At 69.6% G+C, this 55869-nt stretch carries 35 protein-coding genes and 1 riboswitch; of the genes, 24 read left to right on the top strand and 11 right to left on the bottom strand.

The genetic code is table 11. From position 1 onward, the window contains the following. The 8 genes from A5711_RS02915 to A5711_RS02880 form a co-directional block, all read left to right on the top strand. On the top strand, window positions 1-394 hold a 394-nt coding region (locus A5711_RS02915; protein WP_156744747.1), incomplete at its 5' end, for an MMPL family transporter. 4 nt (window positions 395-398) lie between these two features. Further along, window positions 399-920, top strand: a complete 522-nt coding sequence (locus tag A5711_RS02910; RefSeq protein WP_067943900.1) for a GNAT family N-acetyltransferase — start codon at window positions 399-401, stop codon at window positions 918-920. Between the two features lie 324 nt (window positions 921-1244). Next, a complete protein-coding gene (locus tag A5711_RS02905; protein WP_067943898.1) occupies window positions 1245-2288 on the top strand; it encodes an FtsX-like permease family protein in 1044 nt (347 codons plus the stop codon). A gap of 2 nt (window positions 2289-2290) precedes the next feature. Further along, window positions 2291-3382: an ATP-binding cassette domain-containing protein gene (locus A5711_RS02900; protein WP_082975634.1), complete on the top strand. Its 1092-nt coding sequence runs from the start codon at window positions 2291-2293 to the stop codon at window positions 3380-3382. Continuing rightward, entirely contained in the window at window positions 3379-10224 is a 6846-nt protein-coding gene (locus tag A5711_RS02895) for a type I polyketide synthase (RefSeq protein ID WP_067943896.1), read from the top strand. Before A5711_RS02900 ends, A5711_RS02895 begins: the two co-directional genes overlap by 4 nt. After that, on the top strand, window positions 10217-15547 hold the full coding sequence (locus A5711_RS02890; protein ID WP_067943894.1) for a non-ribosomal peptide synthetase: 5331 nt from the start codon (window positions 10217-10219) through the stop codon (window positions 15545-15547). The genes A5711_RS02895 and A5711_RS02890 overlap by 8 nt, the downstream gene beginning before the upstream one ends. Window positions 15548-15551: 4 nt before the next feature. Next, window positions 15552-16577 (top strand): NAD-dependent epimerase/dehydratase family protein, encoded by a 1026-nt coding sequence (locus tag A5711_RS02885; RefSeq protein WP_067943892.1) that lies wholly within the window; start codon window positions 15552-15554, stop codon window positions 16575-16577. Further along, entirely contained in the window at window positions 16574-17941 is a 1368-nt protein-coding gene (locus A5711_RS02880) for an FAD-binding oxidoreductase (RefSeq protein WP_067943890.1), read from the top strand. Before A5711_RS02885 ends, A5711_RS02880 begins: the two co-directional genes overlap by 4 nt. Here the strand turns inward: A5711_RS02880 and A5711_RS02875 are convergent. The 3 genes from A5711_RS02875 to A5711_RS02865 all read right to left on the bottom strand — a co-directional run bounded on the left by A5711_RS02875 (window position 17938) and on the right by A5711_RS02865 (window position 20516). Then, window positions 17938-18270 (bottom strand): hemophore-related protein, encoded by a 333-nt coding sequence (locus A5711_RS02875; RefSeq protein WP_067943888.1) that lies wholly within the window; start codon window positions 18268-18270, stop codon window positions 17938-17940. The genes A5711_RS02880 and A5711_RS02875 overlap by 4 nt on opposite strands. Window positions 18271-18486: 216 nt before the next feature. Then, window positions 18487-18843 (bottom strand): hemophore-related protein, encoded by a 357-nt coding sequence (locus tag A5711_RS02870; RefSeq protein ID WP_067943885.1) that lies wholly within the window; start codon window positions 18841-18843, stop codon window positions 18487-18489. 230 nt (window positions 18844-19073) lie between these two features. Then, a complete protein-coding gene (locus A5711_RS02865) occupies window positions 19074-20516 on the bottom strand; it encodes an amidase family protein (RefSeq protein ID WP_067943883.1) in 1443 nt (480 codons plus the stop codon). A 256-nt stretch (window positions 20517-20772) separates the two neighbouring features. On the opposite strand from A5711_RS02865, the gene A5711_RS02860 reads away from it, so the two are divergent. The 3 genes from A5711_RS02860 to A5711_RS02850 are packed head-to-tail and all read left to right on the top strand — an operon-like array spanning window position 20773 to window position 35395. Further along, window positions 20773-22476: an acyl-CoA dehydrogenase family protein gene (locus A5711_RS02860; protein ID WP_197520729.1), complete on the top strand. Its 1704-nt coding sequence runs from the start codon at window positions 20773-20775 to the stop codon at window positions 22474-22476. Then, window positions 22473-29864, top strand: coding sequence for a type I polyketide synthase (locus tag A5711_RS02855; protein WP_067943880.1), 7392 nt, complete (start codon window positions 22473-22475; stop codon window positions 29862-29864). Before A5711_RS02860 ends, A5711_RS02855 begins: the two co-directional genes overlap by 4 nt. 14 nt (window positions 29865-29878) lie before the next feature. Continuing rightward, entirely contained in the window at window positions 29879-35395 is a 5517-nt protein-coding gene (locus tag A5711_RS02850; protein ID WP_067943878.1) for a carboxyl transferase domain-containing protein, read from the top strand. Here the strand turns inward: A5711_RS02850 and A5711_RS02845 are convergent. Both A5711_RS02845 and A5711_RS02840 read right to left on the bottom strand, forming a co-directional pair. Then, complete coding sequence (locus A5711_RS02845) at window positions 35384-36139, bottom strand: 4'-phosphopantetheinyl transferase superfamily protein (protein ID WP_067943876.1); 756 nt, start codon at window positions 36137-36139, stop codon at window positions 35384-35386. The two genes, A5711_RS02850 and A5711_RS02845, sit on opposite strands and share 12 nt — an antisense overlap. A gap of 1 nt (window position 36140) precedes the next feature. After that, window positions 36141-36893, bottom strand: a complete 753-nt coding sequence (locus A5711_RS02840; protein WP_067943874.1) for an MBL fold metallo-hydrolase — start codon at window positions 36891-36893, stop codon at window positions 36141-36143. A 44-nt stretch (window positions 36894-36937) separates the two neighbouring features. Here A5711_RS02840 and fgd point away from each other — a divergent pair, with 44 nt between their 5' ends. The 4 genes from fgd (at window position 36938) to A5711_RS02820 (ending at window position 42204) form a co-directional block, all read left to right on the top strand. After that, on the top strand, window positions 36938-37951 hold the full coding sequence (gene fgd, locus A5711_RS02835) for a glucose-6-phosphate dehydrogenase (coenzyme-F420) (protein ID WP_067943872.1): 1014 nt from the start codon (window positions 36938-36940) through the stop codon (window positions 37949-37951). A gap of 14 nt (window positions 37952-37965) precedes the next feature. Beyond that, window positions 37966-40059 (top strand): phosphate acetyltransferase, encoded by a 2094-nt coding sequence (pta, locus tag A5711_RS02830; protein ID WP_067943870.1) that lies wholly within the window; start codon window positions 37966-37968, stop codon window positions 40057-40059. Then, window positions 40052-41209: an acetate kinase gene (locus tag A5711_RS02825; protein ID WP_156744746.1), complete on the top strand. Its 1158-nt coding sequence runs from the start codon at window positions 40052-40054 to the stop codon at window positions 41207-41209. Before pta ends, A5711_RS02825 begins: the two co-directional genes overlap by 8 nt. A gap of 140 nt (window positions 41210-41349) precedes the next feature. After that, entirely contained in the window at window positions 41350-42204 is an 855-nt protein-coding gene (locus A5711_RS02820) for a DUF559 domain-containing protein (RefSeq protein WP_067943868.1), read from the top strand. A 76-nt stretch (window positions 42205-42280) separates the two neighbouring features. Here A5711_RS02820 and A5711_RS02815 read toward each other — a convergent pair whose 3' ends face one another. From A5711_RS02815 to glnX, 3 genes are read right to left on the bottom strand one after another with little or no spacing between them, the layout of a single operon-like run. Next, window positions 42281-44560, bottom strand: a complete 2280-nt coding sequence (locus A5711_RS02815) for a serine/threonine-protein kinase PknG (RefSeq protein ID WP_067943866.1) — start codon at window positions 44558-44560, stop codon at window positions 42281-42283. Then, complete coding sequence (locus A5711_RS02810) at window positions 44560-45540, bottom strand: glutamate ABC transporter substrate-binding protein (protein WP_067943864.1); 981 nt, start codon at window positions 45538-45540, stop codon at window positions 44560-44562. The genes A5711_RS02815 and A5711_RS02810 overlap by 1 nt, the downstream gene beginning before the upstream one ends. Further along, window positions 45537-46856: a protein kinase G-activating protein GlnX gene (gene glnX, locus A5711_RS02805; protein WP_067943862.1), complete on the bottom strand. Its 1320-nt coding sequence runs from the start codon at window positions 46854-46856 to the stop codon at window positions 45537-45539. The genes A5711_RS02810 and glnX overlap by 4 nt, the downstream gene beginning before the upstream one ends. Before the next feature lie 134 nt (window positions 46857-46990). Between glnX and A5711_RS02800 the strand changes: the two genes are divergently transcribed. Next, window positions 46991-47623 carry an NUDIX hydrolase gene (locus A5711_RS02800; protein WP_067943860.1) on the top strand — a complete coding sequence of 211 codons (633 nt, stop codon included), beginning with the start codon at window positions 46991-46993 and terminating at the stop codon, window positions 47621-47623. Here A5711_RS02800 and thiE read toward each other — a convergent pair. Then, entirely contained in the window at window positions 47595-48266 is a 672-nt protein-coding gene (thiE, locus tag A5711_RS02795; protein WP_067943858.1) for a thiamine phosphate synthase, read from the bottom strand. The genes A5711_RS02800 and thiE overlap by 29 nt on opposite strands. Before the next feature lie 36 nt (window positions 48267-48302). Next, window positions 48303-48434, top strand: a riboswitch (TPP riboswitch). Between thiE and thiO the strand changes: the two genes are divergently transcribed. The 4 genes from thiO (at window position 48426) to A5711_RS02775 (ending at window position 51142) form a co-directional block, all read left to right on the top strand. Further along, window positions 48426-49442 (top strand): glycine oxidase ThiO, encoded by a 1017-nt coding sequence (gene thiO, locus A5711_RS02790; protein ID WP_067943856.1) that lies wholly within the window; start codon window positions 48426-48428, stop codon window positions 49440-49442. Its footprint overlaps the riboswitch before it by 9 nt. Then, window positions 49439-49636, top strand: a complete 198-nt coding sequence (gene thiS, locus A5711_RS02785; protein ID WP_067943854.1) for a sulfur carrier protein ThiS — start codon at window positions 49439-49441, stop codon at window positions 49634-49636. The genes thiO and thiS overlap by 4 nt, the downstream gene beginning before the upstream one ends. Beyond that, the gene (locus tag A5711_RS02780) at window positions 49629-50387 is read left to right on the top strand and encodes a thiazole synthase (RefSeq protein ID WP_067943851.1); all 759 of its coding nucleotides are present in this window, start codon (window positions 49629-49631) and stop codon (window positions 50385-50387) included. The genes thiS and A5711_RS02780 overlap by 8 nt, the downstream gene beginning before the upstream one ends. Then, window positions 50384-51142 (top strand): SGNH/GDSL hydrolase family protein, encoded by a 759-nt coding sequence (locus A5711_RS02775; RefSeq protein WP_067943849.1) that lies wholly within the window; start codon window positions 50384-50386, stop codon window positions 51140-51142. Before A5711_RS02780 ends, A5711_RS02775 begins: the two co-directional genes overlap by 4 nt. A 3-nt stretch (window positions 51143-51145) precedes the next feature. On the opposite strand, the gene A5711_RS02770 is transcribed toward A5711_RS02775, so the two are convergent. After that, on the bottom strand, window positions 51146-51667 hold the full coding sequence (locus A5711_RS02770) for a serine/threonine protein kinase (protein ID WP_067943847.1): 522 nt from the start codon (window positions 51665-51667) through the stop codon (window positions 51146-51148). 65 nt (window positions 51668-51732) lie between these two features. Next, complete coding sequence (locus tag A5711_RS02765) at window positions 51733-52260, bottom strand: serine/threonine protein kinase (RefSeq protein ID WP_067943846.1); 528 nt, start codon at window positions 52258-52260, stop codon at window positions 51733-51735. Window positions 52261-52628: 368 nt separating this feature from the next. Between A5711_RS02765 and A5711_RS02760 the strand changes: the two genes are divergently transcribed. The 4 genes from A5711_RS02760 to A5711_RS02745 all read left to right on the top strand — a co-directional run. Continuing rightward, window positions 52629-52964, top strand: coding sequence for a CD225/dispanin family protein (locus tag A5711_RS02760; protein ID WP_067264203.1), 336 nt, complete (start codon window positions 52629-52631; stop codon window positions 52962-52964). 15 nt (window positions 52965-52979) lie between these two features. After that, window positions 52980-53405: a DUF2752 domain-containing protein gene (locus tag A5711_RS02755; protein WP_067943844.1), complete on the top strand. Its 426-nt coding sequence runs from the start codon at window positions 52980-52982 to the stop codon at window positions 53403-53405. Between the two features lie 53 nt (window positions 53406-53458). Beyond that, window positions 53459-54958 (top strand): M28 family metallopeptidase, encoded by a 1500-nt coding sequence (locus A5711_RS02750; protein WP_067943841.1) that lies wholly within the window; start codon window positions 53459-53461, stop codon window positions 54956-54958. Continuing rightward, the coding region (locus A5711_RS02745) for a M28 family peptidase (protein ID WP_156744744.1) at window positions 54955-55869 on the top strand (915 nt) is incomplete at its 3' end. The genes A5711_RS02750 and A5711_RS02745, both read left to right, overlap by 4 nt.

Genomic DNA, 55869 nt, shown 5'->3' with positions numbered 1-55869 from the left:
CTGCATCGCGTTCGGATTGTCCATGGACTATGAGGTGTTCCTGCTGTCCCGCATCCGCGAGTACTGGCTGGCGTCGAACCGCACGCGAGTCGACAACGACGAGAGCATCGCGCTGGGCGTCGCGCGAACGGGCCGGATCATCACGGCGGCAGCGCTGTTGATGTCGATCTCGTTCGCCGCGCTCACTTCCGCGGAGGTTTCGTTCATGCGGATGTTCGGCGTCGGTCTGACTCTCGCCGTGTTGGTCGACGCAACGTTGGTGCGCGTGCTGCTCGTTCCGGCCTTCATGCACGTCTGCGGCGGCCTGAACTGGTGGGCGCCCGCATCGCTGGCACGGCTCCGCCGGCGGGAGGACGCCCGAAGGGAATGTGTCGCGGTCAGAGGCGTTGGATGATCACGTGGCGTACCAATCAAGCCCGCCGGCCGCGAGTCACCAGCTGCGGTTCGTGTCGGCGACCCACGACGAACCGCTGGCGCGGCCACTGCTGGCCGAGCTGGCCGACGAGTACGCGCAGCGCTACGGCGGCACGCCCAGCACTCACCTGTCCTGGTTGCCCGTGCCCGAGGCCGAGTTGGCCCCGCCAGACGGCGGATTGCTGATCGGCGTGCTGGACGGCGTGCCCGTCACCGGCGGGGCATTCCGGCGCTATGACGCCGAAACCGCCGAGCTGAAGCGGATCTGGACCGACCGCGCCCATCGGCGCCGCGGGTACGCGCGGGTGCTGTTGGCGGCGCTGGAGGCGGAGACGGCCGCGCGCGGGTACCGCAGGCTCTACCTGATCACCGGCAACCGGCAACCCGAGGCCGAGGCGCTGTACGACGCGACCGGGTACACCCGGGTGCCCGCCGACCCGCTGCCGTCCTGGGGGCCGTTCGTCCCGATCGCGTTCGAGAAGTGGCTGGTTCCCGACGGCCAATGAGGTCGTGGATATCTGTGCGTCCCCACCGTGCCTTATTAGGCGCGCGGCTAATTGCACGCACCGTATTAGGTCATTGCGCTTATAGCCGCATTTCCCCCGATCGCGCGCCGTGCCGAATTGGTGCCTAAGCACCGTCTGACCTGCGGGAACGGCGCGGCGAAGGCGAATCCGGCCTGCCGGAAAAGCGGGGCGTAGGTCCGTCCGATCAAGGCCCTTCGGCTCTACGCGGTGCGCCGGCTCCCGGGCGAAGCTTGCTGGGAAAAGTAGATCGGAGGTCAAGCCGTGTGGGCTATTGATGGCTTGCAAGAGCGGCTGCGGACGCCGATGTTGATTACCGCCATTCGCGACGTGCAATGGCGGCGGCGGCGGTTCATCATCGCGGCCGTCGGCACCGGGATGGTATTCGCGATGACGCTCATCATCACCGGGCTGATGATCGGTACCCGGGTGGAGGCCGAGCGCCTGGTCGACTCGATCGGCATCGACCACTACCTCATCAAGGCGGGCGCGGTCGGACCCTTCATCGGTTCATCGAGGTTCCCGCAGGCGGAAGCCGAAGACGTCGCCCAGCTTCCCGGCGTCCAATCGGCGATCCCGGTGGTCTACGGCAACACGATCCTGCAAGACCGGCGCCTACCGGAAAACCTGAACGTCTACGGCCTGCCCGAGCAGGAGATGCCACCGATAGCGGCGGGGCGGGCACCGTCGAGCCCCGACGAGGTCGCCATGTCGACCACGCTGAAGCGATCCATCGGCGACAACGTCGAGGTGGGATCGCAGGTGCTGCGGATCGTCGGGCTGGTCAACAAGTCCACCACGCTCGCGGGCCAGCCCAATGCGTTTGTGACCGTCGCGACGGCGCAGCGGTTGATGTTTTCCGCCCAGCACGTGATCTCGGCAATCGGCTTGCGCGGCGTGCCCGCACAGGTGCCCGCCGGCTATCGCGTCGTGGATCGCGGCGCCGCGATCGATGACATGATCCGCCCGCTGCACATGGCCCGGCTGGCGATGTCGTACCTGGTGATCCTGCTGTGGGCGGTGGCCGCGTCGATCGTGGGATCGCTGATCTACCTGTCCGCGCTGGAACGCACCCGGGACTTCGCGGTGTTCAAGGCCCTCGGTGTCGCCACCCAGTCGGTGCTCGCCGGGCTCATGCTCCAGGCGGTGCTCGTAGCGGTGGTCGCGGCGATGCTGGGCGGACTGCTGGCCGTGCTGCTCGGCCCGCTGTTTCCGATGCTCGTGGTGGTGACCCCCTCGGCCTTCCTGTCGCTGGTGGGGACCGCGGTGGGGGTCGGCCTGCTGGCGAGCCTGGCGGGATTGCGGCGCGCGGTCGCGATCGACCCGGTAATGGCGTTCGGGGCCGGATAGTCATGGGCGACTTGCGCATCAAGGATCTCGTCGTCGAATACTCCAACGGCGGCGAGCCGAACCGCGTCATCGACGGGCTGAACCTGGAGGTCGCGGCGGGATCACTGGTAATCCTGTTGGGCCCCAGCGGATGCGGGAAGACCACCTTGCTGTCGTGCATCGGCGGCATCCTCAGTCCGACCAGCGGGCGCGTCCAGGTCGGCGACACCGACGTCACCACGCTGGACCGCCGCAGGCTGACCACCTACCGGCGCCGCACCGTGGGCATCGTCTTCCAGTCGTTCAACCTGGTGGCAAGCCTTTCCGCGGTGGAGAACGTTGCGGTGCCACTCTGGGCGGCGGGCTGGTCACGGCGGGCGGCGCGCAAACGCGCCAAGGAATTGCTGGCCCGCGCCGGGCTGCAGGACCGCATGACGCACCGGCCCGCTGACCTCAGCGGCGGCGAGCGCGAACGGGTGGCGGTGGCCCGCGCGATCGCGTTGGACCCCCCGCTGATCTTGGCCGACGAACCCACGGCCCACCTCGACTATGCCCGCGCGGAAGGGGTGCTGCGGCTGCTCAGGGAGTTGGCCAGCGGTGAGCGCATCGTCGTGGTCGCCACCCATGACACCCGGATCCTGCCGTTCGCCGACCGCGTGGTCAGGCTGATGCCGGATGGGCCCACGACCGAATCCGAGCCCGAAATGCTGCGCCTGGCAAGCGGTTCGGTGTTGTTCGAGCAGGGCAGCATGGGTGACCTCATCTACGTCGTCGCCGAGGGCGAACTGGAAGTCGTGCGCGAATCGGGCGACGGGACAAAGGAACTGGTCAAGGTCGCCACCCCCGGCGAGTACGTCGGGGAGCTCGGGCCGTTGTTCCGGATGGCCCGTTCGGCGACGGTACGGGCACGCACCGACGCGGTCGTCACCGGCTACACCGTCGAGCAATTCCGCGTACTGCTCGAGAGCTACACCGAAGGCATCCTGACGCGACCTAAAAGCACCGCGGAACACGGAAATACCAACCACAACCACTCACTCCTCGATGGGGTGACGCACATGTCACGGTTCGGCGAACAAGTCGCCGCTCCGGGGCCGACAGAGGGAACGAGATGAGCACCGCCGACAGGCCCCACGCCGAGCACGCAGAAACACCGGATGACGTGTCGTCGCTCATGGCGCCGACGCTGGTCGGACAACTGCGGCACCGGGCCGAACGCTATGGGGACAAGGTTGCGTTCACCTACTCTCGCGACGGCGAGGAAACCGACGTCACCAAGCTGACCTATCGCGAACTGGACAGCAGGGCAAAGCGGATCGCGGCCAACCTGCAGCGCCAGGGCGCCGCGGGCGAGCGCGTCCTGGTCCTCTGCCCGCCGGGCCTGGATTTCATCGCCGGCTTGTTCGGGTGCCTCTACGCGGGGGCGATCGCCGTTCCGGTGCACCCGCCGGCGCGCGAGCACCTGGTCCCACGCGTCGCCTCCATCGTCGCGGACGCCAAACCGCGCTTCGCTCTGTCGAACTCAGAGATGCAAGCGCGAATCAAGGCGACGGTGGACGGTCTGGTCAAGGGGCAGCCGTTGCGCTGGTTCGTCACCGACACGGGGGGCGACGAGGCGCAGTGGGTTCCGCCCGACATCGACGGCGGCACAATCGCGATGATCCAGTACACCTCGGGTTCCACGGCCGCACCGAAAGGTGTTGTGCTGTCTCACGGCAACCTCGTTCACAACCTGGAGACCATCCGCCAGTCGTGGAAGTCGGGATTCGACCGGGACGCATGCGGTGTCTTCTGGCTGCCGCCCTACCACGACATGGGTCTCATCGGCGGCGTCCTGGAGACCATTTATGTCGGCGGTAACTCGATCCTCATGCCGCCGAACGCGTTCATCAAGCGTCCGATGCGGTGGCTCGAGGCGATATCCCGGCACCGCGCCATGATCACCGCCGCCCCGAACTTCGCCTACGACCTGTGCATCGAACTCAGTACCCCTGAGGAGCGTGCCGCGCTCGATCTGTCCAACTGGGCGACGGCCATGTGCGGCGCCGAGCCGGTGCGTCCGTCGACCATGCAGGGCTTCGCCGAGGCGTTCGCCCCGGCGGGCTTTCGGCCGGAGGCGTTCGAACCGGTCTACGGGCTGGCGGAGGCGACGCTGCTGGTGTCCGGTGGGTCGGACTCCCCGGTCCCGGTGGTTCTGCACATAGACCGCGCGGCGCTGGGCGAGCGGCGGGTCGTCGAGATCGCGACGGAAGAGCCGAGCGCCTTGACGTTGGTCGGCTGCGGCCGGCCCCAGGGTGGCCAGGAGGTCATCATCGTCAACCCCGAGACCCGGCGGCCGTGCGGGCCCGACGAGGTCGGTGAGATCTGGGTGGCCGGACCGGGCGTGGCGCAGGGTTACTGGGGGAAGCCGGAAGAGACGGAAGAGGCACTGCGCGCGCATCTTTCGGACAGCGGCCGGGGCCCGTTCCTTCGCACCGGGGACCTCGGGTTCCTCCGCTCCGGAGAGTTGTTCGTGACAGGTCGCGTCAAGGATCTGATCATCATTCGCGGCACCAATCACTATCCCGAAGACATCGAGCTCACCGTGCAGGCCTGCCACCCTGCGCTGATGCGCGGCCGGGGTGCGGTCTTCTCGGTCGCGGCCGGAGCGGATGCCCCCGAACGGCTCGTCGTCGTGCAGGAGGTGAGCGGCTATCGCCTCGGCGACGCCGAACTGAGCCAGATCGTCGACACCATCCGGACCGCGATCACCGAACAGCATGAGATCCAGGCGGACACCGTTGTTCTGGTGGACCCGTTGCGGATTCCCACCACGTCCAGCGGCAAGATCCAGCGGTCCGCCTGCCGGCAGCAGTTCCTCGACGGCCAGTTCGAGCCGGTCGCCGAATGGCGCGCACCGCGGCCCGACATCCACCCGGTGACCGCCGCGCCGAATTCGGCCGGGCGCACCGTGAAGGAGATCCGGGAATGGTTGATCGCCCAGCTCGCCAGTGAACTCGGCATTCCCCAAACGGACATCGACCCGTCCATGCCGTTCGCCTACTACGGGCTCGATTCGGTCCGTGCCGTCCGGCTGACCGGCGCTCTGGAAACCTGGCTCGGATGCGAACTTTCGCCCACCATCGCCTACGAACACCCGTCGATCGACCTGCTCTCCCGCCATCTGGGCGGCAAGGGCACCGCGGTCGACCGCACCGCCGCAACCGTCGGTGAGAGTGGCCCGCCCGCAGCGGACGAGCCCATCGCCATCATCGGCATCGGGTGCCGTTTTCCGGGCGCCGACGGGCCGGCGGCCTTCTGGCGCGAGCTGTCGGAAGGCGTGGACGCGATCAGCGAGGTCCCGCCGGACCGCTGGGACGCGGATGCCTTCTACAACCCGGATCCGTCCGTCCCGGGCACCTCGGTCACCCGACGCGCCGGATTCCTGCCCGAGGTCGACGAGTTCGACTTCCAGTTCTTCGGCATCTCGCCCCGGGAATCGGCGCAGATGGATCCGCAGCAGCGGCTGATCCTCGAGGTGGCTTGGGAGGCATTGGAAGACGCCGGGCAGGTGCCGGAGCGGCTGGCCGGCAGCGACACCGGTGTGTTCGTCGGCATCGCGACCACCGACTACGCGAACCTGCGCGGCAACCAGATGCAGCTTGTCGACGCCTACACGGGCACCGGAAACGCGTTGAGCATCGCCGCCAACCGGCTGTCCTACTTCTACGACTTCCACGGGCCGAGCATGGCGATCGACACCGCCTGCTCGTCGTCGTTGGTCGCGGTCCACCTGGCGTGCCGCAGCCTGCGCGACGGCGAGTGCTCGGTCGCGCTCGCCGGAGGAGTGAACGTCATCCTGTCGCCTGCGCTGATGATCAACTTCAGCAAGTCCAAGGTGATGGCGCCCGACGGCCGCTGCAAGACGTTCGATGCCGGCGCGGACGGGTACGTGCGCGGTGAAGGCGCCGGGATGGTCGTCCTGAAGCCGCTCAGCCGGGCGCTGGCCGACAACGACCCGATCTACGCGGTGATCCGCGGCACCGCGATCAATCAAGACGGCCGGACCAACGGGCTGATCGCGCCCAACCGGCGAGCGCAGGAAGCCGTGGTGGCCGCGGCCTACCGCCGCGCCGGTATTTCCCCGGGCACCGCCCAATACGTCGAGGCGCACGGCACCGGAACGTTCCTGGGCGACGCGATGGAGGCGAACGCGCTGGGCACGGTGCTGGCGGAGGGCCGTCCGCCGGGCAGCCAATGCCTGGTCGGCTCGGTCAAGACCAACATCGGGCACCTGGAGGCGGCGGCCGGGGTGGCCGGGCTGATCAAGGTGGCATTGGCGTTGCAGCACAAGGAGATTCCGCCGAGCCTGAACTTCGCCGAACCCAACCCGGAGATTCCCTTCGACAGCCTGCCGGTGCGGGTGGCGACAACGCTGACCCCGTGGCCGAAAAACGGTGGGCGCGCGGTTGCGAGCGTCAGCTCGTTCGGCATGGGCGGCACCAACGCGCACGCCGTGCTCACCGAGGCCCCGCAGGCCCGGGCCGCCACGGCCGAGCGCGGCACGGCGCCGGATCGAGCCGAGTTGTTGCCGATATCAGCGCGGTCCCCCGAGGCCCTGGTCGCGCTGGCCGATCGGTACGAGTCGGCGCTGGCGTCCGGGGTGGCGCTCGCCGACCTCTGCTATACGGCCGGCGTGCGTCGCGGCCACTACGACCATCGGTTGTCCGTCGTCGCCGACACGCCGGCCGCGATGTCGGAGACCCTCGACGCCTACCGGCACGGGCAGTCACGGCAGGGGTTCGCCGTCGGGCAGTGCCGTCCCGGCCAGCGACCCAGGGTGGTCTTCGCCTTCCCCGGCCAGGGCTCCCAGTGGCACGGCATGGGGCGGCGACTGCAGGCCGAGGAGCCCGTGTTCCGCGACGCCTTGGCGGCGTGCGACCGCGCGCTCAAGCCCCACCTGGGACATTCCATCGTTCAGCTGATGGCCAAGGACGAGGAAATCACCGACATCAGCCTGATCCAGCCGGCGATCTTCGCCATGCAGGTCGCGCTGGCCGCCCTATGGCGCTCCTGGGGGGTTGAGCCGACCGCGGTGGTCGGGCACAGCATGGGTGAGGTTGCCGCGGCGCACGTCGCCGGTGCGCTGAGCCTCGAAGACGCCGCACGGGTGATCCGGTTCCGCTCACTGATGCTCCGAACCGTGCGCGGCCGCGGAACCATGATGGCCGCGGAACTCAGCCCCGCCGAAGCCCAGGAGCTCATCGCCGGCCAGGAAAGCAAGGTCTCGGTCGCCGCCAGCAACAGCTACCGATCGACGGTGTTGTCCGGGGATCAAAAGGTTTTGGCCAAGCTGATGGAGGTGCTGCAGCAGCGCGACCGGTTCTGCCGATGGGTCGACGTCGACGTGGCCGCCCACAGCCCGCAGATGGACCCGTTGGTTCCCGCTGTGCGCGGCGGGCTCGTCGGACTGCGGCCGACCGCACCGGCGATTCCCATCTACTCGACGGTGACCGGCGACCTGCTCACCGACCGCCTGGCCGACCCGGACTATTGGGCGGAGAACCTTCGCTCGCCCGTGCATTTCTCGCAGGCGCTGCGTCGGCTGCTGGAGGGCGGCCACGACGCGGTCGTCGAGATCAGCCCGCACCCAGTCCTGCTGAACTCGATCCGGGAGGACGCCCAGGACCTCGGGGTCAGTTGCGCCGCGCTGCCGTCGATGCGGCGTGACGACGGGGGGCGGGGGACCGCACTGTCGTCGCTCGGCACCCTCTACACCCTCGGTCAGCCGGTCACCTGGGAGGCGGTGTACCCCCCGGGCAGCCACTACGTGACCGCGCCGACCTACCCGTGGCAGCGGGTCCACTCCTGGTTGGACGTCGGGGCTATCACCCCGAACGGCACCGGCCCGCTACCGCGGGCCGCCGGTGCGACCGAGGGCGCGGGCTTGCGCGACCGGATGTATAAGCTGCGCTGGCAACCCGCCTCCAGTCCGGCGGACCGGGACGGGTCGAGCCGGCCGGACGAAGCCGGCAGCTGGCTCATCTTCAGCGACGGCGCGGCCGCCGCGGACACCCTCCGGAAACACCTCGAATCGCATTCTCAGCGGTGCGTCCTGGTCCAGCCGGCACCGGCCGGCGGAGGCTTCGAGCGTCTCACCCCGGACAGTTACCTCCTCGACCCCGCGCAGCCCGAACACTTCACACAGCTGCTCCAAGACGCCTTCACCGACGACCGGCCGCCGTGCCGCGGGGTGGTGCACATGTGGGACCTGCTGGCCGCACCGCCGGCCGACACGTCGCTCGAATCCCTGGATGCGGCAACCACTTTGGGCCCGTTGAGCGTCGTGCATCTGGTGCAGGCGCTGGCGCGGGCCGGTTGGTCGGCGACGCCGCGGCTGTGGCTGGTGACGCGGGGGGCGCAGGTGACCGATGCGGCCTCGGCGACCGAAGCCGTGTCGATCGCGCAGGCCCCGGTGTGGGGCATGGCCCGCACGATCGACCACGAGCATCCGGAACTCGGCTGCACCTGTGTCGACCTGTCCACCGACGGCGGCCCGGAAGAAGTGGACTCCCTGTTCCGGGAGGTGTGGGCCGATGAGCACGACGGCGACGTGGCGCTGCGGGGCGGCCACCGCTATGTCGAACGACTGACCCGCTACGACGAGCCGGAACCGTCCGAGACCGCGTCCTTCAAGGAAGACGCCACCTATCTGGTCACCGGCGGGCTCGGTGCGCTGGGACTCGTGGTGGCCAAGTGGATGGCCGAGCACGGCGCCCGGCACCTGGTCCTGATGGGACGTGGCGGCGCCTCGACGGAGGCGCAGGAGACGCTCGACGCCCTGCGCGCGGCGGGCACCGAGGTGACCATCGCAAAGGGCGACGTCGCCAAGGCCGACGACGTCGCGGCCATGCTGGAATCGATCGCCGAGTCGATGCCGCCGCTGCGTGGGGTGGTGCACGCGGCGGGGATCGCCGACGACGCCATTCTGCTGTGCCTCGACGAGGCGAAGCTGCGCGAGGTCATGGCGCCCAAGGTTCAGGGCGCCTGGAACCTGCACGCGCTGACCAAGGACGCCGACCTGGACCTGTTCGTGCTGTTCTCGTCGGCCTCGTCCCTGCTGGGTCCGCCCGGGGCGGCCAACTACGCGGCGGCGAACGCCTTCCTGGACGCGCTGGCGTGGCACCGGCGTGCCGAAGGCCGGCCGGCGTTGAGCGTGAACTGGGGGCCATGGGCCGGGCTCGGTTTCTTCACTCGGTCCGAGCTGCAGGACTACTTCGCGCAGTACGGCGTCGAGGCCATGTCCGCGGCCGACAGCCTCCGGGCGTTGTCGTCGTTGCTGGAGCGGTCGGCCACGCAGGCCGTGGTTCTCGACATCGACTGGGCGGTCTGGCAACCCGACTTGCAGCCGCCGCTGCTCGCGGAACTCGGAATCGCGCCCTCGCCCGACAAGCCGCAGGCGGAGCCCGCGCCCGGGCCGGGGGCCGGTCTGCTCGAAGCGCTGCAGGGCGCGACGCCGGAGGAGCGCCAACGGCTGCTGGAGACGTACCTGTCCGAGCTCGCCGCCGGCAAACTCGGTCTGACACCGGCGAACCTGGACAAACAGACACCGCTGAACACCCTCGGCGTCGACTCGCTCATCACGCTGGAGCTGCGCATGCAGGTCGAACGCGACCTGGGCCTCGTCGTGCCGGTCACCCGGCTGCTGGAGGGGCCCAGCGTGGCCAGCCTCGCCGAATGGCTGCGCGAACATCTGCCGGAGCAAGCGACCGGCGCACCCACCACGCACGAGGCGGTGCCGCGGCAGGCCACCCCGGAGCCAACGGTCCACCAGCACGCCGACGGCGCGCCGTCGGGCGGCATCGACCTGCTGACCCGGGTGCCGGAGCTCTCCGACGCCGCCGTGGACGAACTGCTCCAAAAGGTGTTGGACGAACGGGGCGCCGAACTCGCGGTGAAGGACGGCGGCGATGACTGACAAGCCGGTCGACATATCCGGTCTGTCCCCGGAGAAGAAGCGCGCGCTGCTCGCCCAGCTGCTGATGGAGAAAGCCGAACAGTCGGCCTCGGTGCATCCACAGTCGTACGGCCAGCGATCGATGTGGTTCATTCACAAGCTCGCACCGGCAAGCGCCGCCTACAACGTCACGTATGCCGGGAGGATCCGCGGCGAACTCGACGTCCCGGCGCTGGAACGCGCGGCGCAGGCGCTCGTCGACCGGCATCCCGCGCTACGGACCACCTACGCCGAGCGCGAAGGGCAGCCGGTCCAACTCGTTCATCCGCAATGGCCGGTGCGCATCGCCAGGGGCCGCCTCGGCCCGGGTGAGCCCGAGGTCGACGAGTGGATTCGCCGCGAGACCGACACCCCCTTCGACCTCTACACCGGCCCAGTGCTGCGGCTGACGCTGCTCGAGCGCACACCCGAGGAACATGTGTTGCTGTTGGGCTTGCACCACATCGCGGTCGACTTCTGGTCCATCGACATCATCCTCGACGAACTGCGCCTGCTGTACGCCGCCGAGCACGGCGCCGCCGCGCCTCCGCCACCCGCGGAAAGCTTCGTCGACTACGCCGAGCAGCAGGCCCAGATGCTCGCGGGTCCCGAGGGCGAGGACCTCTGGGCCTACTGGCGGGATCAGTTGGCCGGCGAACTGCCGGTCCTCCAATTGCCCACCGACCGGCCGCGACCCGCCGTCCAGACCTACGCGGGCACCGTGCACCGGTTCACCGTCGACCCCACCGTGACGACGGGAATCATCCAACTGGGCCGCAAGGTCGGCGCGACGCCCTACATGACGCTGCTGGCGGCCTATGCCACGTTGCTGCACCGCTACAGCGGCCAGGGCCACCTGGTGATCGGCTCGCCTTTCGCCTGCCGCGACCGGGTCGCGCTGGAGGGGCTGGTCGGCTACCTCACCAATCCGGTGGCCCTGCGCGCGGACCTGCACGACGACCCGACGTTCATGACCCTGCTCGGCCGCGTCAAGGACACCGTGCAGGGCGCCCTCGAACACCAGGACTACCCCTTCGCGCTGCTCGTCGAGCGGCTTCGGCCGCCGCGCGACCCGAGCCGCACGCCACTGTTCGGAGTCTCGTTCGCCTGGGAGCAGACGCGCCGCTTCACCGACGACCCCGTTCCGGAACACGGCGGGCTTCCGCTCGAGACACTTCATGTCGGGCAGGGCGGCGCGCCGTTCGACCTGATGATGGAGGTCGGCGAACACGACGGAAAGCTCTCCGGCGTACTGCAGTACAACACCGACCTTTTCGACGCCGCCACCATCGAGCGGCTGGCCGGCCACTTCGCCACCCTCCTCGGCGGCATCGTCGCCGACCCGGACCGGCCGGTCTCCCAGCTGCCGCTGCTCACCGAAGCGGAGCTCCGCCAGCAGGCCGCCTGGAACCAAACCGAGGTCGACTACCCGTATTCCGAGGCTCCGGCCTGCCTGCACGAGATGGTCGCCGCGACGGTCGCGCGGACCCCGGACGCCGTCGCGGTGACGTATGACGACCGCGAATTGACCTATGCGGAACTCGACCGCCGCGCCAACGGCCTGGCCCACCGGCTGCGCGAGCTCGGCGTGGGACCCGAGACGGTAGTGCCCGTCCTGCTGGACCGCTCCGAGGACCTGGTTGTGGCCGTGCTCGGCGTCCTCAAGGCCGGGGGCGCCTTCATGCCGCTGGACTCCGCGCAGCCCGCCGGGCGCATGGCCGCGATGCTGGACGACGTACCGGACGCACCGGTTTGTGTCACCCACCGCGCCAACCTGGTGCACCTGCCGCCGGGCTTCACCGGTCACCGGCTCTGCCTGGACGAACCGTCGGCGCCGTCGGGCGAGGACACCGCCCCGGCGTGCGAGACGACGCCGGCCAACCTCGCCTACGTCATCCACACCTCGGGTTCGACGGGTAAGCCGAAGGGAACGCTCAACACCCACGCCGGTATCCGTAACCGGCTGCTGTGGATGCAGGACGCCTACCGGCTGACCGCCGACGACCGGGTGCTGCACAAGACACCGGTGAGCTTCGACCCGTCCGTCTGGGAGCTGTTCTGGCCCCTGATCGTCGGGGCCAGGGTGGTCATCGCCAAACCCGAGGGCCACAAGGATGCCGCGTACCTGGTTCGGACCATCGTCGAACAGCGCGTCACCACAATGCATTTCGTGCCCTCGATGTTGCGCCGCTTCCTCGCCGAGCCCGGGGTGGCCGCGTGCACCGCACTGCGCCGGGTGATCTGCAGCGGCGAAGCGCTGCCCTATGACCTGCGCGACCACTTCATGGCCACGCTGAACGCCGAGCTCTACAACCTCTACGGGCCCACCGAGGCGGCGATCGACGTCACCGCATTCCACTGCGAGCGAGGCGAATCCGGCACGCTGGTGCCGATCGGGCGACCGATCGCCAACATCCGCGCCTACATCCTGGACGCGCACCTGCAACCGGTGCCGATCGGTGTGCCCGGCGAGCTGTACATCGGCGGCGTGGGGCTCGGCCGCGGCTACCTCAACCGGCCGGATCTGACGGCCGCCATCTTCGTGGCCGACCCGTTCGGCGGCGATACCGCGCACCCCGGCCAGCGGCTCTACCGCACGGGCGACCTGACCAGGTATCTGCCCGACGGCAACATCGACTACCTGGGCCGCATCGACTTCCAGGTCAAGATCCACGGCTTCCGGATCGAGCCGGGCGAGATCGAGGCCGCGCTGGGCCAACACCCCGCGGTGGCCGAGAACGCGGTGGTGATCAGAACCGACAGCCGCGGAAACCCCATCCTCGTCGCGCATGTCGTGCCGGCCGGCGGCGCCGCTCCGTCGACAGCGGAGTTGCGCCGGTTCCTGCTCGACCTGCTGCCGGCCGCCATGATGCCCGCGGTCTTCGAGGTGACGGACGCGTTGCCGCTGACGTCGAGCGGAAAGGTGGACCGCAAGTCGTTGATGGCGGCCGACAGGGCATCCGGGCCGCAGGAGCCGGCGTTCGTCGCTCCGCGCACGCCCACCGAACAGCTGCTGGCCGAAATCTGGTGCGACGTATTGGACCTGGAACGCGTCGGTGTCAACGACGACTTCTTCGCCCTCGGTGGTGCCTCCACCCAGAGCCTGGAGGTGGCGGTGCGGGCGAACGCGGCGGGCCTGCCGCTGCGGCCGGAGTCGATGTTCGTCTACGGCACGATCGCCGAGCTCGCCGCCGAATACGGTCCGCTCGCCGGCGAGGGAACTCCGCAGCCCGAAGCCCCCGCCGAGGCGGTCGTCACGGCGCCGGCCCCGGACCAACCGGTGCAGGCCGCGCCCGAAGAAAAGCGGAACACGGTCATCGAAAGCATTGGCGTATACCTTCCCTCGCGCACCGTGTCGACAAAGACGGTTATGGCCGAGTGCGCCAACGAGATTCGGATACCGCTGGAACGCCTGACCGGCATCAAGAACCGGCGGGTGGTCGGCGAGGACGAGTTCTCGATCGACCTCGCCAGAAAGGCCGCGGATGACTGCCTGTCCCGGTCCAGCTATCGGCCCGAGGAGATCGACCTGGTCATCGCCTGCAACATCTCCCGGCGCGACGGACTCGGGCACCGGTTCACCTTCGAGCCCAGCACCGCAACGCGGCTGCGCGACCAATGCGGCCTGGTCAACGCGCTGGCCTTCGACATCAGCAACGCGTGCGCCGGAATGTTCACCGGCATCAGCATCGCCGACGCCTTCCTGCAGACCGGACTGATCCGCAGCGCCCTGGTGGTCAGCGGCGAATACATCAGCCACCTGTGCGAGACCGCCCAACAGGAGATCGAGGGGCCGATGGATCCGCGCATCGCGTGCCTGACCCTCGGCGACGCCGGCGCGGCGGTGGTCCTCGAGCGCGGGCCGAACAACCAGGTCGGCTTCCACGACATCGACATGGCCACCCTCAGCCGCTACAGCAAGCTGTGCATCGCGAAGATGGCGGACGGCCCGCATGGCGGTGCCATCATGTTCACCGACTCCGTCACGCAGACCGCGATCGCGGTCAAGCACGCGGTGCCCTACGTCGCCGCGGTGATGCAACGACACGGCTGGCGGCCGGAGACCACCGACCACCTGGTGATGCACCAGACGTCCGAGGCGTCGCTCAACGACGCGGTCGTCGCCATCAACCAGCTGTTCGGGGACGGCGCCGCCCACCGGGGCAACACCGTCTACAACATCGCGGAGCGGGGAAACACCGCCACCACGACCCACATGGTCGCGCTGTACGACTACATCCTGAGCAATCGGATCAATTCCGGTGACAATGTGGTCTTTTCGATCACCGGCTCCGGGCAGACCGTCGGCGCGGCGCTGTATACCTTCGACGACCTGCCCGACCGCATGCGCCGGGGCGCCGCCGGCCGGCACACACAAGCCATGCCGACCGACGGCAACCACAGAGCGGTACCGGCGATGCCACGCGTGCGCATCGAGGGCATCGGTCTCGCCCCGGCCGACCAACCGGCTTCCCCCAGCTCGATCCGGCTCGCGGTGCAGGCCGCGGAGGCGTGCCTCGACCGCAGCGGCATCGATCGGACCGCGCTGGGGCTGATCATCAATTCCGGCATCTACCGCGACGACTTCCTCAGCGAACCGGCGGTCGCCGCGCTCGTCGCCGGCGAACTCGACATCAACGGGGACGTGGACTCCCCGGACGGGCCCAAGACCTTTGCCTTAGACGTCCTCAACGGCGCGGTCGGCTTCCTCAACGCCTGCCAGGTCGCCGCGGGGATGATCGGGGCGGGCAAGGCGGAGCACGCGATGGTGGTGGCCTCGGAGATCGAGAACAACAGCCCCGACAGCGGCTATCCGCAACGTGGCATCAGCCAGACGGGCTCGGCGGTGCTGTTGCGCAGGAGCGACGGCCCGGAAGGCTTCGGCCGCTTCGTGTTTCAGCATCACCCGGAGTACAGCGGGGCCTTGGCCACCTACACCCAGCAGCGGGACGGGCGCGCCGGCCTGCAGGTGGAGCGGGATCCCAACCTCGCCGCGATCTACCTGAGTTGTATTCCCGACGCCGCCAAGGAACTTCTGGCCCTCGAGGGACTCAACCCCGGCGACATCGCGGCGGTGCTCCCGCCGTATCTGTCCAAGGAGGCGCTCGACGAACTGGCCGCCCAGCTCGGGATCCCGAGATCGAGGTTCGTCGACCTCGCCGCCGACAGCGACCCGTTCACCTCCTCCGTGCCGTTCGGGCTGGAGCAGGCCCGCACGCAGGGGCTGGCACGACCGGGCGACATCGCGTTGATAATCACCGCCGGCTCGGGTGTCGAGATCGGCTGCACCACTTACCGGTTCTGATCCCATGCGCGCATTCGTCACAGGAGGAACCGGGTTCGTGGGGTCGAACCTGGTGGCCGCCTTGGTCGAACGGGGGATCGCCGTCCGCGTGCTGCGGCGTTCGACCTCCTCGCTGGCGGCATTGGCCGGCGTGGACTGCGAGACGTGCGTCGGTGACGTGCTGGACGAGGTCGACGCCCTCGCCGCCGCGATGGCCGGCTGCGACTGGGTGTTCCACACGGCGGCGATCTCCGACTACTGGCGCTACCGCGGGCAAAATCGCCTCTACCGCACCAACATTGGTGGCACCCGCAACATGCTGGCCGCCGCCCTGCGGGCGGGTGTGCAACGGTTTGTCCTCACCAGCTCCCTCGCCGCGCTCGGCGTGCCGGAACCGGGGCACCTGCTCACCGAGTCCGACAGCTTCAACCTGCGTCCGCGCCAATTCCCATACGGCTACAGCAAGCACCTCGCCGAATCCGAGCTACGCCTCGCGGCCGCCGCGGGCCTTGCGGCCGTGGCGGTCAATCCGTCCGTCGTCATCGGGCCGGGCGACCTCAACCGCACGGAGAGCGCGATGTTCGTCCAGGCCGCGCGCGGAGGGCTGCGGGTCGCCACACCCGGTGGCACCAACTTTGTCGCGGTCGGTGACGTGGTGGCGGGCCACATCGCGGCTGCCGAGCGGGGACACGCCGGCGAGCACTACATCCTCGCCGGCGAAAACCTCAGCTTCCCTGAGGCTTTCGCAACCGTCCGCGACATAGCCGGCCAGCCCGGGCCGGGGCACGTTCTTCCGCGGTGGACCATACCGGTGGCGGCGGCGGCCGTGGGCGCGGCCCGCTTCGTGGTGGGCCCTCGTCTGCCCATCGGCGGAAAACAGATGCGGTTGTCGTCTGCTTACATTTATGCCGACGGCAGCAAGGCCCGCACCGAGTTGGGCGTCCCCTATACGCCGTTTCGGGCGGCCGCCCAGAGTGCCTACGACTGGTACCTGGAAAACCACTATCTGCCCGAACAAGCCGCGGATACGCGGCCGCGCATACGGCGATGACACGCGCGGTCGACGCGATCCCCGGCTTCACCGGCCACATAGTCCACCCCGGCAGCGACGAGTACGACTCGGCGCGACAGCTTTTCAACGCCCTGATCGACAAGCGGCCCGCCGTCGCGCTGCGCTGCCGCTCCCGCGCGGACATCGTCGCCGCCGTCCGGTACGCCGTCGGCTCCGGAGCCGAGATCGCGGTGCGGTGCGGCGGGCACAGCGTCGCGGGACACTCCTCGACCGATGGCGGCATCCTCATCGACCTCGCCCTGATGCGCGGCGTCGTCGTCGACGCCGAGCACCGGATCGCGGTCGTGCAGCCCGGCGCGACCTGGCGCGACATCGACCGGGCCACCGCCCGCCACGGCCTGGCCTGCCCCGGCGGGGTGGTGTCAACGACGGGCGTGGGCGGGTTCACGCTCGGCGGTGGGGTCGGCTGGTTGTCCCGCGCATACGGCCTGGCCTGTGACAACTTGACCGCAGCGGAGCTCGTGCCGGCCGACGGGGAGTTGCTGTATGTCAGTGCGGCACAGAACCCGGAGATCTTGTGGGGGCTGCGGGGCGGCGGCGGCAACTTCGGCGTGGTCGCACACTTCGTGCTCGACCTGCACCCGGTCGATCAGGTCATCGGGGGTATGCGGGCCTACGACGACGCTGACGCCGAGGCCGTGCTGAAACACTTTCGCGCCCAGATGAACAGTGCCGACGACCACCTCGCGTCCCTCGTCGACTTCGGCACCGATGAGGGTTCGGGACGCCGGCTGGTCACGATGCTGAGCTGCTCGACACGGCCCGACGAGATCGGCCGGGCGGCCGTCGGCGCGCTGGCGCGGGTCGCCGGTTTGAGAACCGAACCGGTGCTGGCGCTGCAACGCGACATCGCCTACCCCACTTGGCAGCAGGCCCTCGACCACACCGCCCCGTTCGGGCGGCTGAACTACTGGAAGTCGATTTTTCTCACGGAGCTATCCGACGACGCGATTCGGCGGATCGCGGCGCTCGGGCGAACCCGCCCCACGCCGCAGACCCATGTGCACCTGATCCGGCTCGGCGGTGTTCCGAGCCGCGTTCCGCCGCAGGCGACCGCCTTTTCGACCCGCAACTATCCCTACATCGTGCACCTGATCACCACGTGGACCGAGCGCGCCGACATCGAACGGTGCAGGTCGTGGACCGATGAAGCGTACGAAACGCTGCGCCCCCTCGGCCCGGCCGGTGTGTACCTCAACTTCGTGGGCGATGAAGGGGCGCTGCGCATTCGGGCCAGCTACGGTGAAGCCACGTACCGCCGGCTTGCCAAGCTGAAGGCTCGGCTCGATCCGGATAACCGCTTCGCCCTCAACCAGAACGTCGAGCCCGCAACGGATGGTTAGTAGTTAGGGCAGGAATTGGCGAGCGGCACGACGATGCCGTGGAACGGTGCGGCGTCGGGGTTGTTCCCCATGTCCTGCAGCATCTGCCGGCGTTTGGGCCGCGGCGCGGCGACGAGATCGTGCAACCAGGCCTGCGCCTCCGGGGAACCGTTGAATTGCGCCGCGGGTCCCGGGAATTCCGCATTCAGCGCCGCAACCACCTGCTGGTAACTGCATCTGCTGTTGACGGCCGGGGTGATGTCGGGGTCGGCGGATGCGACTCCCACTCCAGCGGTCAATGTCAATCCGCAAATTGCGACGGCCAATTTGGCCAATGACGGCTTGAACATTTGGTACCCCCCTTTACTGAGGCGTCGATGCCGACCCCGGCGGCATCTGAAGGAGCTCGCCTCTTTCGGTCAGTAGTTGATTTGTTCCAACTACAGCCTCACTCCGCACCCGTCGTTCGACAACCGGCCAATCGGCCCAAATTCGGAGGCCCTTAGGCCCTTGGGGCGACCTGGCCCGGGCCGGCCAATCCGCCTGGCACGGCCCGGGCCCGGTGCTCAGTACTTATTGCAGATTTTCGCGACGTTCTTCATCGTTTGGAGGTACGGCTGGGCGTCGGGCATGCCCTGGATCTGCGCGGCCAATTGCCTGCGCTGGTCCGGCCCCGCATCGACGAACTGGTGCAAAAAGCCCTGAGCGATCGGCGATCCGTTGAATTTCGCCGCATCGTCGGGAAATTGCGTGTTGAGCGCGGCCGTCGCCTGATCGTACGTACAGGTCGAGTTGATGACCCGCTCCAGATCGGGGTCGGGAGCGGTAGTGGGATCCGCGGCCGCGATGCCGGCTCCGGTGGTGAGGGATAACGCCAGACCACCAGTCGCAACTGCCAATCTGGTCCACGAAAACGTGACCATTCTGAATAACCTTTCAAGGGGAACACACCGCGATAAATCCGGCGATGATTATGTCAGCCTAGCGTCTGTTTCGGGGTCCAGCCTCCTACGGGGCTCTGGAGTATCTAAGAATTCAGTAGCGGCGAGATAAGACGCCTTTCGCCATGCCATTCCGCCGGTCAAATCGAATGCGGCGCAACGGAAATGAGGCCGGCGCAGCCCGCAGGCACACGATGTTTGGGGAGCCAACCCTAAGCAGGCGTGCGATACCGCGCGGCCGGCGGCCGGTGCTGGGCCCACGGGCGCGCCGACTCCAGTTGCGCGGCAAGCGAAATGAGGGTCAGCCCGTCATCGGGCCGCCCTACCAGATGGACCGCTTCGGGCAGGCCGTGCGGCGAGATTCCGACCGGGACCGACATGGCCGGTTGCCCGGTGTAGTTCTGCGTCGGGGTGAACGGCATGAAGCCCAACACCCGCGCCATCGCGCGGGTGGGCCCCAGGCCCTCGAGGTGCCCGACGGGCACCGGCGGCTTACCCAGCACCGGCGTCATCAGCACGTCGAAGTCGGCGACGGGCCGCAGCCCGCGCTCGCTCATCCGGTCACGGGCGGCCAGCGCCCGGTGCGCCAACCAGTCGGGGACCAGCCGGGCGGTACGTCCCTCGGCCTGGATCCGCCGCTCCAGCAGCTCGGGCGTGGGCAGCCGCTCGATTTCATCGGCGAGGCCGTGCATCATCAGCGCGAACACCGAAAGGACAGCGGCCGGCGGATAGACCGGATCACGCTCGACGACTTCGTGGCCCAGCGAGCGCAGCAGCTCGGCGGTCTCCAATACCGGCCGGCGCACGTCGTCGCTGACCGGAACGGGAATGACCGGTTTGAAGGACATGGCGATCCGCAGCCGACGCGGTGCGCGCGACACCGCGTCGATCAGGGTCGGCGGCGGAAACGCCGAGACGATTTCGTCGTTGGGCTCCAAGCCGGCCATCGCGTCGTGCAGCAGCGCCGCATCGGCCACGCTGCGGGCCAGCGCGCCGATGTGATGCAGCCCGTGGAACCGGTAGGCCCGCTCCGGTGATTGCTTGGTGCTGATCCACCCGCGCTGACCCTTCAGGCCGACCACCCCGCAGCAGGCGGCCGGGATACGAACCGACCCGCCCCCGTCGGTGCCCAGCGCGCCGGGCACCATGCCGGCCGCCACCGCCGCCGCCGAACCACCGCTGGAACCGCCGGTGGTCCGGCCCAGGTGCCACGGATTGCGGGTCACGCCCCAGGTGGGGGACTCGCACATCGGGACGGCGCCGAACTCGGGCAGATTCGTCTTGCCGATGATGACCGCCCCGGCTTCCCGGAGGCGCCGCACCGCGGCGCTGTCGCGGCTGACCGGCCCCGTGTCGATCGCGGTGCCGCACATCGACGACACTCCCGCCACATCCGTGTCGTCCTTGACCGCGATCGGCACCCCCGCCAACGGCAGCACTTCGCCGGCGGCGAGCCGGCGTTCGACCTGCGCCGCTTCCGCCATCGCCTGCTCGGCGAGCACGACGCGGAATGCATTCAAGACCGGGTCGAGTTGAGCGATCCGCTCGAGGTGGAAATCCAGCAGCTCCCGCGGTGAAACCTCGCGATCGCGCACCATTTGCGCCAGCCGCGCCACCCCGGCAAAGGCAAGGCTTTCATTATCAACGGCGGTCATGCACGCCCTTTCGCGCCAAACCCCCCGTCCGACTGAACTCCCCGCCGAGTGTACGCACACCTTGACCGATGCCGCCGAGAACGAATTCATGCAGGCCAGCGAGGACCTTGTCTCCTGCGGCAATAGGACTTTCGGCTCTCGCCCGCGGCACCCGCGGGGTCAAAGAATCACTAAGAGCAGCGGTGAAAGGGGAGTCACGGCCTGCCAGGGAGGACATTTCGATGAATAGGTCCGAGTCGTCCGCCGCGTACCGCACGTGGCGCCTGACCGTCATGGCCACTCGGCGTCGGTGGGCAAGGCGATGACCACCGACGTCGGCCTGGACCGCGACAGCCTCGAAATGATGCTGACCTCGCTCGATGATTTCCTCGCCGAGGCGCTGCCGGATACGCGCCGGCTGGCCCTCGACCACGACGACGTCTGCCCGGAAGAAACCGTCCGCGCGATGTGCGGTGAAGACCTCGGCGTGCAGCTCGTCTTCATCCCTGAGGAGTACGGCGGATTCGGCGGCGGGGCGTTCGACTCCTACCGGGTCTGCGAACGGCTCGCCCGCTTCGACATCGGCGTCGCCACCGCGGTACTGGCCACGTTTCTCGGCAGCGACCCGATCGTCGTGGGCGCGACCGAACAGCAGCGCAAGGAGTGGCTCGGGCGCATCGCCGAAAAGGGAATCCTATTCGCTTACGCCGCAACGGAACCCGAGGCGGGAAGCGATTTGGCGGCGATGAACACGACGGCCACACCGGTCGAGACCGACGGTCAGGTGACGGCCTACCGGCTCAATGGCCGCAAGCAATGGATCAGCAACGGCTCCATCGCGGATGCCTACTCGGTTCTTGCCCTGGCGCCGGGCGGACCGTCCTGGTTCGTGGTGACGAAGGGCGCCCCCGGGTTCTCGGCGGCACCCCCGGAAGACAAGCACGGCATCCGGTTGTCCGACACCGCAGCGCTATTCCTCGATGACGTGCTGGTCCCGGCGGAGCAATTGGTGGGCCGCGAGGAGGGCCGCGGGCTCGCCCAGGCCCAGCAGGTCTTCGGCTACACGCGGGTGATGGTTGCCGCATTCGGGCTCGGCGGCGGCTGGGCGGCCCTGGACCGGGCGATCGCCTACTCCGCCGACCGGGTGCAGGGCGGCGCACCGCTGTCGGACAAGCAAGGGTTCACCCACAAGCTGATCGTGCCGCATGCGGTGCGGCTGGAGGCGGCACGCGCGTTCATCGAGGAAACCGCGGCCCGGATCGACGGCGGCGAGGGTGCCGGCGGCGCGCTCAACACCGAAGGCGCGATCGCCAAATACCTGGCCACCGAGGCCGGTAACGCGGCCGCCGAGGCGGCGATCCAGGCGCACGGCGGATACGGCTACACCCGGCCGTACCTGGTGGAGAAGATCAAGCGCGACGTCCGGATCACCACGATCTACGAGGGCACCTCGGAGATCATGGAGATGACGATCGCCCGAGGCCGCTGGCAGCAGCACCTCAAGACGTCCGGCGCCCATTACCGCGACGCGGCGCGCACACTTGACGATGTCCCCGGCGAATGCGGCGGCCCCACGGCGGCGCTGGCGCTGGAATGCCTTGGCGCCGTGCTGGAATTGTGCCGGCTCGGCCGGTTGACCCGCAGCCAGCACGTGCTGTTGCGGCTGGGTGAACTGATCAGCTACGCCGAATGCGCGGGCGCACTGGCCCGCCGCGCGGCCGCGGCCGCGGCCGGTGCGTTGCCGGCGAAATCGGACGCCCGCTTCGACGCGGCCGCGCTGGCCGCCATCAGCCGCGTTTTCGCGCGCGACGCGGCGCTGAAGGTCGCCGAGGAGGGCTTGCGGTGGGTGACCGGCGCCGGGGGGTCTGACCTCGCCGTCGCGCTGCCGCTGGACCGGGTGCGGGCCGCGCAGACCGGCCTGCTGAATGACATGGACCGGGTGGGGGACGCGCTGTATCGAAGAGAGGCCGGAACATCATGACGACCACGCCACAGGAGCCGATCGCGGTGGTCGGCGTCAGCGCGATCATGCCCGACGCGCCCGACGCCGCCACCTTCTGGGCCAACATCAAGGCCGGCCGCTACAGCATCAGCGACGTGCCGCCCGAGCGCTGGGATCCGGAGCTCTATTACGATCCCGACCCACACGCTCCCGACAAGACCTACTCCCGGATCGGTGGTTGGGTCCGCGACTTCACGTGGGAACCGCTGGCGTGGCGGCTGCCCATCCCGCCGGCGGTCAGCGCGCAGATGGACGACGGTCAGAAGTGGGTGGTGGCGGCCGCCCGCTCCGCCCTGCTCGAAGCCGGGTGGCCCGACTGGACCGTGGACCCCGAACGGGTCGCGGTCATCATCGGCAGCGCCATCGGCGGCGACAAGCAGCATCAGACCAACCTGCGAATCCAGTTTCCCGCTGTCATTCAAAAGCTCCGCGCTACACCGTCATTCGCGCAACTCCCCGAGTCGGTGCGCGACGCCGTGCTCGCCGAGACCCGGGCCGCGTTCCTGGGTGGAATCTCCGAGATCACCGAGGACACCATGCCCGGCGAGCTCGCGAACGTGGCAGCCGGCCGGGTGGCGAACCTGTTCAACTTCCGCGGCCCCAACTTCACCACCGACGCGGCGTGCGCCTCGGGGCTGGCCGCGATGTCGGCCGCCGTGCGGGGATTGCAGGCCGGCGACTTCGATGCCGCCGTGACCGGCGGCCTGGACCGCAACATGGACCCGGCGGGGTTCGTGAAGTTCTGCAAGATCGGCGCGCTGTCGGCGACCGGCACCCGCCCATTTGACGCGGGCGCGGACGGCTTCGTAATGGGTGAGGGCGCCGCGCTGTTCGTCCTCAAGCGGCTGTCCGACGCCGAACGCGACGGCGACCGGATCTACGCGGTGCTGCTCGGCATCGCCGGCTCCAGCGACGGTCGCGGCAAGGGCATCACCGCCCCCAACCCGGTGGGCCAGCGGCTGGCGGTGGAGCGCGCCTGGGCGGCGTCCGGCCTCGATCCGGCGGCGGCCACCTGCATCGAGGCGCACGGGACGTCCACCCGGGTGGGCGACGCGACCGAACTGGCCAGCCTCACAGACGTTTTCGGTAAGGCCGGCGCGACGCCCGGTTCGATCGCGCTGGGGTCGGTCAAGTCCAACATCGGCCACCTCAAGGGCGCGGCCGGTGCCGCGGGCCTGTTCAAGACGGTGCTCAGCCTGCACGACAAGCTGCTGGTGCCCAGCCTGCACTTCGAGCACCCGAACCCCAACGTGGACTGGAACGACATCCCGTTCCGGGTCAACACCGAACTGAGCGAGTGGCCGGCACCGGCCAACGGGGTGCGGTGCGCCGGGGTCAGCTCCTTCGGGTTCGGCGGCACCAACTTTCACGCCGTGCTCGAGGAGTACGTGCCCGGTCGGCATCGCCCGCCGGGGGAGGCCCGCTCCTACCCGGGCGCGACCATAGCGCAGCGACCCGCCCCGGCGGAGGCCGCACCGGTCGAGGCAAAGGCGCCGCTGCGGGGCGCGGCGGTGGTCGGCGGCGCGGAGGACGCCGGTGTGGCCGCACAGCTGGACCGGCTCGCCGAGCGGGCGTCGGCCGGCGATGTCCCCGCGGTGGCCCCGCCGGACCCCGCCCTGGCGGGCGCGCCCGTTCGGGTCGCCATCGACTTCGCGGATGCGGCCGACCTCGCGACCAAGGCGGCGAAGGCGGCCGGCGCGCTGCGTCACGGCGACCCCGCCGTGTGGCGGATGCTGCGCGCGCAGGGCGTCTTCGTCGGCCGCGGGGCACCGGGCAAGGTCGCGTTCCTCTACACGGGTCAGGGATCGCAGTACGTCAACATGCTTTCCGACCTGCGCGCGCGAGAGCCGATCGTGCGGGAGATGTTCGAGGAAGCCGACAGCGTCACGCGACACCTGCTGGACAAGCCGCTCACCGACTACATCTTCACCGACAGCACCGATGAGGCTGCCGCGCAACGACTCTCGCAGCAGCTCATGCAAACCGAGATCACCCAGCCGGCCGTCCTTGCCACCGATCTGGCCCTGGCCCGGCTGCTCGATGCCTACGGCGTGCGGCCCGACATGGTGATCGGCCACAGCCTGGGCGAATACGGCGCCCTGATGGCCGCCGACGCGCTGTCGCTGGACGCCGCGCTCGAAGCCGCCAGCGTCCGTGGACGGGCGATGGCCGACCTGCCCGGTCCCGACAACGGTGCGATGGCGGCCGTGACCGGTCCGCTGTCCGAGATCGAGCGGCTCGTCGGGGCCACCGACGGCTACGTCGTCATCGCCAACATCAACAGCACCAATCAGGCCGTCATCGGCGGTGCCACCGACGCCGTCGAGCGCGCCGTCGCCGCACTGCGGGCCGCGGGCATGAGCGCCTCGCGGCTCCCCGTCAGCCACGCGTTCCACACCGCGATCGTCGCGCCGGTCAGCGAACCACTGAAGACCGTCCTGCGCCGGCTCGGCGTGAGCGCGCCCCGGCTGCCCGTGGTCTCCAACGTGACCGGTGACTTCTATCCGGCGGACGCCGACCTCGACACGATGCTGGACCTGCTCACCCGCCAGGTGGCCTCGCCGGTGCGGTTCGTCGACGGACTGCGCACGTTGTACGAGGCGGGTGCCCGCGTCTTCGTCGAGGTCGGCCCGAAGAAGGCGCTGCATGGCTTCGTCGAAGACGTGCTCGGGGAAGATGTGTTGGCGCTCTTCACCAATCACCCGAAAGCCGGCGATGTCGCCTCGTTCAACCGGGCGCTGTGCGGGCTCTACGCGGCCGGGCTGGGATTCGGCTCGCCCGCCGCGGCGGGTACCGACACCGCCGCCGTGGCGACCGCCCCGCAAGCCGCGATGCCCAGCGGGAGGTCCGCGATGATCAGCGAACAGCCGGTGGTGATCACCGGTGCGGCGCTTGGGCTGCCCGGTGTCGAGCGCGTCTTCGACGACGAAAACATCGCCCGGATCCTCGACGGCCAACAATTCATCGACACCATTCCGCACCGGCTGCGCCGGTCGATGCTCGACCGGCACATCACCCGCCTGGTGAAGCGGGAATCGGGCGACCCCACGTTCGAGACGATCGACAACGAGGCCGATGTCATCAAGCTGGCCGGGCGCAGCGCACCGCTGGACGTGGTCGCCGAGTTCGCGGTCGACACCGCCCGCGACGCCGCGCTCGACTCGACCACCAAGCTGGCGATCGGGGCGGGCTTCGACGCGCTGCGCGACGCCGGAATTCCGCTGGTCATGCGCTACAAGACCACGACGCTGGGCACCCAGCTGCCCGACCGGTGGGGGTTGCCCGACTCGATGCGCGACGACACCGGCGTCATCTTCGCCTCCGCGTTCCCGGGTTACGACAACTTCGCTCGCGACCTCGAGCACTACTACGTCGACCGGAGCAACCGGGAGCACCTGCTCGCACTGGAGGCGGTGCGCGCCCGGATGAGCGGCGACGACCCCGCCGCTACGGAGGTCGACCGGCGCATCCACGAGTTGCGTCACGCGTGCGAGTCCAACCGGTATGAGTTCGACCGCCGGTTCATCTTCCGCTGCCTGGCGATGGGCCATTCGCAGTTCGCCGAGATCATCGGCGCGCGCGGGCCCAACACGCAGGTCAATGCCGCGTGCGCGAGCACCACGCAGGCGATCTCGCTCGCCGAGGACTGGATCCGGGTCGGGCGCTGCCGCCGGGTGATCGTCGTCTCCGCCGACGACGCCAGCTCCGACGCCCTGCTGCCCTGGCTGGGATCCGGATTCCTGGCGTCGGGCGCCGCCGCCACCGACGACATCGTCGAGGAGGCCGCCACCCCGTTCGACCGTCGGCGGCACGGAATGATCCTCGGCATGGGCGCCGCCGCCCTCGTGGTGGAGTCCGCCGAGTCCGCCGCCGAACGTGGGCTGCAACCCATCTGCGAGGTCCTCGGCACCGTCACCGCCAACAGCGCCTTCCACGGCACCAGGCTCGACGTCGAGCACATCGGCGGCGTGATGGAACACCTGGTCGCCCAGGCCGAAGCTCGCGGCGTGGACCGCCACGCCATCGCGCCCAACACCGTGTTCGTCTCCCACGAGACGTACACGCCAGCCCGCGGGGGCAGCGCCGCGGCCGAAATCAACGCTCTGCGAAGGGTTTTCGGATCCGACGCGGACGCCGTGGTCATCACCAACACGAAGGGTTTCACCGGGCACGCGATGGGCGCCGGCATCGAGGACATCGTGGCGATCAAGGCGCTGGAGACCGGTCTGGTTCCCCCCGTCCCGAACTTCAAGGAGCCCGACCCGGAGCTGGGCCGGCTGAATCTCTCGGTGGGTGGAAGCTATCCGGTGCAATACGCGCTCCGGTTGGGCGCCGGGTTCGGTTCGCAGATCGCGATGACGCTGATGCGCTGGACCCCGGTTCCCGACGGCCGCCACCGGCCGCCCGACGAACTCGGTTACGAGTACCGGATCATCGACCGCGCCGCCTGGCAGCGCTGGCTCGCGCAGGTGTCGGGCAGGACCGACGCCGACCTGGAGATCGTGCAGCACCGGCTGCGGATCGTGGACACCGGAGCGCCGGCGCCGGCCCCACCGGCCGCTCCGGCAGCCGCCCCGGCGCGGCAACCGGCGGTGGTGTCGGAGCCGGAACCGGCGGTCGCCCCTGCCGTGGACGACGTCACCGATGTGGTGGTGGGTACGGTGGCCGAGCTGACCGGTTATCCGCGTGAATTGTTGGATCTGGACCTGGATTTGGAGGCCGATCTGGGGGTGGACACGGTCAAGCAGGCCGAGATTTTCGCCGCGATTCGGGAGCACTATGGGGTGGCCCGCGATGAGAACCTCAAGCTGCGTGACTTCCCCACCCTGAATCACGTCATCGCCTGGATCCGCGACAAGGCGGAGGCCGAGACCCACCCAAAAGCGCTCACTGAAACACCGCCGACCATCCCAGGCGACACCGCCGCCACCGACCGGATCACCCGGCAGGTGCCCGTACCCGCGCTGCGGCCAGAGCTCGCGGCCTGCCTGCCCACCGGTGTCACGCTCGGCCAAGGCACGCGCGTTGCCGTCATGGGCGACGAAGGCGGCGTCGCGGATGCGCTGATCGCCCGGCTGACCCGGCTCGGCGTCGATGTGGTGACGCTGCGGCCCGACGACGACGTCAGCACCGTTCTGAGCGACGCCGTCGACGGCGTCTACTGGCTGGCGGCCCTCGACGACGAGGGCCCGCTGGAGCGCTTGGACCTCGCCGGCTGGCACGAAGCGCTGCGGCGCCGGGTGCGCAACCTTTACACCACCATGCGGCACCTGTACGAGCACAGCCCGTTCCTTGTCGTGGCCACGCGGCTGGGCGGATACCACGGCTACGACGCGACCGGGGCGACCTGCCCCCTGGGCGGAGCGGTCACCGGGTTCGCCAAGGCGTACCGGCGTGAGCGCCCCGAGGCGCTGGTCAAGGCGGTCGACTTCCCGGTCAACCGTAAGACCGCGGCGCTGGCCGACGCGCTGATCGACGAGACGCTCCGCGATCCCGGTTGTGTCGAGGTCGGTCACGCCGATGGCCGCCGCTGGGGCGTCGGCCTGGCGGAGCGACCGTTTTCCGCCGAGGCCAGCGAGGCTTTCGGCCCCGACCCGGTCTTCCTCGTCACCGGGGCCGCCGGCAGCATCGTGTCGGCGATCATCGCCGACCTCGCCGCGGCCTGGCGGGGCACCTTCCACCTGCTGGACCTCACGCCGGAACCCGACCCGGCCGACCCCGACCTGCGGCGGTACGCCGAAGACCGCGACGGCTTCAAGGTCGAACTGGCGGATCGGATGCGCGCGAGGGGCGAGCGCCCGACACCGGTCCTGATCGAGCGGGAATTGGCCCGCCTGGAGCGCCGGCAGGCCGCGCTGGCCGCCATCCGAGCCGTCGAGGCCGCCGGCGGTTCGGCGCGCTACCACAGCGTCGACCTCACCGACGCGGCCGCGGTGGACAAAGTGCTGGCGCAGGTGCGGGAGACCAGCGGGCGCATCGACGTGCTGCTGCACGCCGCCGGGGTAGAGGTCAGCCACGGGCTGCCGGACAAGGAGCCCGCCGAGTTCGACCTGGTGCTCGGGGTCAAGGGTGACGGATTGTTCAACGTGCTGCATGCCGCCGGTGACCTTCCGCTGGGCGCCGTCGTGGCGTTCAGTTCGGTCGCCGGCCGGTTCGGCAACATGGGCCAGACCGACTACAGCGCCGCCAACGACCTGCAGTGCAAGATCCTGAGCAACCTGCGTCGCACCCGTCCAGAGGTAAGGACGCTGGCGATCGACTGGACCGCCTGGGGTGGCATCGGCATGGCCACCCGCGGATCGATCCCGACGATCATGGCGGCGGCCGGGGTCGAGATGCTGGCCCCCGAGGCGGGTGTGGCGTGGATCAGGCGCGAACTGAACGCCGGCCTGACCGACGGCGAGGTCGTCGTCGCCGGGGCGCTCGGCGCGCTCACCGCCGAACCGCACGAAACCGGCGGCGTCGACCCGGCTTCGCTGACGGCGGACGGGCCGATGATCGGCGAGGTCGTCCGCGCCGGTGTGCACGACGGGTTGGTGCTGCACACCACCCTCGACCCGGCCACCCGGCCGTTCCTGGATCACCACCGCATCGAGGGCACGCCGGTGCTGCCCGGCGTGATGGGCATGGAGACGTTCGCCGAAGCCGCCCGGCTGTTGGCGCCCGATCTGCACGTGGCCGCCGTCGAGAACGTCGACTTCCGGGCGCCGCTCAAGTTCTATCGGGACGAGCCGCGCACTCTGACGGTGACGGCCCTGGTCCGCCCCGACGGCGACGACCTCGTCGCCGAATGCCGCCTGTCCGCGGAGCGCACGCTGCCCGGCAGCGACCAGCCGCAGCGCACCGTCCACTTCACCGGCTCGGTGCGGCTGACGGCCGAGCCGCCCACCCTCGCCGAGGGCGGCGCCGATCTCGGCGGCGAGGTGCCCGCGCTGAGTCCGGAGCAGGTCTACCGGCTGTACTTCCACGGCCCGGCCTATCGGGTGGTCGGTTCGGCGTGGAGGTGCGACGACGGCGCGGCCGCCCGATTCGCCGACGGACTGCCGCCGCAAACCGACGAGCCGGTGCTCATCGGGCCGCGACTGGTCGAGCTCTGCTTCCAGACCGTCGGCCTGTTCGAGGCCGGCACCCAGGGCGTCCTCGCCCTGCCGCTGCATGTCGACGCGGTGCACCTGAACGGGACCCCGACCGAACGGGCCGGGCTCGTGGCCACCGCAAGGCCGGACGGACGCGGCGGTTTCGTCTGCACCGTCCGCGACGACGAAGGCAGACCCGTGCTGCGGGTCGACGGGTACCGCACCGTGCCGCTGCCGCAGCCACCGTCCGCGGAGGTCGTCGCCCCGATCCGCTCCGTCATGCGCGGCTGAGGGGACGTATCGCCATGGACACCGAGATTCGCCGGCTGGCGATCGTCAACCGCGGTGAACCCGCGGTGCGCGCGCTGACCGCGGTGGCCGAGCTCAACCAGGCCGGCGACCAGCCGCCCATCCGGACCATCGTGTTCTACACGGACGCCGACGCCGACGCCTGGTACGTGCGCCAGGCCGACGAGGCCGTGCTGCTGGGAACCGCGACCTTCGCCGACCCGGCCGACGGCACCCGCCGGTCGCGTTACCTCGACCAGCCGGCGGTGATGGCGGCGCTGCGCGAGTGTGCGGCCGACGCCGTGTGGGTCGGGTGGGGATTCCTGGCCGAGCACGCGTCTTTCGCGCAGGCGTGTGAGGAGGCCGGCATCGTCTTCGTCGGGCCGGGCAGCGCCACCATCCGGCGGCTCGGGGACAAGGTGGCCGCCAAACGGCTCGCCGAGCAGGTGGACGTCCCGGTGGTGTGCTGGAGCGGTGGGCCGGTCGACGACGTGGCCGACGCCGGCGCCCTCGCAGCCAGGCTCGGCTATCCGCTGCTGGTCAAGGCGGCCGCCGGGGGAGGCGGCCGCGGGATCCGAACGGTTTACAGCGCCGCCGAACTCGCCGCGGCGTTGCCCTCGGCGCGGGCCGAGGCGCAGCTGGCCTTCGGAGACCCGACGGTGTTTTTGGAGAAGCTCGTGCCCGCCGCCCGGCACGTCGAAGTGCAGGTGATCGCCGACCACTACGGCACCGTGTGGGCGGCAGGCGTTCGCGACTGCACCTTGCAGCGGCGCCACCAGAAGGTGCTGGAGGAATCGGCCTCAACGGTGCTCGACGCCGCCGGGGAGCGGGCCATCCGCGAAGCGGCGGTACGCCTGGCCGCCGCGGCGGGCTACCGCAACGCCGGCACGGTCGAGTTCCTGGTCGACCCGGACACCGGGAACTTCCTGTTCATGGAGGTCAACACCCGGCTACAGGTCGAGCACCCGGTGACCGAGGTAACCACCGGGCTGGACCTGGTGAAGCTGCAGCTCCACGTGGCCCGGGGCGGGCGGCTGGTCGGCGCGCCGCCGCAGGTGTCGGGGCATGCGATCGAGGCCCGGGTATGCGCCGAGGATCCCGAGGAGACGTTCACCCCCGCGCCGGGCCGGTTGACCTGCCTGCGCCTGCCGACCGGCAACGGCATCCGCGTCGACGCGGGCGTACGCGAAGGGGACCGGATCCCGCCCGACTTCGACTCGATGATCGCCAAGATCGTCGCCTGGGGAAATGACCGCACCGAGGCCCTCGCCCGGCTGCGCCGCGCCCTGCTCGACACCACCATCGTCGTCGAAGGCGGCACCACCAACCGCTCGTTCCTGCTGAGCCTGCTCAACCGGCCGGAGGTGCGCGACGGGCGCTTCGACAACCACTGGCTGGATCGGCTGACCGGGGAGGCGGCGCACCTGCCCGCCCCGGACCCGGTCGCCCTGCTGGTCGCCGCCGTGGAGTCGTACGACCTTGACGAGGCCGCCGAGCGGGCCGCGTTCCACGCCCGCGCCGCCCGCGGCGGCGCCGAAACCTCGGCAGAGGTCGGACACCGATGCCGCCTGCGGTACCGGGGCCAGCGATACATCGTGGACGTCTACCGCACCGGTGTCCGTACCTACCGCGTCACCGGCGCCGGCACCGCGGACGTCACGGTCTCCGACCGCGACGGATACGAGCGGCGGGTGGTGGTCGGCGGCGCGGCGCACCGGGTGCTGTCGGTAGTGGAAGGCGCCACCCTGCGCGTCGACATCGACGGCGTCGCGCACACGGTGTCGCGCGACGACGGGGGCCTGGTCCGCAGCCCCGGGCCGGCGTTCGTGGTCTCGGTCCTCGTCGAGCCCGGTGATCAGGTCGTCGAGGGCGACCGGCTCGCCGTGCTGGAGAGCATGAAGATGGAAACCACTCTCACGGCGCCGTTCGCGGGCACCGTCGCCTCGGTCGAAGCCGGTGCGAACGTTCAGGTGGAAGCGGGAGCGCCGGTGGTCCGCATCGCGACGTCCGACACCCGTCAGCGCGTCGGCGCGGCCGCCGTCGACTTCACCGGCCTGCGCGTCGCGGAGGCGCCCGGAACGCCGGCGTGCGAGCGCGTGTACGGCGCGCTGCGCTCCTATCTGCTCGGCTACGACCTCGATCCCACCTCGGTTCAGGCCATGCTGACCCGGCAGCGCCGGCTGGGCGAGATCGCGACGCCCACCGACCCCGACCTGCTGCGCTGCGAGGACAGTCTGCTGGACCTGTTCACCGACGTCGGTTCGCTGTACCGGCCGCGCGGCGAGGTCGAGCCGGAGGAGGCGCTCGTCGACGGCAGCACCCGGGAGTACCTGCTGTCGTTCCTGCAGTGGCTGGACGCGGACCGGGCCGGACTGCCCGACTCGTATCGGCGCCGGCTGGAGCGCGCGCTGTCCCGGTACGGGGTGCGTGGGCTCGAACGCACGCCCGAACTCGAGGAAGCCGTCGTCTGGATGTTCCGCTCATTCCGCCGGGTCGGCGAGCTGGCTTCCGCGGTGACCGCGATCCTCGAGCGCCGGCTCCGCCACCGCGCCGAGCTGGCAAAGGTGGCCGACCCCGAGATGCGGTCCCGGCTTGACCGGCTCGCGGCCATGCAGGGTCGCCAGCGCAACGTCGCGGACCTGGCCCGCGATGTGCGGTTCCATTACTTCGACGAGCCGCTGCTGGCGGCGACCGTCACCCACGAATACTCCCGCGTGCAGCGCGATCTCGATGCGCTGCGGAACGATCCCGACGGTGCGGGCCGGTCCCGCCGGATCGACCGCCTCGTCGCATGCCCACAGCCGCTGCGCGCCGAGCTGCTGGGGCGATGGCGTTCCAGCCGCGACCCGGGGCTGCACCGGGTGTTGGCGGAGGTGTACATCCGCCGGTTCTACCGAATCCGGAGACTGCGCCACGTGGCGGTCGGTGAGCATGACGGATGGATGCTGGGCAGCGCCGACTACGACTTCGAGAACAAGCGCATTCACCTGGTCACCGCGTACGCGCCCTGGGCGGAGCTGCCCGAACTGTCCGCGGCGATCGCCGGGCAGTTGCGGTCGGCCGACGCCGATCGGCAGGTCGTGGTGGATCTGGAGCTCTGGCGGCACGGCGAGACGGCGGAAATCGACACGGTAATCGCGGAAGCCGAAAAACTGCTCGCCGGATGCCATTTCGGCCGCCTGCTGTGGCGCCTGGATCTGACCGTGACAACCCTCGACGGGACCGCGCCGGAGCGCTTCCGCACCCACCACGTGACCTACCGGCAACGGGACGGGCAATTCGTCGAAGACGCGCTTTATCGCAATCTGCATCCGATGTTGGCCAAGCGGCTCGAGTTGTGGCGGCTGGCGAACTTCGAACTGCGGCGGCTGCGCTCGGCCGAAGACGTGTACGTGTTCCACGCGGTGGCACACGACAATCCCAGCGATCACCGCCTTTTCGCGCTCGCAGAAGTGCGCGACCTGACGCCGGTACGGGCCGCGGGCGGCGCGGTGCGATACCCGCGCCTGGAGCTGATGGGTCTGCTGGCACTGTCGGCCATGCAGGAGGCGCTGACCACATTCGATGCGCGCAACCGGCCGGCCGCCAACCGGATGGTGCTCTACGTGCGGCCCCCGTGGGAGGTTTCCCGGGCGGAGTGGGACGAACTCGCCGGTTCGTTGGCACCGCTCGCGGTCGGCGCCGGGCTGGAGAAGGTGGTGCTGCGCGTGCGCTATCCCGACGGTCGCGATGCCGTGCTCGACCTGGAGGGCTTAGACGGGGGCATGACGATACGCGAACGCCCGCCGGACAAGCAGCCCGTCCGCCCGTTGACGGCGTACCAGCAGAAGCTATTGCGCGCCAACCGCTTTGGTGCCCCGTATCCGTACGAGATCGTGCGGATGCTCACCCCTCCGCCCGGGGCCGTATCCCGGTTTCCCGCCGGGCGGTTCGTCGAGCACGACCTCGACGAGCAGGGCGGCCTGGCGCCGGTGTCGCGGGCATACGGGAACAACAGCGCCAACATCGTGGTCGGCCTGCTCAGCAACGAAACCGAGAAGGTCCCGGAGGGCATGACCCGGGTCGCGCTGTTCGGTGATCCGACCCGCGGGCTGGGCAACCTGGCCGAGCCGGAATGCCGGCGCATCATCGCGGCGCTGGATCTGGCCGAGCGGATGCGGGTGCCGGTCGAGTGGTTCGCGCTGTCGTCGGGGGCGAAGATCGCGATGGACAGCGGCACGGAGAACATGGACTGGATTGCCGCGGTGCTGCGCCGCCTCATCGAGTTCACCCAGGCCGGCGGCGAGGTGAACGTCGTTGTCACCGGGGTGAATGTGGGCGCCCAGCCGTACTGGAACGGCGAGTCGACGATGCTGATGCACACGCGGGGCATCCTGGTGATGACGCCGGCCAGTGCGATGGTGCTGACCGGCAAACAGGCACTCGACTTTTCCGGCGGGGTGTCCGCCGAAGACAACTTCGGTATCGGCGGGTTCGACCGGATCATGGGGCCCAACGGCCAGGGGCAGTATTGGGCTCCGACGCTGACCGACGCCTGCGACACCCTGCTGCGCCATTACGAGTACACCTACGTGCCGCCGGGCGAGCGGTGGCCGCGCCGGCGCACCACCACCGACCCGGTGGACCGTGACGTGCGGTCCGCGCCGCACTCCGGGTGCGACATGGCAACGGTCGGCGAAATCTTCTCCGCCGAACACAATCCGGAGCGGAAGAAGCCGTTCGACATGCGCTCGGTGATGCGGGCCGCGGCCGACGCCGACTCCGCGCCGCTGGAACGCTGGAGCCACTGGCGCGGCGCCGAGACCGCGATCGTGTGGGACGCCCACATCGGCGGAATTCCGGTGTGCCTGCTCGGAATCGAGTCGCACACCGTGCCCCGCCGCGGATTCGTGCCGGCGGGCGGCCCCACCTCGTGGTCGTCGGGGACGCTGTTTCCCCAGTCGTCCCGCAAGCTCGCACGCGCGATCAACGCGGCCAGCGGCAACCGCCCGGTCGTCGTGCTGGCGAACCTGTCCGGTTTCGACGGTTCACCGGAGTCCATGCGCCGCTGGCAGCTGGAGTATGGGGCCGAAATTGGCCGCGCGGTAACGAATTTCCACGGCCCGATCGTCTTCGTCGTGGTCTCCCGCTACCACGGCGGCGCCTTCGTGGTGTTCTCGACGAAACTCAACGACCGGCTCGAGATCGCCGCCGTCGAGGGCTCGTTCGCCTCGGTGATCGGCGGTGCGCCGGCCGCCGCCACCGTCTTCGTCCGGGACGTGGAGGCGCGCACCGATTCCGATCCCCGGGTCCGCCAGGCAACCGAAACGGCGCGCGACGCAACGGGTTCCGACGCCGCGAGCGCGCGGGCCCAGCTCGCCGAGCTCAGGGCGGCGGTGCACGCCGAGAAGCTCAGCCAAGTGGCCGACGAGTTCGATCGCGTGCACACGGTGGAGCGGGCGCTGGCGGTCGGCTCGGTCAACCACATCATCACCGCCCAGGGGCTGCGGCCCTACCTCGTCGACGCCCTCGACCGGGGCATGTCAACGGTGTAGCGGCCGGTCGAGCCACGAATGCCGCGGCTGGGCCGCCGCCAGCGCGCCGGGATCGCCAAGGGCGACAGGCGGTTCGGCCGCCACTTCCGTGGCCACCGTGAGGACGAAGCGACCGTCTCGCCGCCACCAGCCGGGAAACACCGTCCCCTCGGCCGCGCCCACCGTCAGCTCGCCCCAGCCGTCACCGCGCGGAGCCGCCAGCGCCACCTCCAGGGAGCGGGTGTCCCGGCGCAGTCCGGTGCGCAACACCTTGAGCGCACTTTCTTTCGCGGACCAGATCAGGTTCGCGGCCATGTCGCGGTCCTCACCGGCGGGGCGCGAGGCAACGAGTTCTTGCTCGGTCGCGGTGAAAAAGTCGAGCACGAAGCCGGGTGTGCGGGGCTCCACCAGCTCCAGGTCGCAGCCAACAGGCGACTCCGCGCAGTCCCCCTGTCGCGCCACGCAGACCGCCCAGCCCGCGCGGTCGGTGATCGACACCTCCACCCCGAGCGTGGTTCCCTCGACGCACACGTACGGGGCGCCGCTGGGCGCGTTGCGGATCTCGATGCCGGCGAGCGCCGCCGGGTCGGTGGGCCGGCCGGTCACGGCGGCGACGGCGTGCTTGGCGACCAGCCGCCGCAGCAGATATTCGGTGCGCCGCTTGGTAAACCGCAGCGCGGCCAGGCTGGCCGTCTCCGCCGGCGCCAGCCAGTGTTCACCGGCGGGCAGGTCGTCCTCGCCCATGGCGAGCCAGCGGACTTCCACCTCATCCCCCGCGGGCGAGCGCCATCGCCCGGTCGGTGGCTTCGCGGATCGGACCGCGCCACAGGTCGCCGTGGCCGGGCGCCAGCGTCTCGGTCTCCAGCAGGGCCAGCGCGGCCAGGCTGCGGACGCAATCGTCCTGATTGTGGCTGAACACCGCCGGCAGCAGCTGCGGCCCGCCGCGACGCAGCAACGGATGGCCGGTGATCAGCGCGTCGCCGCTGGCCAGCACCCCGTCGACCAGATACGAGCAATGCCCGCCGGTGTGTCCCGGGGTCGGAATGGCCATCGGGCGCCCCGGCAGACCGGCGGCCACCTCGGTGGTCAGCGGCCGGGTGGACGGGATGCCGTCGCGGATCAGGCCGCCGCTGCGCACCACGTGCAGGCCCCATACCGCCCACCGGGGACGCCAAATGCGAATCGCCACATCGAAAATCGAGACCTGCTCCAGGTACTCGCGCTTGGCGTGCCCCACTTCGTCCGCGTGGCAATACACACTCGTGCCGTAGGTGTCGGCGAACCAGATCGCCGAGCCCAGGTGGTCGATGTGCGCGTGCGTCAGCAGGATGGCCCGCACGTCGCCGGCCTCGTAGCCCAGCTGCCGCAGCGAGGCCAGCACGTCGTCGCGATCCCCGGGATAGCCGGCGTCGATCAGCATCACCCCGGTGTCGTCGGCGACCACCGTCCAGTTCACGGCGTGGCCCTGAGCGAGGTGAACCGTGTCGGTGACTTGAACGAGAGTCGGTGCCGGTCCCATGCCCGCGAGTTTAGGAGCGACCGCCCGAGGAGTAGAAATAACGGGTGGCTGAACTGAAACTTGGATACAAAGCGTCCGCCGAACAATTCGCACCGCGTGAGCTCGTCGAACTGGCCGTCGCCGCCGAGGGTCACGGCATGGACAGCGCGACCGTCAGCGACCATTTCCAGCCGTGGCGGCACGAGGGCGGGCACGCCCCGTTCTCGCTGGCCTGGATGACGGCGGTCGGGGAGCGCACGGAACGGATCGTGCTGGGCACTTCCGTGCTCACCCCGACGTTCCGGTACAACCCCGCGGTGATCGCGCAGGCGTTCGCCACCATGGCCTGCCTGTACCCGAACCGGATCTTCCTGGGCGTCGGCACCGGAGAGGCGTTGAACGAGATAGCCACCGGCTACGAGGGTGACTGGCCGGAGTTCAAGGAGCGCTTCGCCCGGCTGCGCGAATCGGTGCGGTTGATGCGGGAGTTGTGGCGCGGTGACCGCGTCGACTTCGACGGCGAGTACTACCGGCTCAAGGGCGCCTCGATCTACGACGTGCCCGACGGTGGCGTGCCCATCTACATCGCCGCCGGCGGCCCGGCGGTCGCCAAGTACGCCGGCCGCGCCGGCGACGGCTTCATCTGCACGTCGGGCAAGGGCGAAGAGCTGTACAAGGACAAGCTGATCCCGGCGGTCAAGGAAGGCGCGGCCGCGGCGGAGCGCAACGTCGACGACGTCGACAAGATGATCGAGATCAAGATCTCCTACGACCCGGACCCCGAACTGGCGCTGGAGAACACCCGGTTCTGGGCGCCGCTGTCGTTGACCGCCGAGCAGAAGCACAGCATCGACGACCCGATCGAGATGGAAAAGGCGGCCGACGCGCTGCCCATCGAACAGGTCGCCAAGCGCTGGATCGTGGCGTCGGACCCCGACGAGGCCGTCGAGAAGGTGGCCCAGTACGTCGGGTGGGGCCTGAACCACTTGGTGTTCCACGCGCCCGGCCACGACCAGCGTCGCTTCCTGGAGCTGTTCGAAAAGGACCTCGCGCCCAGGTTGCGCAGGCTGTCCTCATAGGGCAGGCGTTCAGCGTGTCCGACGCCTCCCGGCCGGATTCCCAACCCTCCGCGATCTACATCGCGGCGCCCGAGGGGGACACCGGCAAGTCGGCGATCGCGTTGGGGATCATGCACCACCTCGCCGCGAACGTGGCCAAGGTCGGGGTGTTCCGGCCGATCACCCGGTTCGGGGAAGACCGCGACTACATCCTCGAGCTGCTGCTGGCGCACAGCACCGCGGGCCTGCCCTACGAGCGGTGCGTGGGTGTGACCTATCAGGAGCTGCACGCCGATCGCGACGCCGCGCTCGCCGACATCGTCGACCGGTACCACGCGATGGCCGAAGCGTGCGACGCCGTGGTGATCGTCGGCAGTGACTACACCGACGTCGCCAGCCCCGCCGAACTTTCGTTCAACGCGCGCATCGCGGTCAACCTCGGCGCACCTGTGCTTTTGGTGGTGCGGGCCAAGGGGCGCACGGCCGAGGACGTCGTCCATGTCGTGCAGTCGTGTCTGGACGACCTGGCCGCCCAGCACGCCCACACCGCGGCGGTGGTGGCCAACCGCTGCGAACCGTCGCACATGAGCGCCGTCGCCGAGGCGCTGCGCGCGTTCACCCCGCAGAGTTACGTGCTCCCGAACGAGCCGCTGCTGCCCGCGCCCGCGGTCGCCGACCTCCAGAAGGCGGTGGACGGAACGCTGGTCAGTGGGGACACCGCGCTGCTGGGACGTGAAGTGCTGGGCGTGATGGTCGCGGGGATGACCGCCGACCACGTGCTCGAACGGCTGTCAGACGGCGTCGCGGTCATCACCCCCGGCGACCGCTCGGACGTGGTGCTGGCGGTGGCCAGCGCCCATGCGGCCGAAGGCTTTCCGTCCCTGTCGTGCATGGTGCTCAACGGCGGGTTCGAGCTGCATCCGTCGATCAGCGCCCTGGTGGCCGGACTGCGGCTCCGGCTGCCCATCGTCACCACCAAGCTCGGCACCTACGACACGGCCAGCGCCGCGGCCTCGGCTCGCGGCCGGGTGACGGCGAGCTCGCAGCGCAAGATCGACACCGCGCTGGAACTGATGGACCGCTACGTCGACATCGGGGATATGTTGGCCCAGCTCGCCATTCCGATCCCAACCGTGACCACCCCGCAGATGTTCACCCACCGCCTGCACCTGTTGGCTCGCGCGGATCGCAAGCGCATCGTGCTCCCCGAGGGCGACGACGACCGTATCCTCAAGTCGGCCGGCCGCCTGCTGCAGCGCCAGATCGCCGACCTGACGATCCTCGGTGACGAGGCCGAAATTCGTTTGCGCGCAGCCGAACTCGGAGTCGACCTCGGCGACACGAAGGTGATCGACCCGCTGACCAGCGACCTGCGCGACGGGTTCGCCGACCAGTACGCCGAGTTGCGCAAGGCCAAAGGAATCACGGTCGAGCATGCCCGCGAGATCATGCGCGACGCCACATACTTCGGCACCATGATGGTCTACAACGGCATGGTCGACGGGATGGTGTCCGGCGCCGCGCACACCACGGCGCACACCGTTCGGCCTGCGTTCGAGATCATCAAGACCATGCCCGACGTCTCCACCGTTTCCAGCGTCTTCTTCATGTGCCTGCCCGATCGGGTGCTGGCCTACGGTGACTGCGCGATCGTTCCCAACCCGACACCGGAGCAGCTGGCCGACATCGCCATCTCGTCGTCGCGCACCGCCGCACGATTCGGCATCGAGCCGCGGGTGGCCATGCTGTCCTATTCCACCGGCGACTCCGGGGCCGGAGCCGACGTGGAAAAAGTCCGAGCCGCAACCGAACTGGTGCGTTCCCGGGCGCCCGACCTGCCCGTCGAGGGTCCGATCCAGTACGACGCCGCGATCGAGCCGTCGGTCGCGGCCGCCAAACTGCGGGACTCGCCGGTGGCCGGGCGCGCCACCGTGCTGATCTTTCCCGACCTCAACACCGGCAACAACACCTACAAGGCGGTGCAGCGCAGTGCCGGGGCGATCGCGATAGGGCCGGTGCTGCAGGGCTTACGCAAGCCGGTGAACGACCTGTCCCGGGGTGCGCTGGTCGAAGACATCGTGAACACGGTTGCCATCACCGCGATTCAGGCACAGGGTGCCCGTGGTTAACGCCAACCGCACGGTGCTGGTGATCAACTCCGGCTCGTCTTCGCTGAAATACCAGTTGGTCGACCCCGACTCCGGCGAGGCCCGGGCGACGGGCAACGTCGAACGCATCGGGGAGGAGTCGTCCCCGGTGCGCGACCACGACACGGCGCTGCGGCAAGCGTTCGACGCACTGTCCGATCAGGGAATCGACCTGCGCGCTTGCGATTTGGTGGCGGTGGGCCACCGGGTGGTGCACGGCGGCCAGACGTTCTACAAGCCCACACCGGTGGATGACGCGGTGCTCGACAAACTGGACGAATTGTCGGAACTGGCGCCGCTGCACAATCCCCCCGCGGTCAAAGGGATCGAGGTGGCGCGCAAGCTGCTGCCGGACGTTCCCCACATCGCGGTGTTCGACACGGCGTTCTTCCATGACATGCCGCCCGCGGCCGCGACCTATGCCATCGACCGCGGCCTGGCGGAACGCTGGCGGATCCGCCGCTACGGGTTCCACGGCACGTCGCACCGGTATGTGAGCGAACAGGCCGCCGCCTTCCTGGGCCGGCCGCTGCGCGGCCTGAAACAGATTGTGCTGCATCTGGGTAACGGCTGCTCCGCCTCGGCGATCGCCGGCACCCGACCCCTCGACACGTCGATGGGCCTGACCCCGCTGGAGGGTCTGGTGATGGGCACCCGCAGCGGTGACATCGACCCCAGCATCGTCAGTTATCTCTGCCACACCGCGAAGATGGGCGTCGACGAGGTCGAGTCCATGCTCAATCAGCGGTCGGGGATGCTGGGCCTGTCCGGCGAGCGCGACTTCCGCCGGTTGCGCACCATGATCGAATCGGGCGACGCCGCAGCCCAATTGGCCTACAGCGTGTTCACCCACCGGCTGCGCAAGTACATCGGCGCCTATCTGGCGGTGCTGGGGCACACCGATGTCATCACCTTTACCGCCGGCATCGGGGAAAACGACGCGGCGGTGCGCCGCGACGCGGTGGCCGGGCTGGAGGAGTTGGGGATCGTGCTCGACGAGCGCCGCAACCTCGGTGGCGGCAAGGGCGCCCGGCAGATCTCCGCCGAGACGTCGCCGATCACCGTGCTCGTGATACCCACCAACGAAGAACTCGCCATCGCCCGCGAGTGCGTTGTGGAGCTAAACCGTTGAGTGTGCGTACACGACTTTGAGTGTGCGCTGACGGCGGGGTTCACCGGCGTGTCGCCGCCCTGGACGCACACTCGACGCAGAAGAGGGCCCTGTGGATGGCCGCACGCCCCGCCGGGTGCTCACGTGCGAGTGTGCCCGGCATGGAAGAACCGTTCATCGGCAACGAGGCGCTGGCGTCCGGGGCGGTGACCCGGCATCAACTGAGAACGCACTACCGCGCGCTGCTTCCGAACGTCTACTTCTCGCTGGGCGTCGAGCCGTCGCTTGAACAGCGGATCCTGGCGGCCTGGCTGTGGTCCGGACGCCGCGCGACGGTCGTCGGGGCGGCGGCCGCCAGATTGCATGGCGCCGAATGGATTCCCGACGACGTGCCCGTCGAGCTCGCGCACACCACTCCCCGTGCGCCACGCGGGGTGCTGACGCGGCGATACGCGCTGCTCGACGGGGAGACGCAGACGATGGGCGGTTACCGGGTCACCACGCCCGAACGCACCGCCTTCGACATCGGCCGCCATGGCGCGGTGCGCTCGGCCGTGGTGCGACTCGACGCGCTGGCCAGGGCGACGGGTTTCAAGGCCGACGACGTGCTGCGCGTGGCGCGCTGCCACCCCCGCTCGCCCGGCCTCCGGCGGCTGGAAGCCGCCCTGGAGCTGGTCGACGCCGGTGCCCAGTCGCCCAGGGAGAGCTATTTGCGGCTGCTCCTCATCGACGCCGGTCTGCCGCGGCCGCGGACCCAGGTGCCGGTGCTGGGTGACGACGGCATCCCGTTTGCCTTCCTGGATTTGGGCTGGGAGGACGCCATGGTCGCCGTCGAATACGACGGCGACCAACACCGCACCGACCGACGGCAATACGTCAAGGACATTCGGCGGACCGAAACCCTGGAGCGGATGGGATGGATCGTTGTCCGGGTCGTCGCGGAGGACCGGCCCGCCGCAATCGTGCGCAGGGTTCGGGACGCGCTGGCCGCATCGAGTGTGCGGTCACGGCATTGAGTGTGCGCTGAGGGCGGGGTTCACCGGCGCGTCGCCGCCCTGGACGCACACTCGACGCGAAAGGGAGAAGCGCGTCCTAGAACGTGCTCGTCGGCCGCACTCTGTTCGCCATGTCCACCAGCGCGTAGCGATGGCGCTGGGTGGGCGCGACGCGGGCCAGGTTGCGCAGCGCGGCCTCGACGCCCAGCCGTAGCCCGTGCTCGGTGAACGGGAAGCCGAGGATGTGGTTGGTGCTGGCCTTGTTGTCCTCCAGCCAGTCCATCGCGCAACCCAGCACCAGCGCGCGGATCTGCAGCACCCGCGGTTCGGTCGGCGGCAGCGCCTCCACACGCCGGGCGGCGTCGCGGATGTCCTCCTCGCTGATCTCGCTCTTCGTCCGCCCGGACAGCAGGGTGACGGCGCTGGTGAGGCGCGCGGTGGTGAAATGCCTTGAGGTGGGCGGCACCTCGTCCAGGGTGCGCACCGCTGCGGCTCGATCACCCTCGGTGGAAAGCCATCTGGCCAGCCCGAAAGCCGCCGAGATCACCCCGTCGTTGGTCTTCCACACCGTTTGGTAGTACTTCTGCTCGTCCACGTCGCCGGCCAGCTCGGCCGTCGCGGCCAACGCCAGCTTGGGCGCCAGCTCGCCGGGGAAGGTGTCCAGCACCTCGGTGAAATGCGTTGTGGCGGAATCGTAGTCGCCGGTGAGGAGCTCGGCGACGGCCTTGTACCAGACTAATCGCCATTGCCAGCCCACCCGCTCGGCGAGGTCGTCCAGCTTCCTGGTGGCCTTGGCCACGTCGCCCAGGTCCAGCAGCGCGCGGACCTCCATCAGCGGCAATTCGATCGATTCGGAGACCTCGACGCCGTCGGCGTCCAGCGTGCCGTGCCGGGCCGCGCGCAGCGAGTCCAGGGTCTGCACCGGCTGGGAGAGCACCGTCGCCTGCAGGACGGGAGCGGCGACGTCGGCCGGATCGACTAGCGGCACCTGCAGCGCGGTGACGATCTCGCGGGCCGTCAGCCGCTCCGAGTGGACCTGGCCGTCCAGGTAGACGTCGGTGTGCGCGACGAGCAGGTCGACGCCGAACGTCGAGCGGCTGGGGGAAAAGACCGTCGACAGGCCAGGCCGCGGTATCCCGGTGTCCTGGGCGACCACCTCGCGCAGCACGCCCATCAGCTGGGCGGACATCTCCTCGGTGCTGCCGAACCGGCGCCGCGGGTCGGGATCGGTGGCCCGGCGCAGCAACCGGCGGAACGAGTCGTAGGTCTTCAGCACGGGGTCGTCTTCGGGCAGGCCGTCTACGTAGCGGCCGTTGCGGGTCGGCAGGTTCACCGTGAGCGCGGCGAGGGTGCGCCCCACGGTGTAGATGTCGGTCGCGATCGTCGGGCCGGTCCGCACGATCTCGGGCGCCTGGAAGCCCGGGGTGCCGTAGAGGTAGCCGAAGGAATTGACCCGCGACACCGCGCCCAGGTCGATCAGCTTGAGTTGCTCCTCGGTGAGCATGATGTTCTCCGGCTTGAGGTCGTTGTAGACCAAGCCGATGGAGTGCAGATAGGTCAGCGCCGGCAGGATCTCCAGCAGGTAGGCGATGGCCTCGGCGACGGGCAGCTTCTTGTCTTTGCTGTGCTTGAGCGGCTGCCCGCCGATGTACTCCATGACGATGTAGCCGACCGGGTTGCCGTTCCGGTCCTTGTGCTCGACGAAGTTGAAGATCTGCACGATCTGGGGGTGCACCACTTCGGCGAGGAACTGCCGTTCGGCCATCGCGATCGCCTGCGCCTCGGCGTCGCCGGAGTGCACCAAGCCTTTGAGGACCACCGGGCGGTCGTTGACGTTGTGGTCGACAGCGAGATACACCCACCCCAGGCCGCCGTGCGCGATGCAGCCCTTCACCTCGTACTGGTTGGCGACGATGTCTCCCGGATTCAGTTGTGGGAGAAACGAATACGCACTGCCGCAGGCGGGGCACCAGCCCTCGGACGTCCCCTTGCTCTTTTTGCCGGAGCGGCCGACGGGCTTTCCGCAGTTCCAGCAGAACCGCTTGGCCTCCGGCACCACCGGGTTGGTCATCAGGGCCTCGACCGGGTCGATGTCGCGGACCCGGGGGATCTCGACCAGTCCGCCGCCGAGGTGTCTGACCGGCGGCAGCACCCGAGTCCCGATCGTCAGCCGGTCCTGCGGCTCGCTGTCCATGGTGCCGAGCGAGATGTGCGGGAAGTCGTCGTCATCGTCGTCGAAATCGGGACGGAACAGCGCCTGGGTGGCCTGAATGCGCCCCGTCGTCGGGCCACCGCCCTGCGTGTCCGGCGGTTGGGTGCCCGGGCTCACGTCTTCGGAGCCGGATTCCGGCTGTTCGGTCTTCTCTGACTCGGTCATCAGTCCAAGTACCTCGGCGTGGGCGGGGCGGGTGCCGGCCCCAGCACCGTTAACCACTTGCGGTACAACGTGTTCCACGTACCGTCCCGACGGATCCGCTCCAGCGTGCCGTTGACGAACCGCACCAGTGGCGTGTTGGTCAGGTTGACGCCGATCCCGTACGGCTGGGTCGCCATGTTCGGGCCGACGATGTGCAGATACGGGTCCTCTTCGACCAGCCCGGCCAGGATCGAATCGTCGGTGCTGACGGCGTCGATCTCGCGCTGCTGCATCGCCACCAGACAGTCGGCCCAGTTGACCACCGACACGACGATCGGCGGCGGGTCGATCTGGCGGATCCGGTGCAGCGACGTCGTGCCCTTAGCCACGCAGACCCGCTTGCCGGACAGGTCGCCCACCTTGGTGATCGGCGAATCGCGCGGGGCCAGGATGCGCTGGTTGGCGTCGAGGTAGACGGTCGAGAAGTTCACCTGCTTGCGCCGGTCGCAGGTGATCGTCATGGTCTTGACCACCACGTCGACCTCGGAGTTCTGCAGCGCGGTGACGCGCTCGTCGGACGACAGGATGCGGTATTCGACGTGCGACGGGGCGCCGAAGATGTCACGCGCGATCTCACCGGCGATGTCGACGTCGAAACCGGTGATCTCGCCGGTGATCGGGTCGCGGAAGCTGAACAGGTTGCTGCCGATGTCGAGCCCGACGATCAGCCGGCCGCGGGCGCGGATGTCGGCGACCGCGGCGTCGGCCTGGGCCTTGGTGGGGAAGGGCCGCAGGCTCGCGGTCAGGTCGCAGCCCTGGGCCGGGTCGTCCGCCGGCAGCGGCGGCTCCGGCGGCAGTTGTTGCATGCCGACCGGGGTGGGCGGCGGCAGCGTCGGCACGTTGGCCACCGTCAGCGATTCGGTGTGCCCGCATCCGGCCAGCACGGCCGCCGTCGCGAGGACGGCGCCCGCCCGCCGCGACCGCGCCAGCCGCGTTCTCATCGGTATTCTCTCAGCCGCGGCCACAAGCCCAGCGCCACCGCGATGGCGGCCCCGAGGCTGAGCACCACGCCGCCGACCTGGGCGCCGGACAGCCCGCTGCGCGCGTTGAGGACGTCGTTGCGCAGGTGGGTGCGGCTCTGGTCGATGGCCTTCACCAGCTGGTCCTCGAGCTTGTCGAACGCCGGCGTGGAGTCGTCCTCGCTGCTGCCCAGGGCAACCTGCGTGGCCGCCCGGTAGTTGCCCACCGAGATGTAGGAGTTGATCCGGTCGTTCGCCTGCCGCCAGCGCAGCAGCAGCTGGTTGGCGCCCTCCAGGTCGGGTTTGTCGACGGCGTCGCTGCGGACCATGTACTGGTCCAGCTGTTGGTGCATGGAGTCGATCCGCTGATAGAACGACTGCTTGCGCTTCTCCTCGTCCCCGCGGCGGATCAGCGATAGCGTCTCGTCGGCCCGCGCCTGCTGGGCGGTGATCGCGACGTTGGTCACGATCCGCAGCGAGTCGGCGGCCGTGTTCTTGGCGCTACGGCTGGCGGCCGTGGAGATGGTCAGCGCTGTTCCGACCCATACCACCATGACGAGGATAGCGAGGCCGCCCACGACCAGGCCGGGGTTGATTCGGCGCCGGGTGCGCCTGGCCAGCCATCGGTGGGCGAAGATGCCGAAGACCGCGGTGGCGCTGACCACCAGGATGACCGGCGCCGGGATCTGCGTCGACGCGGTGGTTTCCGCGTCCACCCGTTCCGACGTGGCCTGATACAGCTGCGCCGCGTCCGGCAGGATCGTCGACTGCATCAGGCCCGAGGCCTCCGACAGATACGACGACCCGACCGGGTTGCCCTCGCGATTGTTGGTGCGCGCGATTTCGATCAGGCCGGTGTAGACGGCCAGTTCGGCGTTGATCCGGCCCAGCAGCTGCACCAGCGGTTCGTCGGTGAGCCCGCTCGACGCCCGAGTCACCGCGACCGACGCGTCGGTGATGGCCTGCTCGTAGCGCTGCCGTACGGGCGGTGGCTCGGCCTCGGCGATGAACGCGGTGGCCGCCGCGGCGTCGGCCACCGACAGGGTGGTGTACAGCCGCCCAGCGGCGAACGACAGCGGCTCGGTGTGGTTGAGCACCGTCGTCAACACCTGCTGCCGGTGGTTGATGGTGGTAGAGGTGGCGAAGGCGCAGATGCCGCCGAGCACCGCCAGGACGATCCCGATGGTCAGGATGCGGCCGGGCGTGGTGGAAATGAACCACCAGCGCGGATGGGCCGGTTCGGCCGGCGACCGCGACCCCTGCGGCTCGGTCGACGGGTGCGCCAGCTCAACCGTCACGAGTTATCAGCCCTCATCTTTCGCGGCCACCGGAACGCTGCACGAACCTCTATAAGCGAATTCTAAGAGAATGTTGCGGCGGATGGGTGGAGGCAGACCAATTGACCAGGCGATCACGTGCATATCCTGAACTCGTGCAGGGCGACGGTGACGGTTGGGTGGTCTCCCACAGCGGCGCCCATTACTGGGGCCGGTACGGCGCGGCCGGTCTGCTGCTGCGGGCCCCGCGGCCGGACGGCACCCCGGCGGTGCTGCTGCAGCATCGCGCGGTGTGGAGCCATCAGGGCGGAACCTGGGGTTTGCCGGGCGGCGCCCGCGACAGCCACGAGACGCCGGAGGAGACCGCGGTCCGCGAGGCGCACGAGGAGGCCGGCCTGCACGGCGAGTTGCTGACCGTGCGGTCGACGGTGGTCACGGCCGAGGTCGGCGGGCTCGGCGGCGCCCGTTGGACCTATACCACGGTGGTCGCCGACGCCGCCGAGTTGCTGCACACCGTGCCCAACGGGGAGAGCGCCGAGATGCGCTGGGTCGCCGAGGACGAGGTGGCCGAGCTGCCGCTGCATCCCGGCTTCGCCGCGAGCTGGCACCGGCTGCGCACGGCCACGGCGCTGGTGCCCCTGGGCCACGCCGACGAACGGCGGCGGCACCTGCCCCGCACGATGGAGATCGAGGACGGCGTCTTCGTCTGGTGCATGCCCGGGGACGCCGACGAGGAGCCGTCGCACCTCAGCCGGCGGATCAGCTCGCTGCTGCAAGCGCCGCACTGAGCCGCTGCGCCGCGGCCCGCGGGTCGGCGGCCGCCGTGATCGCCCGCACCACCACGATCCGCCGCGCGCCGGCGGCGAGCACCTCGGGCAGTCGCCGCTCGTCGATGCCGCCGATCGCGAACCACGGCTTTGCGCCGCCGAGGTCGGCGGCCGACCGCACCAGCCCCAGGCCCGGCGCCTCCCGCCCCGGTTTGGTCGGGGTGGGCCAGCACGGGCCGACGCAGAAATAGTCCGCCTCGCCCGCCGCGGCGGCCGCGGCCTGATCGCGGTCATGGCTCGACAGGCCGAGCAGCGTGTCCGGGCCGACGATTTCGCGGGCCACCTCCAGCGGCAGGTCACCCTGCCCGAGGTGCAGCACATCGGCGCCCGCCGCGCGGGCGATGTCCGCCCGGTCATTCACCGCGAACAGGGCGCCGTGCCGGCGGGCCGCGTCGGCCAGGATCTCGCACGCCGCCAGCTCGTCGCGAGCCTCGAGGGCCCCGAACCGCTGCTCACCGGGCGACCCCTTGTCGCGCAGCTGGATGATATCGACCCCGCCGGCCAGCGCGGCGTCGGCGAACTCGCCCAGATCGCCGCGCTCCCGGCGCGCGTCGGTACACAGATATAACCGCGCGGCCGCCAGGCGGATAACTCGCTGATGCACACCGCGACGCTAGCGCGCTAGCGTGGAAGCCGAAGAACTTACAGACACGGGAGTCCCGGGTAGTCATCTGCGGGGCTGAGAGTGGGCACAGCCAGGTCAGCGGGACCTGCCCTTACCGTCACACCTGATCCGGGTCATGCCGGCGAAGGGAGGCCAAGGATGCCAACAGACCCTGGGTCGTTGGCCGTCATCGGCGGGGGCGTCATCGGGCTGTCGGTGGCGCGCCGCGCCGCGCAGGCCGGATGGTCGGTCCGGGTGCACCGCACTTCCGAGCGGGGCGCGTCCTGGGTCGCCGGCGGCATGCTGGCCCCGCACAGCGAAGGCTGGCCCGGTGAGGAGCGGCTGCTGCAGCTGGGGCTGGAGTCGCTGCGGCTGTGGCGCGAGGGCGGCTTCACCGACGGGCTTCCCCCGCAGGTGATCACCGCCCGCGAGTCGCTGGTGGTGGCCGTCGACCGGGCCGACGTCGCCGACCTGCGCACCGTCGCCGACTGGCTGTCCGCGCAGGGGCATCCGGTGGTCTGGGAGTCGGCCGCCCGGGATCTGGAACCGCTGCTGGCGCAAGGCATCCGGCACGGCTTTCGGGCCCCCACCGAGCTGGCGGTGGACAACCGCGCGGTGCTGGACGCCCTGGCCGCGGAATGCGAGCGCCTCGGCGTGCGATGGGCCCCGCCGGCGCACGAACTGTCCGCGGTCGACGGCGACGCGGTCGTGATCGCCAACGGCATCGACGCCCCCGCGCTTTGGCCCGGCCTGCCGGTGCGCCCGGTCAAGGGCGAGGTGTTGCGCCTGCGCTGGCGCCGGGGGTGTATGCCGGTGCCGCAGCGCGTCATTCGAGCCCGCGTGCACGGGCGGCAGGTGTACCTGGTTCCCCGTGCGGACGGGGTGGTGGTCGGGGCCACCCAATACGAACACGGGCGCGACACCGCCCCGGTGGTCTCCGGAGTGCGCGACCTGCTCGACGACGCGTGTGCGGTGTTGCCCGCGCTCGGCGAGTACGAACTCGCCGAGTGCGCCGCCGGCCTGCGCCCGATGACACCGGACAACCTGCCCCTGGTGCAACGCCTGGACGAGCGAACCCTGGTGGCCGGCGGCCACGGCCGATCCGGGTTTCTGCTGGCGCCATGGACCGCCGAACAGATCGTCGGTCAACTGGCGCCGGTCGGAGCGCCGTCATGATCGTGGTGGTCAACGAGCAGCAGGTCGATGTCGACGAGCAGACGACGGTGGCCGCGCTGCTGCAGTCGCTGGGTTACCCGGAGCGGGGCGTCGCGGTGGCGATGGGTGACGCCGTGTTGCCGCGATCCAATTGGACGACAACGCTTTTCGATGGTGCGCGGCTCGAGGTGGTGACGGCGGTGCAGGGTGGCTGAATTGAAACTCACGATCGGCGATCGCAGCTTCGCCTCCCGGCTCATCATGGGCACCGGGGGGGCGACCAGCCTGGCAGCGCTGGAGGAGGCGTTGGTCGCGTCGGGCACCGAGTTGACCACCGTCGCGATGCGGCGCGTCGACGCCGACGGCGGGACGGGGCTGCTGGATCTGCTCAACCGGCTCGGCATCACGCCGCTGCCCAATACCGCGGGGTGCCGCAGCGCGGCGGAGGCGGTGTTAACCGCGCAGTTGGCCCGCGAGGCGCTCAACACCAACTGGGTCAAGCTGGAGGTGATCGCCGACGAGCGCACGCTGCTGCCCGACGCGGTCGAATTGGTCCGGGCCGCAGAGCAACTGGTCGACGACGGGTTTGTCGTCCTGCCCTACACCAATGACGACCCCGTGTTGGCGCGTCGGCTCGAAGACGCCGGTTGCGCGGCGGTGATGCCGCTGGGTTCGCCGATCGGCACCGGCCTGGGCATCACCAACCCGCACAACATCGAGATGATCGTCGCCCGGGCCGGCGTTCCGGTGGTGCTCGACGCCGGCATCGGAACCGCCAGCGACGCCGCGCTGGCGATGGAGTTGGGTTGCGACGCCGTGCTTTTGGCCACCGCGGTGACCCGCGCCGCCGATCCGGCGACGATGGCGGCCGCGATGGCCGCCGCCGTCACCGCCGGCTATCTGGCCCGGCGGGCGGGACGGATTCCCAAACGCTTCTGGGCGCAGGCGTCCAGCCCCGAACGATGAAACGCTATGTCGCGCTGGGCAGTTCAATGGCCGCCGGTCCAGGCATCGGGCCCCGTGCCACCGGGGCGCCCTGGGGCTCCGGTCGGTCGGCGCGCAACTATGCGCACCTGGTCGCGCAGCGATGCGACCTCGATCTGGTAGACGTCACCTTTTCCGGCGCGACCACCGCTCACGTGCTCGCCGACCACCAGCGCGGCGCACCGCCCCAGATCACCGCGCTGAACGGCTCGGAAAGCCTGGTGACCATCACGATCGGCGGCAACGACGTCGGCTACATCCCGCTGCTGATGGCCGCCTCGTTGCCGCGAGCCGTCCGGCGCCTGCCGTTGCTCGGTCCGCGGATGTCGTTGCTGCTGGACCGGGATGCGCGGAATCAGGCCCTGGACGCGGTGTTCGAGTCCTTGTGCGCGGTGGGTCTCGCGGTGCGCGATCGCGCACCGCGGGCCCGGGTCCTCTTCGTCGACTACCTGACCGTCCTGCCGCCCGCGGGCATGCCGGCCGGCCCGATCTCGGACACCGACGCCGACCTCGGGCGCCACGTGGCCACGACCCTGGAACGGCTCACGGCTGACGCGGCGACGGCAACCGGCTGCGAGGTGGTCGGCGCAGCGGCGGCCAGCCGGGAGCACCACGCGTGGTCGTCCGCGCCGTGGACCACCAGACCCGGTGTGCCGCTACCGGGTCGGGCGGCGCCGTTGCACCCCAACGCCGCCGGGATGCGTGCCGTAGCCGAACTGGTGTCCGCGCGGTGGTGAGGGTCAGCCGTTCGTGCGCCACCACTGGTAGAGGGCGTTGACGTCGGAGTTGGACGAGGTGAGGTGCCCCAGGACGTTCTTCGCGTCGGTGGTCCACGTCAACGTCGCGTAGTTCTTGTAGGTGCCGCAGGCGATCTGCCCGCCCGTCTGGCCGTTCTGCTTCCAGGTTCCCGGTGACTGCCCGGCGTCCCCGCACGCGGCCAGGGACACGTCCTTGATGGTGGAACTGAACGCGGAGGCCAAGTTGGTGCCGTTGGAGAAGAGGGCGTAGACGCCGGAGCCGGGTCCGCTTGGGTCGGGGCTTTGCCCGCACAGGAGCTCGGCCAGTTCACCGGATTCGGTCAACTCCTGCGACTTGCAGTTGTTGAGGCCGTAGCCCTTCGACAGGTTGGCCGCCAGCGTGTTCATGTCGGCGGCGGTGCCGGTGTTGGGTTCCGCGACCGCGGTGGCGCTTGCCGCGAAGACCAGACCGCCGGTAACCGCTGCCGCCGAGACGGCCCGCAGCGCGGTGTTGAGGTGTGACATTTTCGTTGACTCCCTATGGTTGTTGGATGGGTGATGCCGAAACCCGTTCCCCCCCAATTGCGAAGTCAGCCGTTGGCGCGCCACCACTGGTAGAGCGCGGCGGCGTCGGTGTTGGATCCGCGGATGTAGCTCAGGATGTTCTTGGCGTCGGACGTCCAGATGATCTCGGCGGCGTTCTGATACGTCCCACACGCCACCTGCCCGGCATTGCCGCTGTTGCTGCCCTGGTGCCAACTGGTTGGGGATTGGCCGCTGTCCCCACAGGCGCCGAGCACGTCGTCTTTGATGCTGGCCTTGAACGAGCCGACGAGGTTTTCGCCGTTGTTGAACAGGATGTACTTGGCCTGGACCGGGCCGCTCGGATCGGGGCTCTGCCCGCAGGTCAGCGACGCCAGTTCGCCGGTGGTGATGCTCTGGGCGGTGCAGTTGTTCAGCCCGTAGCCCTTCGACAGCGATGCCGCAAGCGTGTTGATGTCCGACGAGCTACCGGTGTTCGCGGGATCCGCGGCCGCGGTGGCCGTGCCCGCTAAGGCGCAACCGCACACGAGCGCCGCGGCCGTGGCGAACCGCGACGCGTTGCTGAGGTAGGACATCCTCTGACTCCTATGCGGTTGTGGAACCGGCGTCGCTCACCGGAGAAACATACTTCCGCTAAGTAGGGATCGTAGGGATATGTCCAGACAAAGCAACACATTCCGCTGGCAATTGTCTGTCTCGGCATCTTTCTCGACACCGCAGCGCAACGGGAGATCCCGCGCGATTTCGAAACTCATTTTCGGCCAATCCTTTTGGTGTGACCGGATTCCTTCGGCAGAAGAACGGCGGCTTAACGCGGGGGAACGGTCGTGGAGCACGTCAGCGGGACGAGGGGAGATTTTCAAATTGCTAGTGCCGCCGCGACTGTGCTCGGGTATGGTAAGCACCGCTTTACGCCAGCTAACTTCTCGGGACTGGAGATTTCATGACACAACCGCCGGCACCGCCCCCTCCGCCGCCTGGTTACCCGCCGCAGCAGCCCGCCGGGCAAGCGCCGAATAACTATTTGGTGTGGTCCATCCTGGTGACCCTGTTCTGCTGCCTCCCCTTCGGGATCGTGGCGATCGTCAAGTCCAGCCAAGTCAACGGTCTCTGGGCGCAGGGCCGTTATGCCGAGGCGCAGGCGTCGGCCGAGAGCGCCAAGAAATGGGTGATCTGGTCGGCGGTCATCGGTGTCGTCGTGGGAATCATCTACGGCATCCTGATGGCGGTCGGCGCGCTCAACACGAACACCAATGCGGCGCTCGCCGCGATGTTCTGAGTTCGGTTCACGACCATGGTGACCCGCCAAGGGTCGGCGCCGCTGAGTCTGGGAGCACCGCTGGTGGTGGCCGCTTCCACGACGCTGATGTGCGCCGCCATCTGGGCGGGTGACCCGACCACTCCCAACGGTCCGCTGCCGGTGTGTCCCACCAAGGCGCTGTTGGGGATCGACTGTCCGGGATGCGGCAGCCTGCGCATGCTGTATTCCCTGATGCACGGCAACGTCATGGCGGCCGCCAGGTTCAACGCGTTGGGCCTGGCGGCCGTCGTGCTGCTGGTTTGGGCGTACTTTGCCTGGACCTATGGACGGGTGGTGGGCCGACGGGTCCGGAGCTGGCAGCACGGTCGCTGGGCCGCGGTGGTGACGCTGACGCTGGTCGCGGCGTGGTTTGTGGTGCGCAACATTCCCTTTGCGCCGTTCAATGCGCTCTACGTCTGATACCGCCGTGTCCTGATCCCGGGCGCTCCTCCCGGCGTCTAACCTGGGGCGCGATGGTGAACAAATGCACGACGATCCCGGCGGCGCTCGTTGTGGTCGCCATGACCGCGTTCTCGACCGGCTGCTTCCATCGGTCGACCAACGCCCAACAGGCCACTGGAAACCCCGACGCGGCCAAGTTCGCCGGCGCGCTGCACGACAAGGTCACGGCCGACGCGATGATGGCCCACCTGGCAAAGCTCCAGGAGATTGCCAACGCCAACAACGGCACCAGGGCGGTGGGCACCCCCGGCTACGAGGCCAGCGTCGACTACGTCGTAAACACATTGCGCGGCAGCGGCTTCGACGTGCAGACCCCCGAATTCTCCGCGCGGGTGTTTCACGGGGACAAGCCGGAGGTGACGGTCGGTGGGAGGCCGGTCGAGGCGCACGCGCTCGACTTCAGCCTCGGCACCCCACCGGACGGGGTGAGCGGGCCGCTGGTCGCCATCCCCGCGAACAACGGCCCCGGTTGCGCGGCCTCGGATTACGGCAACCTGCCGGTGCAGGGTGGCGTGGTCCTGGTGGACCGCGGCACGTGCCCGTTCGCTCAGAAGGAGGACGTCGCGGCGCAGCGCGGCGCGGTCGCGATGATCGTCGCCGACAACGTCGACGAGCAACAGATGGGCGGCACGCTCGGGCCGGACACGACCGTCAAGATCCCGGTGGTGAGCGTGACCAAGTCCGTCGGCGTGCAACTGCGCACCCAGCCGGGGCCGGCCACCATCAAGCTGAAGGCGAGTGTGCAGAGCTTCAAGGCCCGCAACGTGATCGCGCAGACCAAAACGGGATCGACGACCAACGTCGTGATGGCGGGCGCCCACCTGGACAGCGTGCCGGATGGACCGGGCATCAACGACAACGGTTCGGGAGTGGCCGCGATACTGGAAACCGCCCTGCGGCTGGGTAATTCGCCACAGGTGCGCAACGCGGTGCGGTTCGGGTTCTGGGGCGCGGAGGAACTCGGCCTGATCGGATCGCGCAACTACGTCGAGTCACTCGACCTGACTGCGCTCAAAAACATCGCCCTGTACCTCAATTTCGACATGCTCGCGTCGCCCAACCCCGGCTACTTCACCTATGACGGGGACCAGTCGCTGCCGGCGGACGCCCGCGGGCAGCCGGTGGTGCCGGAGGGATCGGCCGGTATCGAGCGCACGCTGGTCGCCTATCTGAAGTCGGCCGGAAAAACCGCGCAGGACACGTCGTTTGACGGCCGTTCCGACTACGACGGGTTCACCCTGGCGGGCATCCCCGCCGGCGGCCTGTTCTCCGGTGCCGAGGTGAAAATGTCTGCGGAGCAGGCGAAGTTGTGGGGCGGGACCGCCGACCAGCCGTTCGACCCCAACTATCATCAGAAGACCGACACCCTCGACCACATCGACAAGGCCGCGCTGGGCGTCAACGGCGGCGGCGTTGCGTACGCGGTGGGCCTGTACGCCCAAGACCTCGGCGGCCACAACGGGGTGCCCGCGATGGAGGACCGCACGCGCCACGTGCTCACGAAGCCATGACCCGCCGGCTGGGAGCGGCACTGCTGCTGGCGACCGCGCTGCTGGCGGGCTGCTCGTCGGGACGGCCGGGATCACCCGCGGCCGCACCGGATTTGGGTCGCGGCCTGGCCGGAAAAGTGACCGCCGATCGGACGTTCGCCCACCTGCGCGCGCTGCAGAACATCGCCAACGCCAACAAAGGAAACCGGGCGGACGGCACGCCGGGGTACGACGCCAGCGTCGACTACGTGGCCAAAGCGCTGCGCGACAGGGGGTTTGAGGTGATGACCCCGCAGTTCGACCGGTTGTACACCGTATCCCCGGGCAGGCCGGCGATGACGATCGCCGGACGCAGCTACCCCGTCGACCAGGCGTCGTTGCTGGTCCAGACACCGCCCGGTGGACTGACCGGCCAGCCCGTCCGGCCCGCCGAACCCTCGGGCTGCGCGGCCAGCGATTACCCGGCCGCGCTGCCCAAGGGTTCGATCGCCGTCGTCGACGACGCGCGTTGTTCGGTGGTCGACAAGCAGAACAGCGCGGTGGCCAAGGGCGCGGCCGCGCTGGTCGTGCTCAGTGCGCCCGCCGGCCAGGGCGCCCCGCCGACGTTGTTCAATCCGGGCTACTTCAAGCAGCTGACCGTGCCGGTTGCGGTCGCGGGCAGGCCCGCCGCGACCGCGCTCGCCGGCGCGAGCGCGCCCATCCATCTGGTGCTGGACGCCCAGAACACCAAGATCACCTCGCGAAACGTGCTGGCGCAGACCAAGACCGGTTCTCCGCACGAAGTGATCATGGTCGGGGCGCATCTCGACAGCTCGCGTGGCGGGCCTGGCATCAACGACGACGGATCCGGGGTGGCCGCGGTGCTGGAAACGGCGCTGCAGCTCGGCCCGTTGGCGCCCCAGAACGCGAATCGCACCGCGTTGTTCACCGGC

This window comes from Mycobacterium sp. E2238 (assembly GCF_001672665.1).
In the GTDB taxonomy this organism is placed as follows: Bacteria; Actinomycetota; Actinomycetes; order Mycobacteriales; family Mycobacteriaceae; genus Mycobacterium.
This window is presented reverse-complemented; position numbering and strand designations above follow the sequence as displayed.

Bases quoted from the DNA above. Each gene is read 5' to 3' on its own strand.
- A5711_RS02840 (WP_067943874.1), bottom strand. From the start codon at position 36,893: ATGGGACCGGCACCGACTCTCGTTCAAGTCACCGACACGGTTCACCTC.
- A5711_RS02815 (WP_067943866.1), bottom strand. From the start codon at position 44,560: ATGACCGAGTCAGAGAAGACCGAACAGCCGGAATCCGGCTCCGAAGAC.
- A5711_RS02810 (WP_067943864.1), bottom strand. From the start codon at position 45,540: ATGAGAACGCGGCTGGCGCGGTCGCGGCGGGCGGGCGCCGTCCTCGCG.
- A5711_RS02895 (WP_067943896.1), top strand. From the start codon at position 3,379: ATGAGCACCGCCGACAGGCCCCACGCCGAGCACGCAGAAACACCGGAT.
- A5711_RS02750 (WP_067943841.1), top strand. From the start codon at position 53,459: ATGGTGAACAAATGCACGACGATCCCGGCGGCGCTCGTTGTGGTCGCC.
- A5711_RS02775 (WP_067943849.1), top strand. From the start codon at position 50,384: ATGAAACGCTATGTCGCGCTGGGCAGTTCAATGGCCGCCGGTCCAGGC.
- A5711_RS02875 (WP_067943888.1), bottom strand. From the start codon at position 18,270: ATGTTCAAGCCGTCATTGGCCAAATTGGCCGTCGCAATTTGCGGATTG.
- A5711_RS02820 (WP_067943868.1), top strand. From the start codon at position 41,350: ATGGAAGAACCGTTCATCGGCAACGAGGCGCTGGCGTCCGGGGCGGTG.
- thiS (WP_067943854.1), top strand. From the start codon at position 49,439: ATGATCGTGGTGGTCAACGAGCAGCAGGTCGATGTCGACGAGCAGACG.
- A5711_RS02880 (WP_067943890.1), top strand. From the start codon at position 16,574: ATGACACGCGCGGTCGACGCGATCCCCGGCTTCACCGGCCACATAGTC.
- A5711_RS02855 (WP_067943880.1), top strand. From the start codon at position 22,473: ATGACGACCACGCCACAGGAGCCGATCGCGGTGGTCGGCGTCAGCGCG.
- A5711_RS02765 (WP_067943846.1), bottom strand. From the start codon at position 52,260: ATGTCCTACCTCAGCAACGCGTCGCGGTTCGCCACGGCCGCGGCGCTC.
- A5711_RS02760 (WP_067264203.1), top strand. From the start codon at position 52,629: ATGACACAACCGCCGGCACCGCCCCCTCCGCCGCCTGGTTACCCGCCG.
- A5711_RS02770 (WP_067943847.1), bottom strand. From the start codon at position 51,667: ATGTCACACCTCAACACCGCGCTGCGGGCCGTCTCGGCGGCAGCGGTT.
- A5711_RS02755 (WP_067943844.1), top strand. From the start codon at position 52,980: ATGGTGACCCGCCAAGGGTCGGCGCCGCTGAGTCTGGGAGCACCGCTG.
- A5711_RS02865 (WP_067943883.1), bottom strand. From the start codon at position 20,516: ATGACCGCCGTTGATAATGAAAGCCTTGCCTTTGCCGGGGTGGCGCGG.
- A5711_RS02850 (WP_067943878.1), top strand. From the start codon at position 29,879: ATGGACACCGAGATTCGCCGGCTGGCGATCGTCAACCGCGGTGAACCC.
- thiO (WP_067943856.1), top strand. From the start codon at position 48,426: ATGCCAACAGACCCTGGGTCGTTGGCCGTCATCGGCGGGGGCGTCATC.
- A5711_RS02870 (WP_067943885.1), bottom strand. From the start codon at position 18,843: ATGGTCACGTTTTCGTGGACCAGATTGGCAGTTGCGACTGGTGGTCTG.
- A5711_RS02905 (WP_067943898.1), top strand. From the start codon at position 1,245: ATGTTGATTACCGCCATTCGCGACGTGCAATGGCGGCGGCGGCGGTTC.
- A5711_RS02890 (WP_067943894.1), top strand. From the start codon at position 10,217: ATGACTGACAAGCCGGTCGACATATCCGGTCTGTCCCCGGAGAAGAAG.
- A5711_RS02900 (WP_082975634.1), top strand. From the start codon at position 2,291: ATGGGCGACTTGCGCATCAAGGATCTCGTCGTCGAATACTCCAACGGC.
- A5711_RS02885 (WP_067943892.1), top strand. From the start codon at position 15,552: ATGCGCGCATTCGTCACAGGAGGAACCGGGTTCGTGGGGTCGAACCTG.